Raw genomic sequence first — 57512 nt, 5'->3', positions numbered from 1 at the left:
TTCGATATCGCTGCCATAGCGCGGAAACGACACCGCCACGTAGTCCAGCTCCATCTCGGCGGCGAGCTTGATGTCGACGCGGTCCTTGTCGGTCAGGCTGGGCGCGGACAGGCCGCCGCCGCGCCGGTTGATGCCCTTGTTGTTCGACAGCGGGCCGCCCACGGTCACGGTGGTGTGGACCTCGTCGCCCTCGACCCGGTCGACCACCAGCACCACGCGCCCGTCATCGAGCAGCAGCTCGTCGCCCACCCGGCAGTCCTGCACCAGCTCCGGATAATCGATGCCCACGATGCTGGCGGTGCCGGCCTCCTTGGGATGCGCGCGCGACAGCGTGAAAGGCTGGCCCACCTGCAGCTGCACCTGCTTGTCGATGAAGCGCGCGATGCGGATCTTGGGCCCTTGCAGATCGCCCATGATGGCCACGAAGCGGCCCTGGCTGGCGGCGATCTCGCGCACCAGCCGGGCGCGTGCGCGGTGGTCGTCCGCGCTGCCGTGCGAGAAGTTGAGACGGGCGACGTCCAGCCCGGCGCGGATCATGGCTTCGATGCGTTCCGGCGTCGAAGTCGAGGGTCCCAGGGTGGCGACAATTTTGGTGCGGCGCAGTACGGGCATGACGGTCCACTCTCGCTAAAACGACAAAAGCGTTATGGTACGCCGGCTGCGCGCGCGCAGGTATCATGGTGATCAGACAACCCCAACAGACCCGTCCGAACCCGTGAAAATCGTCATCGCCCCCGACTCTTTCAAAGAAAGCGTTTCCGCGCCCGACGCGGCCGCGGCCATCGCGCGCGGCGTCAAGCTCGCCTTCCCCGGCGCCCATACCGTTTGCATCCCCATGGCCGACGGCGGCGAAGGCACGGTCGAGGCCGTGCTCGCGGCCACCGGCGGCCAGGCCCGCCAGCAGACGGTGAACGATGCGCTGGGCTACAAGGTGGACGCGGACTGGGGCCTGCTGGCGGACGGCACGGCGGTGATCGAAATGGCCGCCGCCGCCGGCCTGGAACTGATTCCGCCCGCGCGGCGCGACCCGATGCGCGCCAGCAGCCACGGCGTGGGCGAGCTGATGCTGGCCGCCATGGACGCCGGCGCCAGCCGCATCATCCTGGGCCTGGGCGGATCGGCCACCAACGACGCCGGCGCCGGCATGCTGACCGCGCTGGGCGTGCGGCTGCTCGACGCCGACGGCCGCACTCTGCCGCCGGGCGGCGGCGCGCTGGGCAGGCTGGCCAGCATCGACGCCCGCGGCCTGGACCCGCGCCTGGCGCAGATCCGGATCGACATCGCTTCGGACGTGGACAACCCGCTATGCGGCCCGCAGGGCGCCTCGCACGTGTTCGGCCCGCAGAAAGGCGCCACGCCGGAACAGGTGGAAATCCTCGACCGGATGCTGGCGAACTTCGCCGACGTGTGCGCGCGCCATCTGGCGGCGGACCACCGCGACGACCCCGGCGCCGGCGCGGCCGGCGGCCTGGGTTTCGCGGCCAAGGCGTTCCTGAACGCCCGCTTCCGTCCGGGCGTGGAGATCGTGGCGGAACTGGGCGGCCTGGCCGCAGCGGTCGAAGGCGCCGCGCTGGTCTTCACCGGAGAAGGCCGCATGGACGCGCAGACCCTGCGCGGCAAGACGCCCGCCGGCGTAGCCCGGATCGCGCAGCGCGCCAGCGTGCCGGTGGTGGCGCTGGCCGGCTCGCTGGGCGCCGGCTACGAAGGCCTGCACGCGGCCGGCATCAGCGCCGCGTTCAGCCTGGCGCCCGGCCCCATCACGCTGCAACAGGCGCTGACAGATGCGGAAAAACTGCTGACCGAGCGCGCGCGCGACGTCATGCAACTGTGGATGGCGGCGCAGAAACGGATGTTGTGAGTGTTGCGGATGTCGTGGATGTCGTGGATGTCGTAGGATGGGTGCAGCGCGAGAGTGCTTAAGCAAGAACTCAAGTCTCCAACGCGCGTAACCCATCAGGCGGCGACAGCCGCCGTTTTTCGATGCGAGCAAACAAATGCCGGCTTTCGCCGGCTGATGGGTTACGCGCGTTGGACGCTTGGTTTCTTGTCCAACATGTCTCGCGCTGCACCCATCCTACGCCCCCCGCGCAATATCCTTCACCATCACGCCGCCTGCAACACCCCCGCCTCGACCAGCGCGTCCGACAGGCGGATGTAGCGGTCCACCGAGATATCCTCGGCGCGGGCGGTGGGCGCGATGTCCAGCGCTTCCCATGGCACTTGCGCGGCCCAGTCGGCCAGCACCCGGCGCAGCATCTTGCGGCGTTGCGAGAACGCGCGCGCGACCACGGTTTCAAAAGCGCGTTCGCTGACCGGGCGCAGGCGCTCGGCCGGCAGCGGCACCATGCGCACGATCGCCGACACCACCTTGGGCGGCGGGTCGAAGGCCTCGGGCGGCACGTCGAACAGCTTGTGCATGCGGTAGCGCGACTGCAGCATCACCGACAGCCGGCTGAAGTCGCCCGAACCCGGCTGCGCCACCATGCGGTCGATCACTTCGCGCTGCAGCATGAAATGCTGGTCGCGCACGTGGTCGGCCCAGGTCATCAGATGGAACAGCAAGGGGCTGGAGATGTTGTAGGGCAAATTGCCCACGACGCGCAGCGCGCCGCCGAACTGGGAAAAATCCACCGTCAGGGCGTCCGCCTCGACCACGGTCAGGCGGCCGGGTTCGAACTGCTTGCGCAGGCGGGCCGCCAGGTCGCGGTCGATCTCGACCGCGGTCAGGTGGTCCAGGCGTTCCAGCAGCGGCCGGGTCAGCGCCGACAGGCCCGGACCGATTTCGACCACGGTATCGCCGCGGGCGGGAGCCACCGCCCGGACGATGGACTCGACCACGCTTTCGTCGGTCAGGAAGTTCTGGCCGAAACGCTTGCGCGCCTGGTGCTGAGACATGTAAGGCCCGTAATGCGTTTAGCGGTTGTTCTGCTGGATCTGCTGCTGCTTTTCCAGGCGGTTGTCGATATACGCCTGCGCGCGCAGCTGCTCCAGCCAGTCTTCGAATGCGGGCTGGGCGCGGCGCTCGAACAGCACCTGGCGCGCCTTCATCCGCGCCACTTCGTCGGACGCGTCATGCTGGCGGCGCTCTTCGACCTGGATCAGGTGCCAGCCGAAAGGCGATTGGATCGGCGGGCTGATCTCGCCCGGCTGCAGCGCGTTCATGGCGGCCTCGAACGGGGGCACGGTTTCGCCCGGGTTCAGCCAGCCCAGCTCGCCGCCCTGCGGAGCGGTCGCGTCCTGCGAGTACTGGCGAGCCATGTCCTCGAACTTGGCGCTGCCGCTCACCAGGCGCTGGCGCACCTGTTCCAGGCGCTGGCGGGCCTGCTCGTCGCTCATGACGGTGGAGGTCTTGATCAGGATGTGGCGGGCGCGGGTCTGCACCACTTCGACCGGCCCCTGCTGCGCCGGCTGCGGGCGCGCGGCGGGCGCCNGCGCGGGCGGTGGGCGCGATGTCCAGCGCTTCCCATGGCACTTGCGCGGCCCAGTCGGCCAGCACCCGGCGCAGCATCTTGCGGCGTTGCGAGAACGCGCGCGCGACCACGGTTTCAAAAGCGCGTTCGCTGACCGGGCGCAGGCGCTCGGCCGGCAGCGGCACCATGCGCACGATCGCCGACACCACCTTGGGCGGCGGGTCGAAGGCCTCGGGCGGCACGTCGAACAGCTTGTGCATGCGGTAGCGCGACTGCAGCATCACCGACAGCCGGCTGAAGTCGCCCGAACCCGGCTGCGCCACCATGCGGTCGATCACTTCGCGCTGCAGCATGAAATGCTGGTCGCGCACGTGGTCGGCCCAGGTCATCAGATGGAACAGCAAGGGGCTGGAGATGTTGTAGGGCAAATTGCCCACGACGCGCAGCGCGCCGCCGAACTGGGAAAAATCCACCGTCAGGGCGTCCGCCTCGACCACGGTCAGGCGGCCGGGTTCGAACTGCTTGCGCAGGCGGGCCGCCAGGTCGCGGTCGATCTCGACCGCGGTCAGGTGGTCCAGGCGTTCCAGCAGCGGCCGGGTCAGCGCCGACAGGCCCGGACCGATTTCGACCACGGTATCGCCGCGGGCGGGAGCCACCGCCCGGACGATGGACTCGACCACGCTTTCGTCGGTCAGGAAGTTCTGGCCGAAACGCTTGCGCGCCTGGTGCTGAGACATGTAAGGCCCGTAATGCGTTTAGCGGTTGTTCTGCTGGATCTGCTGCTGCTTTTCCAGGCGGTTGTCGATATACGCCTGCGCGCGCAGCTGCTCCAGCCAGTCTTCGAATGCGGGCTGGGCGCGGCGCTCGAACAGCACCTGGCGCGCCTTCATCCGCGCCACTTCGTCGGACGCGTCATGCTGGCGGCGCTCTTCGACCTGGATCAGGTGCCAGCCGAAAGGCGATTGGATCGGCGGGCTGATCTCGCCCGGCTGCAGCGCGTTCATGGCGGCCTCGAACGGGGGCACGGTTTCGCCCGGGTTCAGCCAGCCCAGCTCGCCGCCCTGCGGAGCGGTCGCGTCCTGCGAGTACTGGCGAGCCATGTCCTCGAACTTGGCGCTGCCGCTCACCAGGCGCTGGCGCACCTGTTCCAGGCGCTGGCGGGCCTGCTCGTCGCTCATGACGGTGGAGGTCTTGATCAGGATGTGGCGGGCGCGGGTCTGCACCACTTCGACCGGCCCCTGCTGCGCCGGCTGCGGGCGCGCGGCGGGCGCCGGCGCGGGAGCGGGCGCCGGGGCGCGGGCCGTGCGGGCCGGCGCCGGCTGGGCCGAGCCGCGGTCCATCACCTTGATGATGTGGAAACCGTTGCCGCTCTGGATCAGGCCGCTGACCTGGCCTTTCTGCAGATTGCTGATGGCCTGCACGAACAGGTCGGGCCAGCCGTCCAGCGGACGCACGCCCATGACGCCGCCCTGCAGCGCTTCGGGGCCGTCCGAGGACGCCGCGGCCAGGCTGGCGAAGTCGTCGCCGCGCTTGGCCCGCGCCAGCAGGCCTTCGGCCTTCTTGCGCAGCACCGCCAGCTGCTCGGGCGAGGAGCCTTCCGGCACCCGCACCAGGATCTGGGCCAGCGCGTAAAGCATCGGGCCGGCAGGCGCCTGCGCCTGCTCGGGCGCGGGTTGCGGCTGCGCCTGGGGCTGCTGCGCCGCGGGCGCCGCGCCGAAGGCCGGATTGCGCCGCTGGTCCTTCAGGAAGGCGTCGACTTCCGCGTCGGAAATCACGATGGTCGAGTCCACCGCGCGCTGGCGCAGGCGGTCGGAGCGGATCTCTTCGCGCAGCGACTTGCGATAGGCGTCCCAGGTGATGCCGGATTTCTCGATCTCCTGGCGCAGCTGCGCCACGGTGATCTTGTTGCGCGCGGAGATGGCCTCCACGGCCTTGTCGACCTGGGCGTCGTCCACGCGGATGCCCATGCGGTCGGCCTCGTGGCGCTGCACGCGCTCCATGATGAGACGCTGCAGCACCTGATGCTGCAGGGTCTGGTCGTCGGGCACCTGGATGCCGCGCGCCTTCAGCTCGCCGCTGATGCGCAGGGACGCCTCGCGCAGCTCGCGCAGCGTGATCACGTCCTTGTCGACCACCGCGGCGATGCCGTCGACGAACTGCTCGCGCGGCGCCGCGGGAGCGGCGTTCTTCTGCGCGGCCGCTGTCTTCGCGCCGTTCTGTGCGGAGGCGGGCTTGGCGCCGTTGTTCGTGCCCTTGCCGTTCTGCTCGGCCGCATACGCGGCAGGCAAGCCGGCGCAGACGGCCAGCAGCAGTGCATTGCGGGAGAGGCGGCGCAAAGAGTGCAACCTACGCATCATTCATACCTTTCAAATGTGGTCCCGGTGGGTACAGGCGGCGTAATGCGCGAGTAGCCGGGGATGCTTCTGTTCAGCAGGTTCATCGGGTCGGTTCCCAGGGAACCCAGGCCGGTCAGCTCCAATTGCAGGAACACCGCGGAGTTGGCGTCCGTGGCCGACACGGCGTAGCGCTGGTAGACCACGCGGCCCACCCAGCAGCAATCCCCCTTGTACTCCAGGCCGGCGATGGCCTGCGTCACGCGGGGAGACTCGGTGGTGTTGGCGACCGTGCTGGAGGGACCGGAGCGCAAGGAGTAGTCGACCCGGCCCACGCCGTACCAGCGCTTGCTGAACGGCCACTGGAACGCCAGGCTGACCTGGTTCTGGCCCTGCGGCTGGTAGGCGACGCCCTGCTGGGGATCGCGCTGGTAGCGGTAGGACAGCGCCACGGTGGTCAGGCGCTGCGGCGTCCAGCGCGCGCTCACCAGGCCGCGCGACCAGTTGTTGTCGTACGGGTTGTACTGGGCCGCGACCTCGGTCGTCAGCGTATCGGTCAGGGCCGCGCTGGCGCCCACCAGGAAGTCCGAACGCACGTTCTCGCGCGGCGTCTCGCCGGGCAGCGTCACCTTCTGGTCGGCGAAATACAGGCGCTGCGCCACGGCCAGCGACATGCGCTCGAAACCGGTGTTGGCGTCCAGCCAGCGCGTGGTCAGCGCCGCGGTCAGCTGGTTGGCGTTGGAGATGCGGTCCCAGCCGCCGGTATAGATGTTTTCCTCGAAGGCCTGCGAGAAACTGAAGTCGGCCAGCGAAGTGTCGTACACCGGCATCTTGGACTGGTCGCGGTACGGCACGTACAGGTAGTACAGGCGCGGCTCCAGCGTCTGGGTCGAGGCCTTGCCGAACAGCGTGGTGTCGCGCTCGAAGATCAGGCCGGTGTCCAGCGACATGATGGGCACGGTGCGCGACTGCGAGCGCGGATACCCCATCGACGTGGTCGCGTCGGGCGTCCCGGCGTTCAGGCCCAGCCAGTCGCGGCCATACCAGTTGGTCTGGTACTGCGTGTAGTTCACGCCCGCCTTGGGCACGATGAACCAGCCCGGCTTGACGATCGGATAGGACACCGTCGGATAGCTCTGCAGCCGGTCGCCCTGCGGGCCCTGGCGCACGCCGCCGACCTTGGGAATGCTGAAACGCACGGCGGTCGAGGTCCAGTCGACGTCGAAACCGCCCCAGTCGTAGCGCGCGCCGCGCAGGTACAGCTCGGGCACCTTGTCGTACGGCGGCGTCAGCGGCGCTTCGGGGTCCTGCAGCGTCTGGTATTTGTAGACCTGGGCGTACGCGCTCCAGTATGTGGAGGCCCAGCCCACCCGCGCGCGCTGCGGCAGATAGGTGGTGGACGCCTGGTTCAGCCCCAGCTGGGAAATATCGCGGAAGTAATCGTCGTCCGATACCTTGGCGATGTCCCAATCCGTGTAGAAACCGTGGGAGAACTGCTGCTGGTGGCGCCACCAGTACATCCAGCGGTCGTCGCCGGTGACGTTGTCGTTGGGCAGATAGGTGCCGTTCAGGGTGCCCGCGTAGGTGTACCCCATGTAGCGGAACTCGCCGCCCAGCTGCAGCCCGCGCTTGGAGAAATAGCGCGGCTGGATGGTCATGTCATAGTTGGGCGCCAGGTTCAGGTAGTACGGCAGCGAAATGTCGATGCCGCCCTGGCTGGTGGTGCCGTAGGTCGGCACCAGGAAACCCGACTTGCGCTCCTTCTTGACCGGGAAGGTCATGTAGGGCGAGGCCAGAATCGGGAAATCCTTGAAATACAACACGCCGTTGCGCGCCACGCCTTCGTTCTCGTCGAAATCCACGTCGACGGTCTTGGCCTTGATGTACCAGGACGGCGTCTCGCAGGCGCAGCCGCTGTAGGTCACCGTATGCAGCCGCATCTGCGACTTGCTGAAAATGTCCGCGTGCTCGGCGACCGCGAAGCCGCCGGTGGCGCCCATCCAGAAATTCGGCTTTTCGACCTCGCCCGAATACTTGTCCACGTTGAACTTGGCGTTCGGCCCGGTCACCAGGGTGCCGTCGCGCATCATGCGCGCGCTGCCCTGGACGTCGACTTCGCCCGTGTCCTTGCGGTAATTGATGCGGTCGCCCTTGATCACGCCGTCGATGCGGCGCACCTGCGCGTTGCCCGACAGGGTCAGGTCCGACTCGGGATCGCCCTCGATCGTGTCCGCTTCCATGAAGGCCGGGATGTCGTCGTCCGGCAGCCGGTGCATCCGCAGCCCGGGCGATGTACGCAGCACCGGCGCCTGCGTGGCCGACGTGGCGGCGGGAACGGCGCCCTGGCTGCCCTGAGCCTGGACGGCCCCGGCGGCCATGCCGACAGCGGAGAGGATCAACCAGCGAACCTTGCGCACGAGTGTAAACAGCCCTTTTCGACGATGGGGAAACCCGACACCGGCACCCACGAAGGGCCAATGCTAACGGAAACGAGCCGGTATTATAGAGAAGCCGCGCCACAGGCCCAGCCCCGGTTGCTCACGGCATGCCGCCCGCGCGCGCACGAAACACTTCTGCAATATTGCCTTTCTGATACGGATCTTTCTTGAAAAACGATCACGACCCCCGCCTGGAGCTGATCCGCAATTGGCTGGGCAGCCTGCCCGCCGCCCTGAATCTCGCCGTGGACACGCTGCGCCCGGCCTCGGCCGACGCCAGCTTCCGGCGCTACTTCAGGCTGGACGCCGGCGAGCGCACCCTGATAGTAATGGACGCCCCGCCCGAGCACGAAGATTCCCGCCCGTTCCTGCACGTGGGCCAGCTGCTGGCCGACGCCGGCCTGAACGTGCCCGCGGTGCTGGAAAAGAACCTGGACCTCGGCCTGATGCTGCTGACCGACCTGGGCGAGCAGACCTACTACCAGCGCATCCAGGCCGGACTGACCGACGCCCAGCTCCAGACGCTGTACCGCGAGGCCCTGGCCGCGCTGGTCCAGCTGCAGCAGGCCTCCACCGCCGGCCTGGGCGTCTACGACACGGCGCGCCTGGCCGAAGAACTGAAGCTGTTTCCCGAATGGTACGTAGGCCGGCACCACGGCGTCACGCTGGACGCCAAGACCGCCAACGCGCTGGACAAGATCTTCGCGCTGCTCTCGGCCAGCAACGGCGGCCAGGCCCGCGTGCTGGTGCACCGCGATTACCACTCGCCCAACCTGATGGTCTGTGACCAGCCGCAGTACGGCCCCAATCCCGGCATCATCGACTTCCAGGACGCGCTGGCCGGCCCCATCACCTATGACCTGGCCTCGCTGGTCACCGACGCCCGCACCACCTGGGAAGAACCCCAGCAGCTGGACTGGGCCATCCGTTACTGGGAAATGGCGCGCAAGGCCGGCCTGCCGGTGGACGCCGACTTCGCCGAGTTCCACCGCGCCTACGAGTGGATGAGCCTGCAGCGCAACCTGCGCATCCTGGGCGTGTTCGCGCGCCTGAACCATCGCGACGGCAAGGCGCACTACCTGGCCCACATGCCCCGCGTGAACGGCTACGTGCGCCAGGTCGCCCAGCGCTACGGCGTGTTCACGCCGCTGCTGCGCCTGCTGGACCAGCTGGACGACCGCCAGGTCACCGTCGGATACACCTTCTGATGCGGGCCATGATACTTGCGGCCGGCCGCGGCGAGCGCATGCGCCCGCTGACCGACCGCCTGCCCAAGCCGCTGCTGTCCGTGGGCGGCCAGCCGCTGATCGTCTGGCACCTGCGGCGGCTGGCCGCCGCCGGCATCCGCGACGTGGTCATCAACCATGCCTGGCTCGGCCACGAAATCGAACGCGCCCTGGGCGACGGCGGCGCCCAGGGCGTGCGCATCCGCTATTCGGCCGAGGCCAGCGCCCTGGAAACCGCCGGCGGCATCGCCCAGGCGCTGCCGCTGCTGGGCGACGCGCCCTTCCTGGTCATCAACGGCGACGTCTGGTGCGACTGGGACCCGGCCCGGGCGCCCGGCCTGGCCCGCGAGCTGCCGGCGGGCGGCGCCTGGCTGCTGCTGGCGGACAACCCCGTGCAGCACCCGGCCGGCGATTTCCATCTGGCGGCCGACGGCCGCGTCCATGCCCAGGGGGAACCGCGTTTGACCTTCGCCGGCATCGGCGTCTACCATCCTTCGTTATTCGCGGACATCGCCGCGGGCACGGCGGCGCCGCTGGCGCCGCTGCTCAGGCAGGCCATGGCCCGCGGCCTGGTGCGCGGCGCCCGCCACGACGGCCGCTGGACCGACGTCGGCACGCCGCAGCGGCTGGCCGACCTGGACGCCGAACTGGCCGGTACGGTCCGCTGATGTCCACATATTTCACAATATCAACGTGCGCAACCAGGATTGTCCGCGCACCCAACCGCCCGGGCTGACGGGGTATTCTTCTGCGTTTTGCCGCGCGCAAGGCGCGGGCAAAACCTCAGTCGGCACTCGCACAGCGGGCAATCACTACAGGAAGTTTTCTAGGAAATGGGGATGTTCGGAAGATCGCAACGGGCCGTGTTCAAGCCCTCCGTATACCAGCCGGGCCAACGCACGCGCCGCATGCCGCGCTGGCTGGTGCTGCTGCTGGTAGGCATAGCCCTGGGCGCGGGCGGCGTGCTCTTCCTGCAGACCAACTACGGCCCGCAACGGCTGACCGTCGAGCAATCCGAGCAGCTGCACAGCGAACTGAGCGCGGCCAACCTCGAGCGCCAGCGCCTGCAAAGCCAGCTCGAAGAAGCCACGCAGCAGCGCGACGCCAACAAGTCCACCCATGAAAAGCTGACCACCGACCTGGCCGCGGCCCGCAGCAAGATCGAAACCCTGAACAAGGAGCTGGTCCTGTTCCAGGACGCCATGCCCGCCGACCCGCGCGGCGGCAACCTCGGCATCCGCTCGGCCACCTTCAAGCGCGCCCCCGGCCTGCTCGACTTCCAGGTCCTGGTCATGCGCGAAGACCGCCAGGGCGCTCCGTTCCAGGGCACGCTGACCTTCTCCATCCAGGGCACCTACCCCAACGGCCGTTCCGCCACCATCACGCCCGAAGGCGCTCCGGTGAACGTGGACCGCTACGACTACGCGATGGGCCAGCTCAAGCTGCCCGACGGCTTCACCTCCAAGGTCGTGACGCTGCGCGTCGTGGACGCCGCGCAGAAGCAGCACGCGATGCGCATCTACTACGTGCGCAACTGAACCGGCTCCGGCCACCGCAGAAACCCGCTTTGAGCGGGTTTTTTTACGCCATCGAGACCTCAATCGGGAGGGCCGGCCTTCGGCGCGGTCGCGCCCAACTGCGTGGCGGCCTCGTCCATGAACTGCGCCATGCGCACGTCCAGCTCGGTCACCCCGCCGGCATCGTGGGTGGTCAGGATCACGTCCACTCGGTTATAGACGTTGGTCCATTCGGGATGATGGTTCAGCTTCTCCGCGAACATCGCCACGCGCGCCATGAAGCCGAACGCGGCGTTGAAACTGGCAAAGCGAAAGCGCTTCTCGATGGCGTCTCGCTCCGCGATCGCCTGCCAGCCAGACAAGGCGGCAAGCGCGGTATCGGTACCAATGAGGGCTGGAAACATGCTCATGACGGACTCCTGACAAAACAAAGGGCGGCCCCGCGCAACGCGCCGGCCGCCCGGAACACAGGAACAGGGGCCTAGGCCCGCATTACTGCTTCACTGCGTAAAGGTAGATTTCGACACGCCGGTTCAGCGCGCGGCCTTCGGCGGTCGCATTGTCGCCGATCGGATCGTTGGGCCCGCGCCCTTCCACCGACAGCCGGCTGGCGGCCACGCCCTGCTTGCTCAGGTAGTCCGTCACGCTCTTGGCCCGATTGACCGACAGGGTCTGGTTGTGAGCCAGCGAACCGGTGCTGTCGGTATGGCCGACCACCTTCGCCCGCAGTTCGGCATGCTGGTTGAGCGAGCGCGCCACGCTGTCCAGCACGGGCAGCAAGGCGGGCTTGAGCTGCGTCTTGTCGGTATCGAACGACACGCCGCTGGGAATATTGACCTTCAGGCTGCCGTCGGGCATTTCCACCACGTCGATCCCGAGCGAGGACGCGCCCGAATTCTGCACGTCTTCCTTGACGACCTTCCAGTTATAGCCGACCAGCCCGCCCGCCACCGCGCCGATGCCGGCGCCAATGGCCGCACCCTTGCCGTGCCCGATCAGCGCGCCTATGCCCGCGCCGATCGCCGCCCCGGCGCCCGTGCCCACGGCCGTATTGGTCTGCTGTTGCGTGGCGCATCCCGCCAGCAAGGCCCCAGATGCCGCAACAATTGCGATACGGTTGAATATTGTTCTTGAACGCATGGCAACCTCCACTTAGCCCATCGGTATGCCGGATCATTCCGGCCTGCCCATGCTAGCAAGCGCCACTGCGACAACAGGCAACATTTTGTATTGCCCGGCAGGACCGGTCACCCGGCGCTGAAACCGGCCAGCCACGGCAGCGCCGCCTCCAGCCGCGGCGACTCCAGCTCGGGCCGCGCCGCCCCTTCGGGCAAGGCCAGCCCCGCCCGGTTGTGCCAGTACGTGCGCAGCCCCACCTGGCGCGTGCCGAACATGTCGTAGCCCGAACCGGCGATGAAGGCCGCCTGCGCCGGCTCGGCCTGCAGACGCGACAGCGCCAGCGCATAAGGGCGCGGGTCAGGCTTGTAATAGCCGGCCTCCTCCGAGGTCACCACCACGTCCCAGTCCACGCCCAGCAAGGCGGCGGCGCGCCGCCCCAGCCGGTTCGAGCAGTTGGTCACCACGCCCAGCCGGCAATGCGGACGCAACGCCGCCAACAACTCGCGCGCTCCGTCCCAGACCGGCAGGCCGTCCCATTGCGCCTCCAGCGCCGCCGCGGCCGAGGCCGGCAGGCCCACGGCGGCCGCAGCCTCCTCCACCAGCTGCTCATAGGGCCGATAGGCGCCGCAGCCATAAGTGATGCGCAAATATTCCGCGCGCCAGGCCCGGCCGGCGGATTCCGAGCCCGCGGCCCGGTTCCAGACCGTCCACGAATCGAGCAAGGCGGTCAGCAGGTCGAACAGCACCACACGGGGATAGGCGGATGGATGGGACATGCGGCGCGCTCTCCATAAAAGACAGAGGCCCACTATAAATATCGCCGCGCGCTCCATGGTGAACCGCGGGTTTAGCCACGATTAAGCCGCAGCTTAATGCGGCTCAGACGCCCCGCACGATTTCGTAGAACTGCGGGTCGGGCTCGCCGTCGAAAATGCTTCGCCCCAGCATGCGCAGTTCCGCCTGCGTCGGACTGTGATGCATGTCCATGAACGTCTTCTTGCTCGCATGCTCGATCAACCCGACGTACTGCCCCGCGCTGACCGGCTCCAGCAGCGTGCGCCGCACAAACCCCGGAAAGCTCGACAGCCGCCGGTTGGACTCGTCGAACCACGCAAGAAAGGCCTCCTCCTTGCCTTTCTTGATTTCCGGAAAGTAGATCAAATTGACGAACACGATGCCTCCCGATGTGCCGCGCGGACCGTTGCAACCCATGGTATCGACATGGACAGCCCGGAATCCTTGACTCCCATCAAGCGCGCGGAATGCCGGGCCATGGGAAAACCCGGATAGGTTCACGGCGCGTCGCAGCCCGCCTCCAGCCATTGCCGCTCGAAGGCATGGCGGTTGTCCTGCAAGCCCTGCCTGGCCAACTCCCGCTGGGAGCGCGACATGGAACCCGGCGGCACCACCCGGTTGGCTTCATTGCCGGGATTGTTGCGCGCCTGCTCGATCTTGCGCTGCAAGGCCTTGCAATGCTTCTGCGCTCCCTCGTCCTGCGCCTGAAAGATAGAACCCGTGTCCCGCGACGACGGGGCAGGCGTCGGCTGCCCATGCACAAACGGCAAGAACGCCAGCAGCGCCAACGCGCCGGAGAAGTGATGAAGAAAACTCATAAAACCAACCAATGGACCCCGAGGACCGCGAAGCACCATGCACCGCCTGCAGGTGCCGCCGACCAGGCGACGAGGAGAGAATGGGAAGCCGTTACCCTCTTTCAGTATCGATGTTTCGGCATTGATCTCTATCAATTCTGGCGGACCGGGACTTATTGCTTGCTGGCCGGATTCCCCGTACGCCAAAACCCGCTGCGCCCCGCCACCTGTCGGCGACAGGGTCGAATTTGGCACATTTTCGGGATCGGGAGGACGGACGGCGATGGATGCGAGAGAAATAGGACGCAGTCGGTCTCTACTACATGCCAGCCGCTGATCTACGCTTCGCAAGACGCTTGGTATCCGGGTTCATTGGGTGGCTCCAACATGAGGTGGATTCAGTATCTGCAGCAGGGTTTCATAGAAGTAGAGAGCCAACGCTACGATCTCATGCACATGCATGGCCCCGTCTTGGAGCTTGCCATCGCAGCAACGCCGCGCTATCGGGCCTTGCTGTTGCGTATCCAAGTGGAATTCACCTCGCATTGCGTATCGTTCGGACCTAAAGCAGGCCAGGCCCTCGATTTCGACGTCCTCGGCCAGGACCGCCGAATTCTCGACCATCGAAACGTAGCTCGCGCCTTTTGCTTCGATCGCTACCGCTGGTCGCTGTCCCTGCCCGACCTGATCCGCACCATCGAGCGCCACGACTGCAACTTCACCGGCCAGGGAAACTGGCTGGTTATCCGGGCCATCGACGATCAGGGCCGGGAGGTGGACTATGAGATTTACTTCCGCCTGCGCCGCCTGGGCGAGCACACACTGCGCATGGTGGTCGAAAGCGCCTACGTTCGCGCACCCGGTTCACCTGGTCCGGGCATTCCCCATGCACGCAAAGGCCGGATACGGTTTCAGGTGATGGCCGCCAAGATCGCCCGCGGAGAGCCGCTGCGCGACCCGGGCCGCAATCGGCGTTGATTCGCAAGCCAGAAAAGGTGAGGCCCCGTAGAACGGGGCCTCATGTGTCGCGGGCGCTCTTTGAAATACCAGCACGGCTGGATCCTGTTGCCAGGAGGCAGATAGACGCCTTCTCAGGCCCCGGTTCATCTATCTGTGAACAAATTACCCATTTCTGGTTAAGAAATCAACCCTAGCGGTGCCGAAGAACACGCGCCGGAAATGAAATCGGGCACCCCAACTGGGGTGCCCGATCTCGAATCTTGGTGGTGGGCTGTGAGTGGCTCGAACACTCGACCTACGGATTAAGAGTCCGCTGCTCTACCAACTGAGCTAACAGCCCTTGCAATCCACACAACCCCGAAGCTCGTTCAGCGATGCGTGCAGTGCGAAGAAGAAAGATTATATGCAGCTTTTTTGGTTTGTGCAAGTCAGCTGCAAAAAAATCTGGCGAATCGCGCGTCAGGCTGCGTAGCCGCCGTCGACCGCCAGGCTGGCGCCGGTGACGTAGCGGCCGTCGGGGCCGGCCAGGAACGAGACCATGCCGGCGATGTCGCGGGTTTCGCCGTAGTGCGGCAGGGACAGGGTGGCGATCAGGGCGTCGGCGCGTTCGCCGTTGGCGGGATTCATGTCGGTGTCGATCGGGCCGGGGTGCACGACGTTGGCGGTGATGCCGCGCGCGCCCAGGTCGCGGGCCAGGCCCTGGGTCAGGCCGACCAGCGCGGCCTTGCTGGCGGCGTACAGCGCCACGCCGGGGCGGCCGGCGCGCTCCACCAGGCAGCTGCCGATGTTGATGATGCGGCCGTTGTCGGGCATGGACGCCTGGGCCGCCTGGATCGCGACGAACGGCGCGCGGACGTTGATGTCCATGGTGCGCTCGTAGTCGTCCAGGCTGGCTTCGCCGATGACGCCCGCCAGGAAGACGCCGGCGTTGTTGACCAGCACGTCGATCGGGCCGAGTTCGGCGATGGCGCGTTCGACGGCCTGCTTGACGGCGGCGGCGTCGGCGGCATCGGCCTGGATGGCGCGCACGCGGCGGCCGTCGGCGGACAGTTCCTGGGCCAGCGCCTGCGCGGCGGCGGCCGAGGAGGCGCTGACGTAGGTGAAGGCCACGTCGGCGCCGTCGGCGGCGAGGCGGCGCACGATGGCGGCGCCGATTCCGCGGCTGCCGCCGGTGACGAAGGCGATTTTTCCAGTGAGCTTGTGCATGACGGGATCCATATTTGTAGTGATCGGTACAAATATCTTCGCCGAACGGATGACCGGGCGTCAATGATTTTTTTATCGACCGACACAAAATTTACGCCGCGGGTAAAATCCCGGTCATGGCAGAACGTGGGCGTCCTCGTAACTTCGACCGGGCCCAGGCCTTGCGCAAGGCCATGGATGTGTTCTGGTCGAAGGGATATGAAGCGGCATCGCTGACCGATCTGACGGAAGCGATGGGCATCAACTCGCCCAGTCTTTATGGCGCTTTCGGCTCGAAGGAAAGCCTGTTCCGCGAAGCGGTGGAGCTGTACCGCGAGACCGAGGGCGGCGCGGGCCGGCGCGCGCTGCAGGACGCGCCGACGGCGCGCGCGGCCATCGAGGCCATGCTGCTGGCTTCGGCCGAGCGCTTCACCGCGCCGGGCCATCCGCACGGATGCATGATCGTGCTGGGCGCGCCCGCGGGCTGCGTGAACCACGCCAGCGTGGGCGATTTCCTGAGCGACAGCCGCCGCGAGATGCAAGGCCGCATCCTGGCGCGCCTGCAGGCCGGCGCCGCCGCGGGCGAACTGCCGCCCGACGCGGATCTGAAGGCCCTGGCCGCGTTCTACACCACGGTGCTGCACGGCATGTCGATCCAGGCGCGCGACGGCGCGAGCCGCAAGACCTTGCAGGCGGTGGCGCGTCAGGCCATGTGCGCCTGGGACGCGCTGACCGCAACGCCCGCCTGAGTCCCCTTCTCCGTTATTTCTTGCCCGGCGCCGGCGCCTTGGGCGGCTTGCGCATCTGTTCCAGCAGCGGGCCGCAGGCGTTTTCTTCGTTGGCGCTGGGCGCGATCAGGGCCAGCAGGCCGGCCGCCGGCGTCAGCAGCACCCCCAGGGCCACCATGCCGGCGCCGCGCGCGGCCAGCGGCAGCGCGTGCACGCCCACGTCCGGCGAACCGAAGGTGCCCTTGACATACAGCGGCGAACGCAGCGAGAAGATGCGAAACCCCTTGCTGTCTGGCGTGACGTCCATGTTCAGCGTTTCGTTCTTGAAGTCGGCCGTGCCGGTGATGCTGATCAAGGCGTTTTCGGTGTCGAACACGAACACGCGCGGGGTCATGACGCCGTTCTTCATGGCCAGGTCGGCGGCGCCGCAATTGATCTTCACTTCGTCGTCGCCGAACAGCTTGGAGACGACGTAGTTGGCCACGTTCAGCCCGGCGATCTCCATCAGGCTGCGGCTGATGACGCCGTCGTTGACCAGCATCTTGACGTCGCCGGTGGCCGAGCCCAGCAGCGCGGCGACCGAGTTGCCGGTGCCGCTCACCGCCATGTCGCCGTTCAGTTCGCCCAATGTCTTCTGCATGGCGGGCGTGGCGGGAAAGAGCTGCTTGAGCCGCAGGCGGCGCGCATGCAGTTCCACGCGGCCGGTCAGCGGCGCGCCGGCGCCGTCGAGGCGGACCGTGGAATTGATGCTGCCGCCGGCCATGCCGAAGCGCAGCGGGTCCAGCGTGAGCTTGCCGTCCTGCAGGATCACGTGGACGCTGAGGTCGGACAGCGGCAGCTTGCTGTCGTGCACGATGCGGCCGGCCTCCAGCGCCACGTCGGCGTCCATGTCGCGCCAGCGGTCGGTGCGAAAAGCCTGGGTGGGCAGGACCTTGCCGCCCTTGGGCTTGGCCGGCGCGTCCTTGGATTTGTCGGTTTCGGCGCCGGCGACCTTGCCCGAAGGCACGCCGATCAGCGGCCCCAGGTCGGCCATGCGCAATTGCCTGGACGACAGCTTGCCGGTCAGCTTGGGCCGCGGCGCGCCCAGGGCGAAAGCAATGTCGCCGTGCAGGTCGCTGTTGCCGACCTTGCCGTTGAAGCCCTTGTAGTCGAACACCGCGCCGCCCGGGTTGCGCAGCTTGGCGACCAGGTGGCCGTCGGTCGAGTACGGCGGCGTGTCGGGCAGGGTGACGCCGGTAAGCGGGTACAGCTGGGCCATGGAGGCGCCCGACAGCTTGAGCCGCAGGTCCAGCGCGCCCAGGTTGGCGGGGTCGGTCAGGGTGCCGGCCACGGCCGCGCGGGTGCCGCCTATGGTCACGTCGGCCTGCACCGGGAAGGGCTGCTTGTCGTCCTGCAGCGCCAGCATGCCGCCGACCTTGCCTTCGCCCTTGGTGGCCAGGCCCTTGTACTTGCCCGCCACCTTCCAGCCGAAGACGTAGTCGCGCGGCGCGGCCTTGGCGTCCGCTTCCTGCTTGTCCGGCTCGCCGGCGAAAGCCGCGCCGGCCACGTCGGCGAACGGCACGGGCTTGCCCAGGGGGTCCACCTGCACGGTCAGGTCGGCCTTGAGGATTTCGTCGACCAGGCCGACGCGGCCCTTGTCGAAACCGATTTCGTTGATGTCCAGCACCCAGGGCGAGGGTTCGCCGGTCTCGGGCAGGGTGAATTCCCAGTTGGCGCGGCCGTCGGCCAGCCGTTCCAGGTCGGCGGCGGGCTCGGTCAGCTGGATGCGGCGGATGACCACGCGCTGGCGCAGCAGCGGCAGCGGCGCCAGGCTGAATTCGCCGCGCTTGAGGGTGGCGAACTGCGGCGCCTTGGCCCAGGGCGCGTTGCCCACCGAGATGTCGTTGGCGATGATGCGCGGCCACGGCACCCAGGCCCGCCAGCCGCCTTCGTCGGGCTGGCGCTCCCACTTGACGGCGAGATCGCCGTTGATGGCGAAGGGGCGTCCGATCGCGGCGCTGACCCGTTCGTTGATCATGGGCCGGGCGCGGTTCCAGTCGAAAGTGGCGATCCCTACCGCGAGTATCGCCACGAGGAGCCCCGCTGCCCCTACAATCCCGATCGCTATTTTTCTTGAGCGCGTCATGGTCTTGATCCTTGCCGTTGCGGCCGGCCTACCGCTGCCGGCTTACGCTGCCCTTTAAGGGTAGCGCGCCCGGCAGCGCCCTTCGGGCCTACCGGCCCCATAATGTATGCGGATCTTTCCATGGCGAAACGCCCCCGCGGCGACGCAAGTCGCGTCTCGTCCGGCGTTTGCGCAGCAGGAAGCGTGCCCGCGGGCGAAGCGGGCGGTTACAAAATGAAGTCATGCCGCATACCCGCGGCGGGTGAATTTTTGGCGTCGGCATGGTTCAAATGTCCCAACCCTGGCGCCGTCCGGCCCCGCACGCCGTTTGGCTGATTAACCTGGAGGCCCGATGCGGCATTCGACCTTGATTTTCGTGGCGGCGGCGTTCGCGCTGCTGACGCTCAGCCGCCTGGCGCTGGCCGCGTGGCAGTACCGGCGCGTGCGCAACGCCCGGGGCCTGCTGCCGCTGCTGCTGGGCGGGCTGCGCATCGACGCGCACCAGATCGCGGTGCTGGCGGCGCTGCCGGCGGTGCTGTCGCCGCTGCTGGGTCATATACCGCTGGCCGCCACGCTGGCCGGGTACTGGTATCTGGTCGCGTTCGTGCTGCTGGCCTTCCTGGAGGTGGCCACGCCGCCCTTCATCCTGGAATACGATTCGCGCCCCAACCGCCTGTTCGTCGAATACCTGAAGCACCCGCGCGAGGTCTCCGGCATGCTGTGGCGCGGCTACAAGACGGCGCTGCTGGGCGGGCTGGCCGCGCTGGCGCTGATCGGCTGGGCCGCTTACGGATTGTTCGGCCACGCCCGGCCGGACGCGCCGCTGACCTGGTGGCAGATGCCGCTGGCCAGCCTGGCGATCCTGGCGCTGGTGATCCTGGCCATCCGCGGCACCCTGGGCCACCGCCCGATCAACCCGTCCTCGGTGGCCTATTGCTCGGACGGCATGCTCAATACGCTGGCGCTGAATTCGCTCTACAACGTCTTCTATGCGGTCTACAGCATGAAGAACGAGAAGTCGGCCTCGGCCGTCTACGGCAACATGGACGACGACGAGATGCACCGGCTGGTGCTGGCGCAGGCCGGCCTGCCCCATCCTCCGGCCAACACCGACTATCCCAGCCTGCACCGCCAGCCCGCCAGCCGGCAGACCGCGCGCCCGCTCAACCTGGTGATCATCCTGGAGGAAAGCCTGGGCGCGCAGTACAGCGCCGCGCTGGGTGGGGCCAACCTGACGCCGGAGCTGGACGCGCTGGCGCGCGAGGCCTGGGCCTTCACCCGGGCCTACGCCACCGGCACGCGCTCGGTGCGCGGGCTGGAAGCGGTGACGACCGGCTTCCTGCCCACGCCGGCGCAGGCCGTGCTGAAGCTGCCGCGCTCGCAGCGCGGCTTCTTCTCGCTGGCCGACCTGCTGGGACGCCACGGCTACCATTCGCGCTTCATCTATGGCGGCGAATCGCACTTCGACAACATGAAGGGCTTTTTCCTGGGCAACGGCTTCCGGGAGATCGTGGACCGCGCCGACTTCGTCGAACCCGCGTTCGTGGGCACCTGGGGCGCCTCGGACGAGGACATGTTCAACCAGCTGGACCGGCTGCTGCGCGCCGACGCGGACCGGCCCACCTTCACGCTGGCCTTCAGCGTATCCAACCATTCGCCCTGGGAGTACCCGGCCGGACGCATCCAGACCGACGGCAACCCCGCCACGGTGGAAAACACGGTGCGTTATGCGGACTGGGCACTGGGCCGCTTCTTCGAACGCGCCAAGGCCGCGCCCTACTGGGAAAACACCGTGTTCCTGATCGCCGCCGACCACGATTCGCGGGTCTTCGGCGCCAGCCTGGTGCCGGTGCGGCACTTTCACATCCCGGCCGTGATCCTGGGCGCCGGCGTCGAAGCGCGCCGCGACGACCGCCTGATCAGCCAGGTCGACCTGCCGCCGACCCTGCTGTCGCTGATCGGCGTGGACACCGAACATCCGATGATCGGCCACGACCTGACCCGCAGTTCTCCCGGCCGGGCCATCATGCAGTACGACAACACCTATGGCTACCTGAAGGAAGACGAGCTGCTGGTGATGGCGCCCAACAAGACGCCGGTGCAGTACCGCTACACCGCGCCCGAAGACTACGCGCCCGTGGCGCTGGACCCCGCCCTGGCCCGCGAGGCGCTGGCGCATGCGCTGTGGCCGAGCTGGGCTTACCGGGAAGGCCGCTATTGCCTGCCCGGCGCCGTCATACCCGGACCGGCCCCCTGAGCCGCTAGGCCGGCCGCTTGAACGCCTTGCGCGCCCGTTCGCTGGCCGCGTGGCAATGGCAGCCGGGGCTGTGGTCGTTCACCATGCCCACGGACTGCATGAACGCATAGACCGTGGTGGGCCCCACGAACTTCCAGCCCAGCTTCTTCAAGGCCTTGGACAGCGCGTCCGATTGCGCCGAGGTGGATGCGCCATAGGTGGACGGCGCGCCGGGCGGGGCTTCGAAGCGCCACAGGTAGGCGCCCAGCGAGCCTTCGCGCTCGATCATTTCCAGCGCCCGGGCGGCGTTGTTGATGACGGCTTCGATCTTGCCGCGATGGCGCACGATGCCGGGATCGGCCAGCAGCGCCTGCACTTCCTTTTCGCCGAAGCGCGCCACCCTGGCCGGATCGAAACCGGCGAAGCCGCGGCGGAACGCCTCGCGCTTGGCCAGGATGGTGCGCCAGCTCAGCCCGGACTGGAAACCCTCCAGGCAGAGCTGTTCGAACAGCGCGCGGTCGTCGGCTTCGGGGCGGCCCCATTCGGTGTCGTGGTAGGCCATGTATTCGGCCGAGGTGTCGACCCAGCCGCAACGGGCCAGGCCGTCGGGGAATTCGGTTTTGGCGTTCAATTCGGGCTCCTGCGTTCGGCCTCAGATGCTACCGCAGCGGGCGCGAAAAAACCGTGGCGGGCGGGGCGCCTCTCCAGCTAATATTTGCACCCCGCCCGGGTTTTCGCCCCACTCGCGCCATGTCCCTGCTCGACTCCTCCCTCATCACCTTCGTCTCCCCCGCCGTCCTGGCCGGCGACGACCCGGCCGCCAATCCGTGCCTGGACTGCGGCGCATGCTGCGCGCATTTCCGGGTTTCGTTCTATTGCGGCGAACTCGCCGGCGAGAGCGGCGGCCAGGTCCCTGTCGAGCTGGTGACCCAGATGAGCCCGCTACGCGCCTGCATGAAAGGCACCGAAACCGGCGGCGGCCGCTGCATCGCGCTGCGCGGCGAACTGGGCCAGCCCGGCATCCATTGCGCCATCTACGAAAACCGCCCCACGCCGTGCCGGGAATTCGACATCTGGATGCCCGACGGCTCGCCCAATCCGGACTGCCAGCGGCTGCGGCTGGCGATCGGCCTGGCGCCGGTGCCGCCGCGCCCGGACGCCGAGAACGACCCGCAAGGGCCGATGCACCCCAACCAGCCGGCCGCGGCCTGAGCGCCCGTCTTTACCCGCGCCCGGCCAGGTAGCGGGTGGGCGTGGCGCCGAACGCCGCGCGGAAGCTGCCGATGAACGCGCTGGTGCTTTCGTATCCCACCGCCAGTCCGGCCTCGGTGACCGAACCGCCGCGGCACAGCAATTCCAGCGCGCGCAGCAGGCGGGCCCGTTGCCGCCACTGCCCCAGCGTGACGCCGGTTTCATGGCGGAAGCGCCGCATCAGGGTGCGCGAAGACATATTGAGCCGCTGGGCCCATTCGTCGATACCGGCGGTGTCGTCCGGGGTGTCGAGCAGCGTATGGGCCAGTTCCTGCAGGCGCGGATCGGTCGGCATGGGCAGCGGCACGGGTTCGTGCTCGCGCTGCCTCAGTTCTTCCAGCAGCACGTCGAACAGCTGCGCCTGGTAGGCCGGCGGCACCGCTTGCGCGTCGGGCCCGGTGAAGCGGTCGATCAGGGCCTCGACCAGCCTGGACGACGGCCACGACCGGCAGACCGGCGGCAGGCGCCCGCAGGCGTCGCGCCGCACGTACAGGAACGATCCGCGCGCCTCGCCGAACCAGCGCGCGCCATGCTGCACGTCGGGCGGAATCCAGCCCAGGCTGCCCGGCATCACCGTCCAGACCTCGGCGCCGGCCTGCACCACCACCAGGCCGGCGTGCACCAGCACCAGCATGCCCTCTTCATGGACGTGCTCGGGCACGGCGATGCCTTTGGATTCGCGCGGGCCATGGACGTTGAACGGCGTCAGCAATACGTCCGGCAAGGAAGGAACGGTGGCGACGTGGAGCATGGTTGGCAGGTTTGAGCTACAGGTTGACGGTTTCCGGCGAGCGGGAGTTTTTGAAAATGTACATCATTCTCATCAACGACTCCCGACCGAGATATTCCCATGGACCACACACCGTTGCGCCATGCCGGCATCAAAGCCACTTTCCCCCGGATGAAAATCCTGGACATTTTCCACCAGTACGCCGGCCTGCACCTGAGCGCGGCCGACGTCTACCGCTACCTGATTTCCGACCGCAGCAACATCGGCCTGGCCACGGTTTATCGCGTGATTACGCAACTTGAAGCCGTCGGCCTGCTCAAACGGACTCAGCTCGACACGCACACCACCGTGTACGAGCTCAACGACAAGGGGCATCACGACCACCTGGTCTGCACGCATTGCGGCCGCATCCTGGAGTCCAGCGACCCCGCCATGGCGCAGCTGGTCAGAAAGATCGCCAAGCGCAGCGGCTTCCTGCTGGATTCCTACAGCCTGGTGCTGTATGGCGCCTGCGGCTGCCGGCGCGATGCCCCCACCCCACTACATGGAGCCTTCGAATGAATCCAGAACAGTTTCGCTTCCACGACCTATCCCGCTTTCCCATCGTCACCTCGAAGCACGCCGGCGCGCCGGCCGGCTATTCGGCCGACTGGATACGCGAGATGGAATTGCTGGTGGACAATCCCCGCCCCTTCGTCATGGTGGTGCCCGACATGCAGCACGAAGCCGGCCAGGACGACCGCAAGGCCATGATCGAATGGCAGACCGTGAACATGCCGCGCCTGAAGGCCCGCTGCCGGGCGTTCATCGCGGTGGAAAGCAACGCCGAGATGCTGGGCAAGCTGCGCCAGCGCAGCGAGAAAATGACGCGCGCTTTCGGCCTGCCGTTCCTGGCGGTCGCGACCCGGGACCAGGCCACGCAGTGCGCGCGCGAACTGCTCGGCCAGAGCGGGCCGGGCGGCTTCATCGTGGACTGACCGCCCGCCGTCTCAATCGAGCGAGATGTTGTTGGCGCGGATGACCTTGCCCCAGCGCGCCGCTTCGGCGCGGGCCAGCGTCTTGAAGGCCTCGGGAGAGCCCAGCAGGGGTTCGAAGCCGAAGTCCGTGAAACGCTTGACCACCGCCGGAGAAGTCAGCGCCGCGTTCAAGGCCAGATTCAGCCGCGCGACGACGTCCTGCGGCAGGCCCGCCGGGCCGAGCAGTCCCTGGAACGCGAAGACTTCGGCGTCCGGCACGCCCAGTTCCGCCAGCGTGGGCACGTTGGGCAGCAGCGGGGAACGCGCCTTGGAGCCGATGGCCAGCGGCCTGACCTTGCCCGCCTTGATGATCGAGCCGCCCGACGCGAGGTCCAGGAACATCACCGGCACCCGGCCGCCCAGCAGGTCCTGGATGGCCGGGGCGGCGCCCCGGTAGGGCACGTGGGTCATGCGGGTGCCGGTCTGGCGCTGCAGCAGCTCCATGGCCAGGCGGTGCGACGATCCATGTCCGGGCGACGCGTAGTCCAGCTTGCCCGGGGCTTCTTTCGCGATGGCCAGGAAAGCCTTGAAGTCCTTTGCCGGAAACTCCGGGCTGGCCACCAGCACCAGCGGAAACTTGCCGATGGCGCCGATATAGGTGAAGTCGTTTTCCGGACTGAAAGACAGCTTCTTGAACAGGTGCTCGTTGAAGGCCAACACGCCGCTGCCCGTGGACATGATGGTGTAGCCGTCGGGCTTGGCGTGGGACACGTATTCCGCGGCAATATTGGTTGCGCCTCCGGGCCGGTTCTCCACGATGATCTGCTGGCCCAGCATGGGCCGCATGGCCTCGGCCAGCGTGCGCGCCAGGGTGTCTGAGCCGCCGCCGGCGGAGTACGGCACCACCCACTTGATGACCTGGTTGGGATAGGTGCCCTGTGCGCGGGCCAGCGGGGCGGCGGCCATGGCCGTGACCGCGAGCGCTTCAAGAAAGTGGCGTCGGTTCAAGTCTGTCTCCTTGGCTAGTGCGGCCAACATGCGCGGGAGACTCGACCTGGCCGGTCGTCCGTCGGCGCGCCGCGATACTGGCTCGCGCCCATTCTGCAGAAAATCCCATGCCAATAAGTCCTGTTGGCATAGGACAGGATTTCCCGCGATGGCCGACGGCGTTCCGAAGCCTACGAATAGCTCAACCAGTCGCTGCCGTCCGCGAGCACCGACTCGACGGCGCCCATCATCCCCAGGAAAGGATGCGCCTCTCCCTCCCTGGTCTTGCACAGGGACAAATCGGAATGCGCGCAGTTCAGCAGAAACTGCGGGGCGCCTGCCATGGTAGGCACGCGCAGCAGCAAGGGGCCTTGTTCCAGCCACTTGCGGCCGAAGGCGCGGGTGACGCCGAGGTCGTGCGGCCAGAAACGCGGCGGCTCGGGACTGGCGATGCAGCGCGCCGGGACCTGCACTTCGAGCAGGCGATAGCCGCGCGGAAGCTCGTCGGGACGTCGAACCTCGACCAGGGCCAGGCGCGCGAGCAACGCGGCGACGGGAGACGCATCCAGCACGATGACCGGCGCGCCGGCGTGGGTCCAACGGCTCGCCAGGGGCGCCGTGCCGATCAGCGCGTCGCGGTTGCTCAAGCGCCAAAGTGTCGTCATATCAAGCTGCCTTCGTCGATCATGATCAGCCAACGTTCGAGCAAATCCGCTTCTCTCGCGGTGCGCGCCGAGTCCAGCGGCGCGCGGCCTTGCAGGCGGACCTTGGGCTGGTCCAGCCAGGCGCGGGCCGCGTCCCTATCGCCAAAGACCAACTCGGCCAGCCAGACGACGCGCAAGCCCCGGTACAGCGCGACGACATACTCGCGGCTCATCGCGGCGGGCCCGGGTTGGGGCAACAGCCGCGCCAGGCGTTCCGGCGTGAGGCTGTCCTGGAGGGCGTCGAGCAGCGCCGGCCCGATGGCGACGGACCTGGGCGAGCTGACATAGCCCAGCGACGCCCGGATGCGCTGGTTGAGCCGGACGCGCGCGCCCTGCCCGGCATCGTCCTTATTGAACGGCCACCGGGGATGGAGGGGGGCTCGCCGCGCTGACTGCTGGATGAGATGCCGCCTCGAAAGCGGCGTTGACTTCCCCGCCATCGATACTGACTGTTCCGCCATTGATCAGACCCTCCAGGTAGGCGCGCGCGGCTTGCTGCTGGCGCTGGGTGCGCAACGCGGCGCGCAGTTGATCTTCCACTTGCGCCAGAGGTTGCGCCTGCGCTTCGCGGACGTCCACGACTTTGACGATGTGGATGCCGCCGGGCAGCTGGATCGGATCGCTGACCTCGCCCTCGGCCATTTTCTGCACGACTTCGCGCAGGCCCGGGATCAACTGCTGCAGCGCCATTTCGCCGCTGTCTCCGCCTTTTTCCGCGGTGGTCTTGTCTTGCGAGTACTCGCGCGCCAGGGCGGCGAAATCCGCTTTCTCGGCGCGGGCGCGCTTGACCAGATCGGCGGCCTGCTTGCTGGCGCGCGCCACGGCCTGCCCGTCGGTATACGGCGCGGCCAGGTAGATCTGACTGATGCGATAGCGCGCCGGCACGGTCAGACGCGCCTTGTTCTGATCGTAGGCGGCCTGCAGTTCCTGCCTGGAAGGGTAGTCCGCGGGCGGTTCGCTGACAGACTCCAGATAGGTTCGCAGCACGACCTGGTCGCGGGTCAGTTCCAGCGCGCGACGGATCTCCGGGCGGCTGGCCCACCCCTGGTTGCCCGCTTGCGCGATCAGGGCCTTTTCGGCCAGGCGCGCGCGCAGCCACTGGTCCAGCGAGGCCCGGTCCGCCTGCAGCTGCGTCCGTTGCTCGATGGTCAGGCCGCGCAGGACGTCCTCGATGTCGGCCCGCGAGATCGAGACCTCGCCCAGCGTGGCGACAGGCTTGTCTGCAGGCGTCGCGGTCTGCCTGGCCGCCGGCGTCCCGTCGGCGCTGGCCTGCGCGGGTGCGGCGGCTTTTTCCGACGTTTTGGCCTGGGCTTCGCTCTTGTCGCCGCAGGCGCCCAGCAAGACCACGCTCAAACCCGCTGCCGCCACCGCGCGCAAGATATTGCATTCGTTCATAAACGTTCTCGAAAAGGACTGATCACGATCACGCGACGGCTTCCTGCGCCGCGTGGCTGGCCGCTCCCCCCTCTTCCTGCGCCGCGGCCTCGGCCGCCTCCGGCTGCTGCCCGCCCTCCTGCCGAACATACTGGCGCAGGAACATCAAGAACTCCTGCAGCAGGCGGTCCCACAGTTCGATCATGGCGCGCAGGTGGTTCTGGCTGACGCCGCCGGCGACGACCACGTCCATTTCCAGCACCAGGAAGGAGCCGCCCTGCACCGTCAGGCACGCAAAACGCTTGCCCACGTTCCATGAGCCCACCAGGTCATCGGGCAGTTCGCCCTGTACGTGCAGCGCACACCTGAACGTGTAGTCGACGAACTCGCCCTCCTTCGGCCCGGGGTTACCGAAACGCACGGAAAATCCCGCCCCTTGGCTGGCGCTCAGCAACTGCACCGGGCCGTTCTGATCGGAACGGCTCACTCGCAGGCCGGCGTCTTGCAGCAGCTCGGTCAGGCTGTCGGCCGTGACGGTCTGAATGAGAGAAGTGCTGTCAGTCATTGTGTGTTGCTTCCATGTAAGAAAAATGAAAACTCAATCCGCGGGCCTGGATTCCGCGGCGGCCGGCGGCTGGCGCGCGTCTCTAATGAACTGCGCGTCGTACAGCTTGTCGCCATAGGCCTGGGCCTGCTCGTCGAACAGGACTCGCGCCTTGCCGGCAAAGGGCTGCCGGATCTTCAGCATGTCGCCCGTGCCGAACGACTCGTAGGCCGCCAGCAGTTCTTTGCCGGCGGCATACATATCGGCGTTCTTGCTTGCGCACATCGTCAGCAGGCCTTCGCTTGCTTTGAGCGCGGTTTCGAGGCTGTTGCGCCTGGCCTCGCTGGCGCGCGCCATGCCCAGCAATTCGTCGTAGGCGCCGCGCACCTGGGCGGCATGCGCCTGGCTGGCGGCGACCTGTTCCCGGGCAGCTTCGCGCACCTGGTCCAACTTGCCGGCTTCGGTCTGCGCCGCCTCCAGCTTTTGCTGCAGTTGCTTGCCTTGGCCGCGCAGTTGCTCGATCTCTTTTTGCGCGGCGTCGCGTTGCGCTTCGGCCGTGCTTTTGGCGGCGTTGAGCTGGGCGCGTTCGCTTTGCAGCTGTTGCAGTTGTTGCGTGACGCTGCGCAGCTCGGTGCGCAGGCGCTCTTCCATGCTTTGCGCCTGGGCCGTCACGGGCGCGCCCAGGACCGCCGCGAGCGCGAGCCCCAATGCCGCCAGGCGGCCCGGAGCCTGCATGCGAGTACGAACTGAAGTTCTCATGTTTGCCTTTCCCATCAGAAGCGCGCGTTGATTTCCGCTTGCACGATGTCGACCGCGTACGGCGCGCCGTAGACTTCCTTGGAACTGGTCCAGCGCACCAGGCCGTAGACGTTGTCGTCAAAGGCGTAACCGCCGCCCAGGAAGTAGCCGCGCGCATTGGTGCCGCCCAGATGGAACGTAGAATCGTTGTAGCCGTCCGGCATGGCGTCGGGTTGGATGTACTTGTAGCCCGCGAACACCATCCAGTCGCCTTTGTTGCGCAAGTCCAGGCCGCGGCCCAACGCCGCCTGCAGCATCCAGGCATTGGGGCCGCTTTCTATCGACGCGCCGTTCGCGCCCGCGCGATTGTTGACGATGTTTCCGACACCGCCGGCGCGGCTGCGCATCTCGCCTTCGTCGTAGGCCAGGTTGCGCACGTAGTTGCCGTGCAGACGCAGGCCCAGACCGTCGAAAGCCTCGGTGTCCCAGATGAGGTTCATATCGAGCAGGTTGAACTTCGAGGCCAGGCCGACGTATTGGTATTGGTCGTTGGCGGCGTTGGTCGGGTCCCCGGGAATGGCGGGAATCAGGTTGCGCAGCAGGAAGGCGGTGTTGCCTTGCTGCATGAAGGCCGGGCGCGACCAATCGGTATCGCAGACCGCGTAGTCGGTGCGGCAAGGCGACGACCGCTGACCGGAGATATTGTCAAAGCGGTAATACGCCAGGGAGCCGGTCAGCGTGTTGCGTTTGTTGATTTCCCACTTGGCGCCGACCTGCGCGCCAAACAGCCACTTGTTCTCGGTCTCGCCTTCGCTCCAGCTGCTGTCGGACCACTTGCCGAAGGTCTGTTCCAGGGCAAATGCGCCCAGGGTGCCGAACATCGTGACCGGACGGTCGGCCAGGGCTTGCTTGAACACGGCCGAAACGCCGTCGAAGTTCAAGTCGTTCGAATACAGCATGTCGGTCGACAGGAAGGGGTTGGCGGCCCGACCTGCCGTCATGTTGACCCACTCCCTGGGGCGATATGCGATGTACATCTGGTCCAGCCACACGTCTTTTTTGCTCATGCCGCCGCCCAGCGTCTGCGTGGTGGACACGGGGCTGTCATCGCTGCCCGAAGCCAGGCGCACGCCGGCCAGCCATTGATCCGAGATCTGGGCCTTGACGCCGAGGCGCGCGCGGACGCGCAGCATATTGCGACGATCCTGGCGGGTGTTGGTGTACGGGAAATCCAGCGAGTAATCCTGGCCGTTGGCGGTGATGCGGATCGGGCCGTTGTTGTTCCACGCGTTGAAGTTGATGATGTTGTCGGCGTTGTACGAGTCGTACAGGCGCGACTCGTAGCGCGCCCGCACGTCGCCTTCGACCGTGATGCGGGAGACCCAGTCGGGAAAGGTATTGGGCTGGGCCCAGTTCTCGGCCTTGGCCTGGACCATGACCTCTTGCTTGACCTCGTCGCGGATGCTGGCGCGCACGGACTCGGGGATGTAGGGCACGCGCACGTCGCCCGGCTGGGCGATAGCGGCGCCCGCCGCCCCGATCTGGGCCGTCTGCGCCGTCTGGGTCTTTTGGGCCTGGGCGGCTTCGGCCTCGGCCTGCCTGACCAGGGCGTCGGCCTGCTCCTGCTTGAGCACGCCCTGCTCGACCAGCATGCGGATCAGGTTGATCGTGGCGTTGGAGGAGGTCTGCGCCTGCGCGGCGCCAGGGTTCGCGCCCATCACCATAGCGACGGCCAATGCAACGGCCAATCGTGTGGATTCAAATTTCATCTTCAAACTCCGAATCTAGGAATCACGTTCAAGACAATGCGGTCAGGATGGGCGGCGGCCCGACAAGGACGCGCGGATGGGCATGCTGACCGAGGCTGGCGGACGTTCGCCCACGGAGGGCACGGCGCGCAGCGCGGCTATCACTTTTTCGTCGATCTCGGCATCGCCGCTGGAACGGGTCAGCTCGACGCGCAGGATCTGCCCGGCCTGGTTCAGCCAGATGTCGACGTTCATGCGGAAAATCAGATTGCGAGTCCGATCGTCCTCGCGCAGGATCTTCTGCAGGGCGTAGGCCATGTACTGGCTGTAAGTGGCGTTGCCGGCGCGGCCGCCGCCAGAGCCCGACATGCCGCGCCCTTGGCCCGCGCCGATATTGAAGGCGTCGCTGCCCGCCTGCGAATCGGCGTCCATCTGCATGGGGTCGGCCAGATCGTCCGACGGCGAAGGCGGCGCGTTGTCCTCGGGCTTGGGCGCTTCTTCCATCGGCTCGGGCTCGGGCTGCGGTTCCGGCTCGACCACTTCTTCCGGCTTTGTCTCGGGCTCGGGCGGCGGCTGTTCGGGTTCCGGAGGCGGCGGCGGAGGCGGCGGCAGCGGAATGATCGCGGGCACCTGCGGCGCCTGTCGCTTCACGCCCGCCATATCGTTGGCCCATTGCCAGGCGAAATAGCCCAGCGCGGCCAGCACCGCCACGATCCCCACGCCCTTGGCGATGCGGACCGCCCGGCGCTTGCCCTTGCGTTCGGCTGGATCAGGAAAGTTCGACGACATGTTGCGCGCTCTAAGGGGTCGGCTTGCCGGTTACCAGGCCAACCTGGGAGAGTTCGAGACGGCGCAGCAGATCCAGTACCTCGACCACTTTCTGGTACTGCACGACGGCGTCGCCGCGCACGATGATCGGAAAGTCCGGATTCAGCGCCTTCTCGGTGCGCAGACGGTCTTCCAGCTCCTGCAGGGTCACCGGATAGGCGTCCAGGAACACCTGGCCGGCCTCGTTGATGGAAATGGCCTTGGTCTTGGGCTGGGCCAGCGACACCGTGCTGCTGGCCTTGGGCAGCTTGACCTGGATGCCGGAGATCTGGGCGGTAGCGGTCAGGATGAACATGACCAGCACCACCATAAGCACGTCGACCAGCGGCGTGATGTTGATGCCGTCGACGGGCGCGCCGTCATCGTCATCGCTCGTGGACACGGATGCCATGTCGAATCTCCTTAAGCAGCGCGAGCGATTTCGGCGACCTGGCTTTCGCCATGCACCTCGGCCAGGCGGGTCACGAACTCATCGACGAACACGCGCATGTCGGCGCCCACGTCCTTGTTGCGACCCTGCAGCCGGTTGTAGCCAAACAGCGCCGGGATCGCGACGAACAGCCCCATGGCGGTAGCCAGCAGCGCGGCCGCCATGCCCGGCGCGATGGCGTTGATGTTCACGTCGCCCGCCATGGCGGTGCCCAGGAACACCACCATGATCCCCAGCACTGTGCCCAGCAGGCCGATGTACGGGCCGCCGGCGATGGCGTTGGACAGCACTCCCATGCGGCGGCCCAGCGTCTGCGCTTCTCTGGTGCGAACGGCGTCCATGGAAGCGCGGATGGCTTCTATGGTGGCGCCGGAGATCGACGAGGTGTCGGCGCCCTGCGCACGGCGCACCCGCAGTTCGTTGACGGCGACTTCGTACAGACGCCACAGCGGAGCCTCGCCCAAGGCGCCCTTCAGCGCAGCGTCGTCCATCAGCATCTCAAGACGGTTGCCGACCTTGGAGAAAGCCTGGCGAAACCGGGCATTGCCTTCTTCCACGCGCGCAACCTTGCGGTTCTTGGAGATCATGACCACCCACGACTGGATCATCATGAAGACCAGCACGGCGATCACGATCCAGGCGTCCAGCGGGACGGCATTGAGCAGATAGCCCAGGCCGCCAAAGCCGAAGCCCGATTGCTCTTCGTCGGCGCCGTAGGCCACCAGGCGCGACTCGGCGCCCTGGGCCAACGCGTCGGCCCTGATGACCGCCGCCGGACGCGCGATCTTGGAGATGCGGATTTCGTCGATGGCCCCGATGAAAGGCGTGTAAACCGGGGCAGGCGCTACAGGCGCGGCGGCTTGCGCGTCAGCGGCGGGAACAGCCGTCGCCGCATCGCCTTCGGCGGGCGCGGCAGCAGGAACCGCCGCCGCGGCCCCGGGCACGTTGCCGCCGATCGCGGCGACCGTGTTCAGCGCGGGCAGGCTGACGCCCAGGGTGGCGGCGGGCTGCCCGTTGACGTACAGCACGACCTGCCTGCCATCGGCGGTCACGGCCAGGTGTTGCCAGGCGGCCGGCGACAGCGGTTGGCCGGGTTGCGAGCGCTGGCCGCTGACCTCGACAAAGGGCACGCCATTGTCCAAGCCGATCAGCAGCGAATTGCCGCCATCGCGACGGGCATAGACGAGCTGCGTGCCGGCGGGCTGATCGGCGCGCACCCAGGCGCTGAACGTGAAGGCGCCGGCGGAAGGCAGCGCCATCGAGGGACTGGCGGGCAGCATCAGCGGCGCGCCGCCGGAGAACTGCGCGGCCCGACCGATCACGCCGTCCACCAGGCCGTTCGGCGCGGTCTGCGCGTGGTTGCTGTAGGCGGTGGCATCGCGCGGCGGCGCGTCGGGCGCGCCGTTGAAGTGGTACACCAGCGTGTAGTTGGGGTCGAAAGCCAACTGGCCGTTGGAAGTCGCCGGCGCCTGCTGGTTGCCGTAGTACATCCAGATATCCTGGCGCTGCGCGCCCACGACCTCCGGAATGTCGACCCAGACCAGCGCCATGCCCAAGAGCGGATCGAAGCTTTCGATCTGATGGTTCAGCACGGTCTTGTCGTCGCTGGCGACAAAGCGCAGGTCCGAGCCGTTTTCATTGACGCCGTCAAAGGCGAAGTTGCCGGTGTGCAGGCGCACCAGCAGCGGCACGCGGCCCACGTTGTCATTGATGGCGCCGGCCTGCGCCGTCGTATCCACCGAGATCTGCTTGCGAAAGTTCCAATCCGCCTGCCACCAAGCCTTGGCGGTCAGCGGGAACGCGCTGACGACCAGGGTCAGCATCAGAAAGAGTAAGCGTTGCATGGTAGTCGTGCTCCGGAAGGCCTTCATCCGTATGGGTTAATAGGTGGCGCGCAGATTGAAGTTGAGGCGCGAATCGTTTTTCTTGGTGACGTCGCCGTCGCGCAGGGCATAGCCCCAGCTAAGGCCGCCGTACAGCCAGTCGAAAACCTGTATGCGGGTACCCAGGCCGACGCTGGCCAGGCCAAAGGAATGCTGTTGCTCGGGCAGCGGATCGCGCAGGCGCAGGAATGCCCAATCGGCGAAAGCGAAGAAGCGCCATTCATTCACGAGCGGGCCGGTCCAGCGCGACAGCGATGGCGTGCGCAATTCAAGCGACGCCATCAGGCCTTCATCGGCCGCGCGTTCCGCGGCCAGGTAGCCCCGCACGCTGGTCGCGCCGCCAGCCGAGAACTGCTCGTTGGACACCAGCGCGCCCGACGCCAGCTGGAAGCCGCCGCGCGCAAACAGCTGCCAATCGCGGCCAAAGTTCTGGGTGTGGGTCAGATCGCCGCGCAACAGCGCGAAGCTGGGGCTGGCCATGTAGCGCTTGTAGTCGAAGTCTTCTTCGCTGCTGCCCACGCCGAACATGCTGCGCGAGGCCGCGACCAGGCTCATGCTGACCGAGCTCTGCGCAATCTCCGTATAGCGATAGCCGTCGTACGACAGCGTGAACGGCAGATACTTGAGCGGCACGCGATCGCGATCATCGCCGAAACGGATCTGCTCGTCGAAATCCTTGTAGTCCAGGCCGAAGGAGAAACTGTTGTACCAATTGCCCAACGGCTCCATGCTGTAGGTCGCCATCGCGCCAAACGAGTGGCCGCGGCCCAGCACATTGGTGCCTCCGATGGTGGCCACGTCGCTGTCGGACTTGTAGCCCGCGAATTGCAGGCTCCAACGGTCGGACAGGGGCATGGAGTACGAGCCCGACCAAACCCGGGCGTTGGACGGTTCCTGGGGCGCGGTGAAAAAGGTCAGCGAGAATGCATGACCGCGCTGCCACAGGTTGTCATGGCCGAGCGTGAACATGGCGCGCAGCTTCTCGGTGTCGGCGCTGTAATCGTTGTTCAGGCCGGCGCTGGCGCTCCAGGGGCTTTTATCTTCGACCTTGAGGTCGACGTCCATGGTGCCGGGGAACTTGCCCTCCCGCACCAGCGGCATGACCTGGCGGCTGGACGTACGGTTGAGCGCCGTCAGCTCGACCTGCGCCTTGTTGAAGTTGGGCACCTCGCCTTCCTGCAGCGCCGGCACCTCTTCGCGGATCTCCAGCGGCGAATAGTGCTGCGCGCCCACCACGCGCAAACGCCCCACCTTGGTCTCGGTCACCTGCAGAATCACGACCCCGCCCGTCACCTGCTGCTCGGGCAGGTCGACGTACACGGATTGATAACCTTTCTGGTGATAGCTGTCTTGCAAAGCATTACGGGCCGACTCGATGTCGGACATCGTGCGTTCAGGCCCGAGGAATGGGTAGACGGCTTTTTCGATATCGGTCGCGTTGAGCACCGAGTTGCCGCGCACGATGTATTCGCTGATGTTGACGCGGCGCTCGTCCGTTTGCCGGGAAGGCGGCGCGGCAGCCTCGCCTGCGCCATCCTGGGCGTGGGCGCCGGGCTGCATGCCCAGCGCCAGCAATGCCGCGCCCAAGACCTTGAACCACACGCCCTGTCCTGCGTTTTTCAACTGATGCATGGAACCGCACTCAATACCGGTTGGTTTAGGAATGGAGACAGCCGTGGCTCGGGCAGATACGCCAGCAAACCGGCTGTCATGCTCATTTACACATTCCTAGACGAACGGCGATCGTGCGGAGTGCTCGATGTCACAAAAACTTCATGCAGAAATCCGCGGAAGCGGAGCGCGCGCCTTGGCCGCGGCGCGTCCCCTGCCGCCGCGGCCTGACTCGCCACCCCGCATCGGGCTTACAAGCCCAGACTCCGCAACTCGTCCGGCGTCAGGCTCGACACGTCGCCTTGCGGATGGGAGCCGCGGGCCAGCACCTGGACCATGTGGTTGGGCGTATAGCGCTGCGCCTGCTGCCCGGCCGGAGGCACCGCGCTGGTGGGCTCGGTCGCCGGGGCGCCGCCCGAAAGCGGTTCATTGCCAAAGCCCAGGATCTGCACGCTGATGATCGACGGCAGGGCCTTCTGCGCGGCGGCGCGCGCACCCTGGGCCGCATCGGAGGCGGCCGTGGCCGCGTTCGAGGCCGCCGTGCTCGCGCTGGTGAGCGCGCCGACGTTGACCGCGGCGATCACCGGAATGCCGGTGGCCTCGCCCTGCGTCTGGATATTTTCCGCGTTGACCACGCGCAAGGCGGCCACGTTGACATCGCCGGAGACGCGAATACCCGCTTCGCCCGCGTCGACGGTGCCCAGCGGCGCGATCAGATCGATATCGCCCGGCGGAACCTCGGGGATCGGATTCAGCGTCGCGATACCTGCGCCGGTGCTGGGCGCCGTCGGCGACAGCGCGATGTTGCCGATGCTGTCGTACACGCGGCGCTGCGGGGTGTAGACCATGCTGGTCTTGCTGCCGCGACCGGCGTTGATGTCGCCCTGCGCCGACCAGGCCAGGATGCTGCCGCCAAAGGTCGTGAAGACGCGGCTCTGACCCATCAGGATACTGTCCATCGCATAGATGTTGATATTGCCGTCGCCCTGCGTGATCACGCCCGAACCCGGCCCCGGGTTGAAGCCGCCGTCTATGCCGACCAGCGTGCGCCCGCCCGGCGTCATGAGGTTGATGTCGCCGCCGAAGTTGGTGTGGATGCCCGCGTCCAACACGTCATAGAACGACACGTTGTAGCCGGGGCTGCCCATGGCCTCCCACTGCGCCTTGGTGATGTATTTGGCGCCCGCGCGCGGACGTGACTGCCCGATGGGGTTGCTCACGTAGTCAGCGTTGAAGTAGATCGCGCTGCTGAACATGGTGAGGTCGCCTTCATGACTCAACGCCTTGCCCTGCGCGTCCTGCGCGGGGAACAGCGTGGCGATGGCTTCGCGGCCGCGCAGATAGCTGCCGGCGCGCTTGCCCCCGGCCTCGTTGTATTCGCGGCCGGACTCACGCAACTCGGCGTAGTAGACATTGCGCAGATAGGCGCGCTGCTGCTGCGCCGGCAGCGCGTCGAAGAAGGTCCGCGCGTCCATGGTCGCCGCATCGTAATGCAGGGCGAGACCGTTGGCGCCGCCAAAGCGCTCGCTCAACCAGTTCACCAGATGCAGCTGGCTCTCCCGCTGGAACTCGCGCGCCAGCGAACGGCTGCTGGCGGTACGCCCCTCGGCAAGCGCGGCCGCGCGCGCCGCATCCAGCTCGGCCTGCTTTTGCGTCAGGAAAGCCTCGGCGCCCGACGCGTCGCCGGTATAGCCAAACTCGTCTTGCAGCCATTGCTCCAGCTTCAGCGAGCCGCCGTAGACCGTCACGACTTTGCCCGGCTGGTCGGCCAGCGGCAGATCCAGCGCTGCCTGATTGGCCGGATTCAGATAGCGCTCGGCAAAGGCGTTCCAGTACACGCCCTCGCCCATGCCGGCCGACACCGAAATACCGGCGCCGCCGCTGCGATCCCCCGACGCGGCGCCGCCGCCGATCGGCCCCAGGCTCTTGATTTCACCCTTGTTGCCCAGGTAGACGTGACGGCCCGCCGACACTTCGAGCAGGCCGGGCCCCATGATGTAGAAGCTGCTGTCACGGACATCGCGGCCGGCCTCCACCACCGATATCTCGTCGGCATAGGCATGCGCGATCAGGTTGCCGCGCGTCGAAGCGTTACCCGCCTTGGCGGCGCCCACGGTGGCGTCTTTCTCGCCCAGCGTGGTGCCGGACCCGACAATATCCCGGCCGGCGCGGATCGACACCGGGATCGACGCCTCATAACGCCCTTGCTCGAAATCCGCCTGAAAACTGGGCAGCACCGCCTGGCCGACGCGCAAGCCGACGATATCGCCCTGCACCGCGTAATAGCGCGCCGGCGCACGCCCCGCGACCGCATCCGCGATGGTCGCGGGACTGCCAAAGGTGAACAGCGCAGCCGTATTCCGTCGTCCGCCATCGGGGTTCGGCGCGCCGCTGTACCCGATCGTGATCCAGTCGTTGTAGGGCTGCGATTCGGCAGCGGCGTTGGTGACCAACAGGGCGGACCCGCCCCAGGGGCCGCCGCCGGTCTCGGCCAGCTTGCCGACAAACCCGGGGCGGAAGGGGCTGGCCATGGCCAGCGGATCGGCCGTGGAGGCCGAGAGCACATAGCCCGCGCCCAGGATAGAGTCCTGCGCCAGCAATTGCAGTTCGCCCTTGCCGGTGGCGTTGACAAACTGTGCGCCCACCGGCGACGGCGCCAGTACGGTGCCGTGGCCATAGCGCAGGACCGGGCCCTGGATGGCGGCGGTCGCGCCGCTTGCGCTGGCGCCGTAGTACAGGCTGCCGTTGGCCGCAACCGCGCGCAGGATCGACGGATAGAACGAGCCGTCGCCGTTGGCCGACTGATTATGTCCCGCGCTGTCCCAACGCGCGTCTTCACTGCCCGCGATGTCATCCCAGGCCGAGGTCGGCGTAAGATTGCCGCCCGCGCTCAACAGATCGATCGCGGTGGCCGGCGTCCAAAGGGAGAACCAGCTCCAGCCGTCGCCGTCATGCGCCGCGCCCTGGTAGGTGAATGGCGTCGCGCTGAGCTGCATCGTGCGGCCCGGATCGGCCGCGCCGCCCAGCACCAGGTCGCCGCGCGTATCGATACGGACGGCCGAGTCGCCCAGCACCAGGATGGGGCCGCCGGCGGCCACACCGCCCGCGGCCGTATACACGTTGCCCAGGCGCGAGTCCATCTGGTCCCGCCCGCCGCCGTAGTTCACCTTCACGCCGCCGACAGTTCCGGCATGAATCGCCGTGGCGCCGCGCAGGTTGACGAAAGTGCCGTTGAGGTCGTATTCGTTGCGCCGCAATTGCGGGTTGGGGTTGAGCGCCCCGCCCAGGCGCATGGTAAGATCGCCGCCGCCGGTCTGCACCAGCTCGCCGGCCGGCGTGATGCGGCCGGTGCCGGCCACGGCCAGGTGCAGGCCCTGGCTGCGCGGCGTATGCGCCCGCAGGTTCCAGCTCGAAGCGATGCCGCGCGCATCGATGATGCCGGCGTCGCCGCCCGCTTCCACGGTCAGATTGCCGCCGCCCAGCGTGCCGATGCCGGTAAAGCCCACAAGGAACGGATCGTTGTTGAACAAGCGTGAACCGAACGCGTCGTAGGTGCCTCTGGCATCGCCCGCCACATAGGTGCCGAAGTTGATCCACCACGAAGCCGGCGTGGCTTCGGGCCCGGTTCCGATGCTGCCCGTGCCCTGGCGCCATAACCAGCTGCCCACCGTGACCGTGGGAATCTGCTCGCGCGAGTTCCAGAACTTATAACCCGCGGGATCGCCGTAGTTCTCGTTGCCGCCGATCAGGTCGCCCTTGATATCGCCTTGCGCGCGCAGGAGCACGTTGCCGCCGCGCTCCGGATACCAGGCCGCGTACAGGCTTTGGGCGCCGCCATCGACCAGCGACTCGAAGCCCGCCCCTTCGGCGCGCAATATCGTGCCGTCGCTCAAGCGCCCCCGCGCCCGGTGATAGGCGTCGCCCATCGAGGCCGACGGCGTGCCCGCCGTATAGACGCCGTAAAGCGAGGTCATATTGAAATCGCCGCCGGACACCAGGTCCAGGTCGCCCGCGCCGGTGCGCAGCACGCTGAACAGCTGCTGGCGCGCGGGATGATAGGACGTGACCGTCTCCGGCGGACCGCCGGCCGACCCGCTGACCATCTCTCCCATGCCGTAGACATTCAATTCATCGGGACTCGAACCGATCAGCCCGAACGCGATCAGCTCGTCGATCTGCGTCTGCGTGACAGGCTGGCCCGATACCGGCGGCGTGCTGAGCGCGACTCCCATCATGTCCATGAAGGCCTGGAACTGGCTCAGGTCGGCCCACGCAAAACCCGGGGTCTTCACATTGACCATCTCTCCCATGCCGTAGACATTCAGTTCGTCGGGAGTCGAACCGATGAGCCCGAACGCCACCAGCTCGTCGATCTGCGCCTGCGTGACGGGCTCGCCCGATACCGGCGGCGAGCTGAGCGCGACCCCCATCATGTCCATGAAGGCCTGGAACTGGCTCAGGTCGCCCCATACGTAAGAGGGCTTGCCGCCGGTGCCCGGGACCTCGGTGACCATGGCGCCCAGGCCGAAATGCGGATCCGCCAGGCGCAGCTGGGCCGTCGTGTTCGCCAGGGTCAGGCGCGTGTCCGCGGCCTGCAGGTCGGCGCCCGCCACCAGGCGCAGATCCCAGGACTGCGAGCCGGCCGGCAGCATCGGCGCCAGCGCAAGATTGCGGCCCTGCGTGCCATCGGCGCCGGTGGGCCGCAAGTTGACCATCTCGACGCCGCCTGGCAGCACGACATCGGTCTCGGAAGGCACGAGCGCGCCCTTGGCCAGCGCCAGCGGCCGTGACAGCTTCATCGCCACCGGCAGCATGACGCCCTTGGGCCAGATGGTGGCGCCGATCTCCGCCTGCGCGGGCAGGCGGAAGCCCGCGGCCAGCTGCATGCCGGCGTCCAGCGTCAGCGGCGTTTGCACCACCGAGCCGGCGGGGTGAACGACGTTGCCCGAGGCATCCAGCACCGCCGAGGCCAGCACCGTGCCGGCGGGCAGCGTCAAGCGCTGCGCCAGCGGCATGGTGACGGGCAGACGCGTTCCCGCAGGAAGCGTCAGGCCGTCGACCGGCAAGTCATAGTTCAGCGTGCGGCCGCTGGCGAATTGCGTGCCCGCATCCAGCGTCGCCATGCCGCCGTGCGGGATGACGAGATCGCCGCCGAAGGGCATGCGGCCGGCGGGCAGGACCCAGCCGTTGTCGTCGTTCGTCACCCCCAGCCTGGTCGTATCGAAGCCATCGGTAATGCTGCCGAACAGCGTCAGATCGCCCTGGGCGCGCAGCACCAGCGCGCCGGCCTCGCCCGAACCGTAGACGCCGGTGCGCTGCGTACCCGGGTTGACGCTGGCATAGCGATAGCCCGAGAGATCGATATCGCCATCCACATGCAGATCCCCATGGGGATTGACCGCCGCGTTGCTGACGATCTCCACGCCGGGGCGCAGGTGGAACTGCTCGGTATAGCCGCGCAGCCCCGCGAGCTTGCCCTGCATCAGCGTGTCGTTGGCCAGGGCGTTGTTGATGAAGGCAATGCTGTCGGCGTGTTTGGCGTCCAGGTAGGCCTGGTCTATGCGTTGATAGCTGCGGCCGTCGACAGAGGCGTCCGTGCCAACCGGCGCATCGTCATAGGAATGGAAGGCGTTGACGGCGATGGACCTGGCTCCGGTAATGACTACCGCGCCCCGGGCGTCGATGTCGACGTCGTTGCCGCTGGCGCCGCCCAGGCGCGGGGCATTCAAGGTCACCGTGCCGTAGTTCGCGCTTGCGCCATCCACGGCAAGGTCCATGCGCACACCGTCGGCCAATGTCAGACGGCCATAGCCCGAGTCGATCTCCACGATGGCGCGGTTGGGCGCCTCGATGACCTGGCCGTAGCTGTCGCGGCGCAATACGCTGGCGCTGGCGTCGAGCACGGCGCCGCCGGCAAGCGTCACGCCCTGGTTGGCGGCGAGGCGGATGCTGCCGGCGCGTTCTCCGCTGGCGTCGATCGTGCCGTTGACCGTCAGGCTGCCGTTATCGACCGAGATGTTGATCTCCCGGGCCTTGAGTTCGCTGCCGATGACAAGATCGCCTTGCTTGAGCTGGAAGCTGCGGCCGCCGAAGACTTCGCCTTCGGTCAGGCGCAAGTTCAGGCCGGAGAAATCCGCGATCCGCCCGGCTCGTACGTCGATGTAGCCTGCCGCATATGGCACGGGCGTGCCGCCCGCATCGTAATGGCCGGTGCTGCCGCCGCGTATCGTGCCGTTCAGGTCGGCCGTACCCGCCAGGGCGAGCACCGTCAGCCTGCCCGCGCGGTTCTGCTTCGCCGACAGGTCAATGGTCGACGCAGCTTGTTGCACGACACTGCCCTGACGGCTGTCGAGAACGACGTCGCCGCCCCAGCTGTACTTGCTGACGTCAAAGAAATACAGTTCACGCCCGGCCAGGTCCAGCTGCGCGCCGTCTTCCAGCACCACATCCTGCTGCGCCGATGCGGTGAATTTGCCGCTGGGCAGCAGCACGGCGGTATCCAGCGTCAGGCGCGTGCCGGCATCCAGGCCCAGCGTCGCGCCCAGCGCATTCGCCAGGGTCGCGTTGTCGGCCAGGGGCGACGCCGAACCGGCCGGCGCGGCAACCACGATCGCGCCGCCCGCCTTGATATTGTTGACCGATCCCGCCTGACCCGTGAGCAGCGGCGTGTTGAGACGCAGATTGCCGCCGCTGTAGGTCCAGGCCTTGGCCGCCTCGTCCCAGGCCCCCTGCGATTGATAGACCGACAGCGTGCCCTTATGGTTGGCGGTGATACGCTCGCTGGCGTTGAGGTCGACGCCGGCAAAGCCCAATGCCAGACGCTCATGCGTGCCCACGGTGTCGGGCTGGCTCAGCGGGCCGTAGCCGAACTCGATGGTCCGGGCATCGACCACAAAGCGGCCGCTGCCCGTGCCCGCGCCGCCCGCGATGACATTGCCGGCAGGCGTGGTCGCGCCGTTCCAGACCAGCGTGCCGGTCTCGATGCGGGCCACGTCGCCCGCGCCGCCATGCCCGTAGAAGGCCGGCGCGCCCAGCACCAGGCGCTCGAGCGACGATTTTCCCGTCGCCTTGTCGATGGTGCTGAGGTCCACGCTGCCGTAGAAATTGACCGAGTCGCTTGCGGTAAGTATCAGGTTCTCCAGCGCCGGCGCTCCGGTGCTGATGTCGCCGCGCAACAGGCGCGACAGCACGTCCTGGTTCAGCGTGAGGCCGGCAGGCAGGACACCCGCGGCCTTGGCCTGCGCCAGCGTCGCGGTCGTGCCGATGTTGATACCGCCCACGGCCAGCGTCAGGTTGCGCGTTCCGTAGCGTACCGACTCGCCCAGTTCAAGCGATTTATTGGTCGCGGCGGTGATGCTGCCTTCCGAATACAGCATGGTATCGCCCGCGCAGCTTGCGCCCGCGGCGCAAGTGCCGATGTGCAGATAGCCCGCCCCGTTCATGCCGTAATCGTCAGCCGTCGGCGAGGTCAGGTTCAGCCAACCGTTAGTGACGGCCAGCACGCCGGCCTGTCCTGGTCGCAGCACATAACCGTCGTTCGAATCCCAGGCCGCCCTGCCCTGTCCCAGCGTATTGATGCCCGCGCCCTGCTCGATGGTCAGGCCTTGTTCCTTGTTGCTCACCACCAAGAAGACGGAGCCGGCTTCCAGCATGGCGCCCCGGCGCAGGATGAGCTCGCCGGTCGTGCCGCTGCCGAGGCCGACCTGCCAGGAATTTTCAGTGGAGAATCCGCTGGCGGTCTGCGTGACAAAGGTGGAGGTCGGCGCGCCGCCGATGCTGATGGTGGCCGCCTTCAAGTTGTTGAGCGTGCTGGCATGAACCGACGTGCCCGCAAAGCCTTCGGTGGGCGTGGCGCCGTCGGCCAGAATCTCGATGCGGCTGCCGTTCAGAACCGCGGCGCCGCCTCGCCCGTCCTTGGCGGGGGTGAAGTCCACCGTGCCGGCGGCGACATCCAGCCGGCTTCCCGGCGTGAGGTTCAGCTGCCGCGCGTCGCGCTCGAGCTGCGGGCGCGGCGCGCCGTCGCGCAGCGCCCAATTCTGGCCGAACTGCGCGTAACTCGTCTCGTTGAAGTTCGAGTAGGTGCGCAGCGTGTCGGCCGGCGTCAACACCACCGAGGTGGTCTGCACGTCGGCAATGCCGGTATTGGCGAAACCCAGGCGGGCGGCCGTGGTGTAGGACGCATTGCGCATGCGCCCGCCGCTGCCGAACGCGGCGTTGCCGACGGCCCGGCCATTCAACTCGACGCGGAAAGCGCCAGGCAGCAATGCATAGGTGGACGGCAACAAGGTATAGGTTCCGGCGGCCAGGCCCGGCACGCCGTCGCCGACGGTGATCTGCCGGCCGATCATCGGATCGCCCGCGCCCTTCTCCGCCGCGATGGGTGCGGCGGCAGGCTGCGCGCCGGGCACGATGGCGTAGACCGGGTTGCTGGACAGCGACGGCAACGTAAAACCGCTGCCATCCCACTTCACCTGCATCAACGGATTCAGGCGCGCGTCGGTCGACCCGCCGCGCCCCGTCAAGAAGCCCGCGCCGGTCAGCTCGCCGCCGCCGGACAGATCGATCCGCGCGCCGGACTGGACCTCGATACTGTCGGCCGTCAGGCTCACATTGCCCAGCGCGCCGCCCAGGCCGGCATAGAAGGCATCCGCGCCCGCGTAGTTATAGGTCAGGCCGTCGACGGTGCCGCCATAAGGCATGAGCAGGCCCGCCGCGCTCACCGAAGTGATGCTGCCCGGACGTAGGGTGATCGTGCCCGGCGGTTGTCCGCCGCTCGGGGCGATGCCCAGTTCCAGGATACCCAGCGGCGCGCGCAGCACGCCGCTCTGTTCGATATTGGCCGAATACAGGCGCAGGGTGCCGAAGGCCGAGTACGGCGTGGGCGGCGCGGCGCCGTCTCCGCTACGTTCGATACGCAGGCTGCGCGCGGCGTCGTAACGGGTTTCATAGGAGCCCCACTGGTTGAACGCGCCGCGACGCCCGGCGATCACCTCGCCCAGGGCGCCGGTGGCCGGATAGATCTGGCTGGCCGCCAGTAGCAGATCGCCTTCGGTCGTCAGGGACGTACGGTCGCTGACCGTATGCCTCAGGAACCGCAGATCGTTCCTGCTGCGCAGTTCCACCAGTTCGAATCCCTGGCGCGACACCAGTGCCTTGTCGCCCTGCATCGAATAGCCATAGGCGCCGAACGCAACCTTGTTGATGACATCCAGCACGCCGGCTTCCACGCGCAGCTGCGTGGCGTCGCCCAGTTCGACCATGCCGCCTTGGGTCGAGGTGGGTGCGTTCAGGGCCGGCATGATGTGCTGGTCCTTGCCCAGACGCGAGGCGCCCGCCAGGCGCACATAGGGCGCGGCCAGCGCGACGCGGCTGCCGGCGGAAGCGCCGTCGGTCAGCGCGAAGGCCGTGGCGGCCAGGTTCAGCCCCTGGCCGAGCGTCAGATCGACGCCGCCTTCCAGCGACAAGACGCCGTTGACCAACAAGGACAGGTTGTCGAAACCGCCTGCCTCGATGCGGTCGGCGCCTATGCGGCCATGGCCATAGACCAGCCCGGCATCGGCTTGGCCTGGCCGCAGATCGGCCGCCAGGCCTTCCGGCGTCTGTTCCCGCAGCAATTGAAACTCACGCGGCGCCAGCACGCGGTCTGCCGGTCTGCCCCCGATGCGGTAGTTGGGCGACTCCAGCGCCAGCGACAGCGTGCCGCCGGCCGCGCCCGCGCCGCCCGAGGCGGCCGTCATCTCTCCATCCAGATACAGGCCGTTGAAGCTGGCCAGATGGATCACGCCGCCGTCGGAGGCCACCCGCAACGCGCCCATTCCGTTCATATCCAGCGTCGTCGCCGCACCCGAGGCGTCCAGGCGCGCGCCCTCGCGGATGACGATGAAATTGTCGATGGCGTCGGCCTCGGTGGCGTACGCCCGGTACGCGCCGCCGATCTCGATGCGCCCGCCATCGAGCACCGTGCCGTAACGACGGCCCTGGCTATCCAGCGCGCTTTGAGCCAGGCCCGCAACATCCAGCACCGCCTCGCGCCCGATCCACACCGAGCCGTCATGCCCCTTGAGACGCGTGACGTCCTGCGCGCCGGCGCCCAGGCCGTAGACGCCGATGCGTCCGCCCGCCGCGCGCAGCGTACCGTCGATGGTGATCTGGCCGTTGTTCCGCAAGACGATGCTTTTGCCCGGATCGACCTCGATGCGCGCGCCCTCGGCGATGACGAGCGGCGGCGCATCGGCGTTCTCCAACGTGCTGCGCGCGTTGCCGGCGGCCAGGGTCAGGCTTGCGCCGCCTCGCTGCGTCAGCGCGCCCCGCGCCGGGCTTTCGGTGAACAAAGGCGGCAGCCACATCGCCAGCGCCGCGTGCGGATCGGCGCCGGTGGCGACGCCGCGCGCGATGGAGAAGTCGGCCTGCAAGACCGGCATGGTCACGCGCAGATCGGCGCCTTTGGCCACGGCCAGGCCATCGCCGCCCGTCACCGCGTAATGCGAGAACCCCTGCTGGAAAAGGCCGGCGTCCAGCAGCAGCAAGGGCTCGACCGCTACCGCGCGCGGCAGGCTCGCGCCCGCGCGGATCAAGGTCCCGGCCGAGAAGGTGACATCCGTGGGCGCGAGATTACCCGCCGGGATCACAACCGGCGTGGGCGCAAGCGGTATGCCATTGGCATGTATCGCGGCATCCACGACATAGTTGGTCGGAAAGTTCGCCGGGTTGACGATCCCTGTGATGACCGTACCCGCAGGCAACGTCGGCGGCACGTACCAGCTGCCGGTATAGCCCGCGACCCTCAAGGACTGGCCGTTCGACAGGTTGACGCTATAGGAGGCGTTTTCGCTGCTGGCCTTGGGCAGGGTCCAATCGGCTCCCACCGTCAGCCAGGTCGACGAATCGCTCGCGATCACTCTTGGCGCGCCGCCCACCGCCTCGCCGGGATTGGCGTGCGTGCGGATGGAGTGGTAGTCCAGGGGCAACACCGCGCCTTCGGCAATGGTGAAATCTTCGCTCGTGACCAGGTCCACCGGCGCGCTCTGGCCTGCCTGCAAGGCGCCGTCGGCGCCAGCCACCAGTCCGCCGATCACGACGGCGCTGCCATTTTGCAGGGTCAGCGTGCCACCGCCTTCGACGCCGTAACCGCGCAATTCGCCTTGCAGCGTCAGCCCTCCCTTGGCGGCGGTGGCCGCCGCGTAGGCATCGGCGGCCAGCGTGATGTCGCCGCCCTTGCCTCCCTGCAGACTGTCATCGCCCAGCAGCGCCGCGCCCGAGGACACATCCAACAGTGCGCGCTTGCCGACGGTGACGTCGCCGCTGCTGCGCGCGACGATGCGACCGCCGTCGATGTACGGCAGACCGCCGAGGTTGCCGTCGCCTTGCTGCAGATTGCTCCAGACGCCGCGCGCGTCCAGGGTCACGCCTTCGCCGATCGACACACGCGCCGTATAGCCCGCCGGCGCCGTCGTCGCCAACGGCAGGTCCTGCCAACCCGAGCTGACGTTGGGGTATTGCTCGACCATGTCGCCCAAGGTGATGACGCCGCCGCGCGCGGTCAGGTCTGCATTGACGTCGACTTGCGTCGCATGCAGCGCGATCTCGCCTCCCGCCGCCACCTTGACCGCGCCGTCGACCCGCACGGCGCCGTTCGCGTAGGCGCGCAACTCGCCCAGTTCCAGACCATTGAGCCAGTCTGCGTTCAGTGTGATGCGCGCAGGGTCGGTTTGCGTCGATGCCTCCTCGGCGTCCTCCGGATCGCGCGGCATGCCCAGCACGATCTCGTCAGCCACCGCCCCCGGCGTATAACGCAGATTGCCCGAGGCCTCGTCATACACCGGCTGCCAGCTGCCCAGGATCAGGCCCGCGCGACGCGGCGCGGCCGTCTGGCTCTGCTGATAGCCGTCCAGGCGCGACTGCGGCGCGTTGATCTGCCGCACGCCCTGAAAAGCCTTGGCTTCCACATCGCCGTCCAGCGTGGCCTGGCGCGTGCCGATGATCAGGCGGCCCGCGTCGCGGCCCACCGTGTAGCCTTCCTCCCAGCGCTGCGCCTTGGCGATCAAGGGATTGAGGAAGGTGTCCGTGCGCCCCCAGCGCACGCTCTTGCGTTCATAGCCCGTGTACGAGGCGTCCTCGGGAAAGAGCAGATCGCCCGGCGCGCGATCCACGGTATAGAGACGGCCGTCGCCGCCGCGCAGCCAACTCTGGTTGAGATAGCCGCTTTGCACGTCCAGCGAGCCGCCCGAGAGGTTGATGCTCGAGCCCGCTCGCGTCGTCACCCCGCCGCCGGCAAAGTTGACGGTGCCACCCTGCGCCATCCACTCGCCGATGGTATGGCCGGTGGTGCCCAGGTACCCGCCCACTTCCAGCAGGCCGCCTTGGGTATACCATCGGTCGGTTTCATAGCCGCCCGTACCGGCCGGCACCAGCACCAGGTAGCGGCGGTCCACCCACACATTGGTGTTGTTCAGATTGCCGGACTCGCGATTGCCCGAGGCGTCGCGCTGCTCGTTGCCCTGAATGTTGATCTGGACGTTGTTCGAGGCCATCGCCACTTGCACGCCCACGGCGCCCGAGACGTCCACGGCCGCGCCGGCGTGGATCGTGGCGCTGCCTTCGGCGCTCACCGCCACCTGGCCGCCGGTAGCCAGCGTCAGACTGCCGTCGGTGAAATCCACGTTCTGGCCCGAGACGATCTCGATGCGGGACTGGTCCCGGCGGTCGGACTGTTTGGACAGATTATCGAAGGTGCCGCTGATGCCCCGCCGCTGCTGGTCCAGCGTGGCGGACGCTTCGATCAAGGCATTGCGCTGGCCATCGAAGGCGGACTGGCCATCGTCTTCGAGCAGGATGGCGGTAATGGAATCCTTGCCGAGCGTGACCTGGCCTTGCGCGTCGCCCGCGCTATTGAGCAAATGGATGGTGCCGCGCGCGTTGACCGAGGTCGTTGTCAGCGCCACGCCGTTCTGGCGCACGTCGTGGCCGGCAAGGGTGATGTCGCCTTCGCGGGCCTGGATGAGTCCGGTGTTCTGCACCAGGCCGCGCTGAATCGCCGGGTCGATGCGCGCGAGGTCGAGATTGGCGTCGGCCTTGGGCGCGATTTCATTGCCGCGCGTGGTCGAATAGGTCGTGCCGCCATCGGTGCTGTTGGTGACCAGTCCTTTGCGGATCACGAAGCTGTCGCCCGCCGCCAACTGCGTCTGGCCCTTGCGGGTGCGGATGTCGCCGTCATTGCGCACTTCCTGGCCCATCAGCAGCACATAGCCGCCGCCCTGCGTCACGCTGGCGGGCTCATGGGTCTGAATCAATGCGCCCGCCTGCACCGAGACGTTGCCCAGGGCTTCGGTGAACGAGGCCGTGTTGGCGTCGGCGCCGTAGATGCCGCGGCTGAGGAACTGGTCGTTGCTGATCCTGGCCGCCGCCGCCACCAGGTTGCGCGCGTTGACCTGGCTGCTGCCGGTGAAGATCACGCCGTTCTGATTGACCACCATGACCGAGCCATCGGCGCGGATCGAACCCTGGATCTGGCTGGGCTTGGCCGAGGCCCCGACCACGCGGTTGAGCACCGCCCACTCCGACTGCGCGGTTCGCGCGCCGCTGCGGGCGGCCGCGTTGGCGTAAGTCGCCTGATCGAACACCACCTCGGTGTTGCGGCCGATGTTGAAAGTGTCCCAGTCCAGGATCGCCTTGGCCTGGGTCTGCTCGATGGTCACCGTGGTCTTGCCCTGGGCATTGCTGGCCACGGCGCGTTTGTCGGACACCCCGATCCAGGGCAGCGCCTGACCGTTGGCGTCCTTGTCCCACAAGCCGCCCTGCGTCAGGCCGTCGGGGGAGTCGCCGGCCTGCGCCGGGCGATTGCGCTCCTTCTGCCAGGCGGCTGTCTGGCGCGCCTGGGCCTGGGCGATGGCGCCCGCTTCGCCGGCCACGCGATTGAGGTTGTCGACCGAACGGCGCAGTTGCTGCGTCGCCTGGCGGCGCTGTTCGGCCGCCGTCTGCGCGCTCAGGCCCGGCGAGTTCTGGCGCAGGGTGCGCGTCTGCTTGGCGACGTCCGCGCCGACCCACCACGCCCCGGAAGCGTGCGCAACGGATGCGCTGCCCAGCGACAATGCGCTCAGCATGGCCAAGGCCGACAGCGACGCGGCCAGAGGGGTCAAGCGATAGCGAGCGGAAACAGCGGGGTGAGTCATGTGCGACGGTTCCAGGATCTAGCGTGAAAATGGCAGCATCGGGGCGGACGCTTTTCCACTAGACGTTCGACGCGCGAAACGCGGAAATACCAAGCCATGAATCTTTCATGACAGGCTTTTGTGACACTCAGCCGATCAGCACCAGCTCACCCACGCGGCGCAAACGGATGTGATGCGCCGTCCGCAGCAGCTCCAGGGCCTGGTCCAAGTCGCTTACCCGCACGCGCGCCGAGAACCGTCGATCGGCCAAGGCGTCGTCGACCAGCACCACCCTGCCCGGCCGATAGCGGTTGATCTCCTGCACCGCCTGATCCAGCGGCAGGTCATCGAACACCACCACCCCCTCGCGCCAGGCGGACGCCGACGCTGCCTTGGCCAGCGGCGTCGCGGGGCCGACGCGTCTTTCGTCGTAAAAGGCTTCCTGTTGCGCCGCCAACGCCACCCTGCCGGCCGGATGCCGCAACTCGGCCGCGCCGCGCTGGCAGCGCACGCGCACGCGGCCGTCTTCCAGCTGGCGCATTTCGATATCGGCGTGGTCGAGCCTGACGCTGGCCACGCCCGCCACGATTTCACAAGCGGGCGCGGACACGGCGGCCTCGCCGCTGATCAGGTCGATGCGCGGCCTGGCGGCGGCGTCGTTCACGGTGATGCTGGTGCGCGTATTCAAGGTGACGCGCACCTGGCCCGGCAGCTCCAGCGAGCGTTGTTCCCCCGCGCCTGTACGGTAGTCGGCCCTGAACTCCGACCAGGATGGCCACAGCCCCCAGGGCGGGCTCACGGCCAGATACGCCGCGCCAGCGGCCACGGCGCCGCCCAGAAAGGCGCGGCGCCCGGCGCGCGCACCCGCGAAACCGTGGACCTTGCGCGCTGGCCGGGCCTGCGGAACGCGCCGCGCGGCGGTCTCGACGGCCTGCCATTCGTGCGCGGCCTGCGACCAGGCGCGGGCGTGCCCGGCGCTTTGCGCGCACCAGGCCTTCAGGGATTCCAGATCGCGCGTGGTCGGCTGGCCGGTCTTGAGCAATACCGCCCACGCGCGCGCCTGACGTAGGACGTCATCGTCTGGAGCGTTGGGTTCGGTCGCCATGAAGGCCTTGTTCATCGTTCAAAAATAAGTGCTATCAACAGACCAGACGATTGACGGCGCAAAACCGGAACCGGTCATCGGGTTTTCTTCGGAACATCGCGAGCCTCCATGGCGGCCATGCAGGTTTGAGCGGCGGTCTGGATCTCGCGGCGCACCATGCGCGCCGAGATGCCCCAGCGGCGCGCCAGGCTTTCGGTATCTTCGCCGTGGACGCGATGTGCGATCAGCAAGGCGCTCTGGCGCGGCGGCATGTCCTGCAGCGCCCGCATCGCCGTGTCCAGGCGCTGGCGCGAAGCCAGGTCGCTATCCAGCCCCGGCTGCGCGCCGCGCGCCTGCTCGAACACGGCCTCGATCTCATCGTCGCCCAGCAGGCGGGCGTCGCTGCGGATGCGGTCGATCGCCACATTGACGGCGGTATTGACCAGATAGGCGTGCGGGTGGCGCACCTCGTCGAGATTGTCCTGCGACGCCAGGCGCACATAGGCTTCGTGCAACGCGTCCGAAGCCATGTCCGACGAGCCCCCGAGACGGTAGGCCACTTGCCGCCGCAAAGCGTCGTAACCCTGCGTGATCAGCTGCTGCAGGCGCTCCACCCCCTTCCTGCTCATCGCTGGCAGCCTCCCCACCGGGCGGCGGCCTGCGGCGACACCAGCAGGATCATGGGTTGCGCCAGGCCGGCCGGCGGCGGGCGCAGGCGCGCCTGCGACAGGGCCTGGCGCACGACGGGCTCCAGCTCGGGCCGCGCCTGGACCCGCACGCGCAAGTCTTCGACGCGGCGATCCTTATTGATGGAGAAGCGCAATGCGATGCGTAGACGGTCGGCCTGCAAGCCAGGCTGCGCGCACAACACATGCAAGATGCTTTGCTGCAGGTATCCGTCGTAGGACAGCGCCAGCACATTGCCTCGATCCGGCGCGGGCGCCTCGGCCTCCAACGGCACGACCGTGACCACGCCCGAAGACACCGACTGCGCGCGCATCTGCGTGCCCTTCAACAAACGGCTCAAACCCTCGGCCCGGGCATAACGGCCGCGAACGGACGGGCTGCGTTTGCCGCGCACCTGCTCGGTGTCAAAGAAAATCGACAGCCCCGTGATTTCGCCATAGCGCCGCAAGGCTTGCTCCAACGGCAGGGCCGGCAGATCGAACACGTGCGTCTCGGCCGACGCTTGCGCCCATGCCGACGCCCCGGCCGCCCACAGCATGACCGTCATCGTCAACAACCAGACCACGCGCATGGATGGCGGGAGCAGAGGAAAAAGGGGGATTGCCCAAGTGCTGGCATCGACAAAACAGGGGCGCGGAAAAAGGATGCAACATCTTGCAGCCGGCGCATGACATGAATCTTTCACGGCACGCCGCAGCAGGTAACACTACACTGTGTCCGCGCTCGGTAGCACTGAAGGAGCCGTTTCATGTCCGTTGCCCTTACGCCCAAATGGTTACTGCTGCTTGGCCTGGCCCTGCCCGTCGCGGCCGCCGCCCAGCAGGCCGCCTCTGCCCGAAAGCCCACCGATTCCGCCTGTGTCGATGTCGAGGTCAATGGCTATCGCGCCCTCTCGTACGAGTGCCTCAACGCCCAGATCGCGCCTGCGCCGAACGCGCCGCGCGACAACCCCGCCTTGGCGTCCCAAGACATCGTCTCGCGCCCCGGCAACCAGATCGGCCAGTTCAATCGCGCGGCGACGTCCAATCGCATGGGCAACACCTTCGGCGCATCGGCCCGGCCGCAGCGTCCGCCCCGCCCCTGACGTTCGAAGAGCGCAGGATTTCAGGTCGGAAATTCCAGGTTCAGACGCAGCGCCATCGGCTGGCGCATATCGCGCGGCGGCGGCGCTGACAACGGCTGTGCCGTCAATATCCGGTGCAGGTCCGCATCGGCCTGCGCATCGCCCAGGCTCGCGAACTCCACGCGATACACCTTGCCGTCCGCCGCCACCCATACCCGCACCACCAGCGGCCCCGGTGGCGTCGACGAGCGACTGTTCAACAGGCGGTCCTGCATTTTTTCGTGCAGGCGCACCACGGCTTCGTTGTCGGGGTCGCTCAGCCAGGCCTGGAATTGGTTGCTGGCCAACTGTGCATAGCCGATCCAATGTTGCGGCACGGCCTGGGCTTGAACCGACGGCGCCTGCGCCGCGATCAGCCCCAGCCCCAACAGCCCCTGCAACATCGCACGCAGGCGGCGCCACCGGGCAATCACGCCCGGTCGGCGGGTCACGTCATGGGAAGTGGCACGGGTGCTGCGCATCTCGCTGAAGGCGACTGAAAAGAATGCGCGATTGTGACCGGCTGTTCTGACCGCGTGATGACGGCTCGAAGGGTCTAAGTGTTGCAACGAATCCAGCCTAGACGCCCGAATACATGACGCGGCCGGGAACCGGCATGGGCGCGGTCAGGATGGAACCCGATTCGGATTCGGTGATGTAGAGGGTCTTGCGGTCCGCGCCGCCGAAGGCGATGTTGGTCGTGAGCGCGCCGAGCGGGGAATTGATGCGCAGCATGGGTTCGCCGCGATGGCTGAAGAGCCATACTGCGCCCATGCCCACGTGCGCCACGGCCAGATTGCCTTCCTCGTCGATGGCCAGTCCATCGGGACCGCCACCGCCCGACATCTGAATGAAGGTGCCGACCTTGGTCACGCCGCCATCGCTAGCCAGCGGCACCCGCCAGATCGCATTGGCCCGCGTCACCGCCACATACAGGACGGATTCGCTAGGATCCAGCACCAGACCGTTGGGGCTGGGAATGTTGTCCAGCAGGCATTCGACACGGCCGTCGGCACGGCGCCTGAATACCCGGCCGGTCTGGTCCTGCCAGCCAGTCAGGCCCTGGTCGGTGAAATACAGGTCGCCATTCGAAGCGAACACCAGGTCGTTGACCGCCTTGAGCCGTTCCAGGTGTACGCGTTCGATGACGGGTTTGATTTCACCCGTCTCGGGATCGAGCAGGACGATGCCGCGCGCGTAATCCGCAATGAATATCCGCCCATCGCGATGGATTTTCAGGCCGTTGGGCTCGCCATCATAGTCGGCGATCAGTTTGAAGCCGCCTTCCCGGTCGATCCGGAACACGCGCCCCCAAGGCACATCCACACAATACAGCCTGCCCTGCGTGTCGAAGGACGGCCCTTCCAGCAGCGAATGCGGCGGCTGGTTTCCCGGCTGGTAGCGATGCCACTCGGAAGTGCCTTCCGGCTTTCTGAACTCGTCGGGCAGGCGGGTGAATACCTGCGCCCGAATTGCGGGTGGTGCGGCGTACATCACGAGATCCTTTCGGTCGTACCGACGAATTCCAGCGGGCAATAGAAACCGCCGTGGAACTGGGCGGCGATGGGATCCTCCGGAATGTTCCTGGCCAGTATCTCGGCGGCGAACACTTCGGAGTCGTCCTGCGGCTGGTAGCCCAGGAATTTCACGTTGGAATTGTCCCAACGGTTGCGCAGATTGTTCGACACGCCATAGACCACCACGAAGTGGTAGGACTCGTGCTCGATGCAGCAGCGCGCCAGCTCGGCCATGTCCCGGTGGCTGATCCAGGTCAGCAACTGGCGGGACTCGCTCGGATGGTCGGGCGTGCGGAAGGTGCCGATCCGCAGGCACGCGACCGACATGCCGAATTTGTCCGCGTACATGCGGCCCAGCGCCTCGCCGAATACCTTGGACACGCCGTAGAGCGAGTCAGGCCTGGGCTGCACGGTGTTGTCGAGGAATTTCTCGCGCCTGTGATAGCCCACCGCGTGATTCGAACTGGCGAATATGACGCGCGGCACGCCCTGGCGGCGGGCCGCCTCGAATACTTTGTAGCAGCCGTCGATATTCAGCGGAAGAATATTTTCCCAGGTGTCCACGCCGGGTATGCCGGCCAGGTGGATGACGCAGTCGATGCCCTGCATACAGCGCTCGACCGAATCGATGTCGCGCACGTCGATGGCGCAGATCTCCTCGCCTTCCCGGGCGGGCTCCTGTTGGGCGATGTCGGCCAGGCGCAGCAAGGCATACCGGCCGCGCAATTGCTCTCGCAGACATTTTCCTATGTTGCCGGCGGCCCCGGTAATCAGCACGCGCAGGCCTTCGGGTTTGGTGAAACACGTCATCGGACTGTCCATTTCCGTTTAAGGGTTGAACCGCGGCTTACTTTCCGGCCTTTTGCTTGGCTGCCATCAGCGCATCATAAAGCTGCTGGCCGTCGGGCGCCTCGCCGATCAGCTTTTTCGCGACCGGCTCCGTCGCCTTCGCCAGCGAAGGCAGGTCGGAGGGATACACCACCGTCACCCCGCGTTCGGCCATGGTTTTCATACCGTCGTCATAAACCTTCTTGTAATAGTCCCGCGCATAGGCCATGGCTTCGTCGGCGGCTTCCCTGATCATCTTCTGTTCATCCGGCGAAAAAGAATCCCAGCGGGTCTTGGACATGATGAGCAGCGCGGGATGGATATTCACGTGCGTCATGTTGAAGTACTTCGACACCTCGATGAACTTGTCGGACACGAATTGGTCTGGCGTGGTCTCGCCGCCATCGATGACCTTCTGCTGCAAGGCCAGGTACAGCTCCGAATAAGCCATGGGCGTAGGCTGCGCGCCCAGCGCCTTGTAGCTTTCCACGTAGCCCGGAGACTGGATAACGCGGATCTTCATGCCTTTCAGGTCGGCCGCGGAATTGACCGCCCGATTGCCGAAAACATTGCGCTCGATCGCCGAGAACCAGCCCAGGCCGACCAGGCCGTACTTGGGCAGGATGTCGAGAAACTTGTCGCCCACCGGTCCGCTCAGGATTTCGTTGGCCTGTTGCACGTTGTCGAACAGGAACGGCACGTCGAAAACCAGGTATTCCTTGACCACGTTGTTCAGCGCCGGCTGGCCAGTGACGAACAGGTCGGTGGCGCCGGCCACCGCCCCCTGGATCATGGTGAGTTCGCCTCCGAGCTGCGAATGCGGAAACACCGTGATGTTGATCTTGCCCTTGGACTTCTCTTTCAGGATGTCGGCGAACTTCTGCGTGCCGACGTGGAACGGACTGTCCGTGGTCAGCGTATGGCCCACGTCCATGTTCAGCGCATAGGAAGGCGAGGCCAGCATCAGCGCGCCCAGTATGCCCGCGCCGATCATTTTCTTGAATGCTTGCATTTTTTTCCTCCGGATTTTCTAGTTCTGATTGCCTACAAGAACGCCGTACTGAGAGCGGGCACGTAAGAGATGATCAGGATGTCCACCGCCAGCACCGCAAGAAAGATGACCAGGTAGCGCGCCAGCTGGTGCATCCGCAATTGCGCGACCTCGCACACCACGAACAGGTTGACGCCCACCGGCGGCGTGACCATGCCGACCGCCAGGTTGGTGATCACGATCATGCCGAAATGGACCGGATCGATGCCGAAGCTCGCGCTGATGGGCGCCAGGATGGGCACGATGATCAGGATGGCGGCCAGCGCCTCGATAAACATGCCGACCACGAACAGCATGGCGTTGACCAGCAGCAGGAACACGACGGGACTGGAGGTGACCGAACCCAGCATGGCGGCCACGCGCTGCGGCACCTGGTTGATCGTCAACAGGTAGGCGAACACCGCCGCGAAAGCCACGATCAGCAGGATGATCGCGGACATCACCGCCGCACGCCCGAATATGCCCAGCAGATCCCTGGGCGCGATCTCCTTGTAGACGAACATCCCCAGCGCCAGGCCGTAGAGCACGGCGATACAGGAGGCTTCGGTGGGCGTGAACAGGCCGCCGTAGATGCCGCCCAGGATGATGACGGGCATCATCAGCGCCAGCGTGGCGTCGCGCAGGGCGACCAGCACGCCCTTGATCCATTGCGACAGGCTGACCGGACGCACCTCGTCGCAGCCCTTGACGCTGGCGACCACGCAGACCGTAAGAATCAGCGACACGGCGATCAGCAGGCCGGGCAGAATGCCGGCGATGAACAGCGCGCCAACCGAGACGTTGGCGGTCAGTGCGTAGACGATCATCGGGATCGAGGGCGGAATGATGGCCCCCAGCTCGCCGGACGAGGCCGCGATCGAGGCGGCGAATGCCCGCGGATAACCCTTCTTCTCCATTTCGGGAATCAGAACCGACCCGATCGCGGCGGTCGTGGCCGACGACGAGCCCGACACCGTGGCGAACAGCAACGACGTCAATACCGCCACCGCGCCCAGCCCTCCCCTGATCCAGCCCACCACGGCGTTGGCCAGCTGGACCAGGCGGCGCGCGACGCCTCCCGACTGCATCAGATGCCCCGCCAGGATGAAGAACGGCACGGCCATCAGGCTGAACGAATCCAGCGACTGGAACGCCATCTGCACCACGATCAGCAACGAACGGTCGCCCGACTGCAGGGCCATCGCGGCCGACAGACCCAGCGCCGTCATGATGGGCGCGCCGATCAGCATGATCGCGAAAAACGACAAGCCAAGGACGGCGATCATAGTGCCCCCTCGATACTGTTCTTGATTTCCATGGCCTCCGCCATTTCCGCCGACTCCGAGGACTGCGCCTGCACGTTCAGCAGTTCCCTGACGGCGTTGGTGAGGGTGTTGGCGCACATGAGCACGCAGCCGACGGCCATCAGCGCATAGACGTAGGTCATGGGCAGTTCCATCGCCGGCGACCACTGCTTCAGACCGAGTTCGATCAGCCTGGCGGACTTCCACACCAGCAGCAACGCCAGCACCAGGGTCAGCAGATGCGACAGCAGCCGCAGCCAGCGGGCGACGGATTCCGGCACCATGCTGACGAACACGTCCACGCCGATCAGGCGCAGATGATAGGCCGCCACCGCGCCGCCGATGAAAACGCTGCCCACCATCAAGTAGCGAGCAAGCTCCTCGGCCCAGGGCGCGGACAGCGGAATGCCCGTGTAGGTGTAAAGCAGCCGGGCGAACACCGAAACCGAAATGGCCACGATCATGCCTAGCAAAAAAAGCCCGGCGCATTTTTCGGCAACATTGTTCACGGATGTCATGAAGCGCTGCAGCGCCAGAAACCTCTGGTGCGAGGGGGAGCGGCCAGTCATGATGTGCCCCCTGCTTTTCTGTCTCGTTTCATTACCCCTCCTCCTCGCTTTGAAGCGAAATCTGCATTGCAGATCGTGTTATCGGCGCTATTTTTTTATTTACCGCGAGCGTTCGGACTGAACAATTTACTGGCCGGCCTCTTCCTCCTGGAGAATGCGCGCGGCCTTGATCAGGGCGGCTTCGTAGCGTTTCTGCTCCACGGCCACCTGCTCGGGCGTCCATTGATAGAAACCGCGCAGCGACGCCGACTTCACCCCCACGTTGCCGTCGGCCACCAGCTTGCGCATATGGGCGCTCGGTTCCTGGTCGGTGCGCAGGTAGGGATACATGGTGGTCGCCGCAGCGCAATGGATATCGATTCCGGCCAGGTCTTTCTGCAGCAGCGGACCGGCCGCGATATAGCGGAAACCGAAGCCGTAACGCACCGCGGCGTCGACGTCCTCGGCCGAGGCGAAATCCTCTTCGACCAGCGCAATCGCTTCGCGCATCAAGGCATGCTGGATACGGTTTGCCAGGAATCCCGGAATATCGCGCTTGACCCGGATCGGCTTCTTGCCGACGGCGCGCATGATCTCGCTGACGCGCGCGGCCGTCGCCTCGTCGGAAACCTC

Annotated in this window: 46 protein-coding genes, 1 tRNA gene and 2 pseudogenes (2 of these 49 running past the window's edge); 11 read left to right on the top strand and 38 right to left on the bottom strand. The window is 67.0% G+C overall.

What is annotated here, in order from left to right; all coding sequences use genetic code 11:
* Positions 1 to 612: the 5' portion of a pyruvate kinase gene (pyk, locus tag C1I89_RS27050; protein WP_102775472.1), read on the bottom strand. 831 nt of this gene lie to the left of the window's left edge; only the first 612 of its 1443 coding nucleotides appear in the window; it begins with the start codon at positions 610 to 612; the stop codon falls past the left edge of the window.
* Positions 613 to 715: 103 nt separating this feature from the next.
* Here pyk and C1I89_RS27045 point away from each other — a divergent pair, with 103 nt between their 5' ends.
* The gene (locus tag C1I89_RS27045) at positions 716 to 1858 is read left to right on the top strand and encodes a glycerate kinase (RefSeq protein ID WP_102775471.1); all 1143 of its coding nucleotides are present in this window, start codon (positions 716 to 718) and stop codon (positions 1856 to 1858) included.
* A gap of 245 nt (positions 1859 to 2103) precedes the next feature.
* Here the strand turns inward: C1I89_RS27045 and rsmA (C1I89_RS27040) are convergent, their stop codons facing one another.
* The 5 genes and pseudogenes from rsmA (C1I89_RS27040) to C1I89_RS27020 all read right to left on the bottom strand — a co-directional run bounded on the left by rsmA (C1I89_RS27040) (position 2104) and on the right by C1I89_RS27020 (position 8160).
* A complete protein-coding gene (rsmA, locus tag C1I89_RS27040; protein ID WP_102775470.1) occupies positions 2104 to 2895 on the bottom strand; it encodes a 16S rRNA (adenine(1518)-N(6)/adenine(1519)-N(6))-dimethyltransferase RsmA in 792 nt (263 codons plus the stop codon).
* Between the two features lie 18 nt (positions 2896 to 2913).
* A pseudogene (locus C1I89_RS27035) lies at positions 2914 to 3429 on the bottom strand (peptidylprolyl isomerase); the annotation flags it as partial.
* Positions 3386 to 4147: pseudogene (gene rsmA / locus C1I89_RS27030) on the bottom strand (16S rRNA (adenine(1518)-N(6)/adenine(1519)-N(6))-dimethyltransferase RsmA); the annotation flags it as partial. The pseudogenes C1I89_RS27035 and rsmA (C1I89_RS27030), both read right to left, overlap by 44 nt.
* A gap of 18 nt (positions 4148 to 4165) precedes the next feature.
* The gene (locus C1I89_RS27025; protein WP_102775469.1) at positions 4166 to 5767 is read right to left on the bottom strand and encodes a peptidylprolyl isomerase; all 1602 of its coding nucleotides are present in this window, start codon (positions 5765 to 5767) and stop codon (positions 4166 to 4168) included.
* Entirely contained in the window at positions 5764 to 8160 is a 2397-nt protein-coding gene (locus C1I89_RS27020; protein ID WP_102775468.1) for an LPS-assembly protein LptD, read from the bottom strand. The genes C1I89_RS27025 and C1I89_RS27020 overlap by 4 nt, the downstream gene beginning before the upstream one ends.
* Positions 8161 to 8348: 188 nt before the next feature.
* On the opposite strand from C1I89_RS27020, the gene C1I89_RS27015 reads away from it, so the two are divergent.
* From C1I89_RS27015 to C1I89_RS27005, 3 genes are all read left to right on the top strand, one after another.
* Positions 8349 to 9389, top strand: coding sequence for an aminoglycoside phosphotransferase family protein (locus C1I89_RS27015; protein WP_102775467.1), 1041 nt, complete (start codon positions 8349 to 8351; stop codon positions 9387 to 9389).
* Positions 9389 to 10075: an N-acetylmuramate alpha-1-phosphate uridylyltransferase MurU gene (murU, locus tag C1I89_RS27010; RefSeq protein WP_102775466.1), complete on the top strand. Its 687-nt coding sequence runs from the start codon at positions 9389 to 9391 to the stop codon at positions 10073 to 10075. The genes C1I89_RS27015 and murU overlap by 1 nt, the downstream gene beginning before the upstream one ends.
* A gap of 171 nt (positions 10076 to 10246) precedes the next feature.
* The gene (locus C1I89_RS27005; protein ID WP_102775465.1) at positions 10247 to 10945 is read left to right on the top strand and encodes a DUF6776 family protein; all 699 of its coding nucleotides are present in this window, start codon (positions 10247 to 10249) and stop codon (positions 10943 to 10945) included.
* A 59-nt stretch (positions 10946 to 11004) separates the two neighbouring features.
* On the opposite strand, the gene C1I89_RS27000 is transcribed toward C1I89_RS27005, so the two are convergent.
* From C1I89_RS27000 to C1I89_RS26980, 5 genes are all read right to left on the bottom strand, one after another.
* Positions 11005 to 11334 carry a 4a-hydroxytetrahydrobiopterin dehydratase gene (locus C1I89_RS27000; protein ID WP_102775464.1) on the bottom strand — a complete coding sequence of 110 codons (330 nt, stop codon included), beginning with the start codon at positions 11332 to 11334 and terminating at the stop codon, positions 11005 to 11007.
* An 82-nt stretch (positions 11335 to 11416) separates the two neighbouring features.
* Positions 11417 to 12064, bottom strand: coding sequence for an OmpA family protein (locus C1I89_RS26995; RefSeq protein ID WP_102775463.1), 648 nt, complete (start codon positions 12062 to 12064; stop codon positions 11417 to 11419).
* Positions 12065 to 12171: 107 nt separating this feature from the next.
* Entirely contained in the window at positions 12172 to 12819 is a 648-nt protein-coding gene (locus C1I89_RS26990; RefSeq protein WP_102775462.1) for an HAD family hydrolase, read from the bottom strand.
* Between the two features lie 103 nt (positions 12820 to 12922).
* Positions 12923 to 13339, bottom strand: coding sequence for an antibiotic biosynthesis monooxygenase family protein (locus C1I89_RS26985; RefSeq protein ID WP_219929613.1), 417 nt, complete (start codon positions 13337 to 13339; stop codon positions 12923 to 12925).
* Entirely contained in the window at positions 13336 to 13656 is a 321-nt protein-coding gene (locus tag C1I89_RS26980; RefSeq protein ID WP_146196948.1) for a hypothetical protein, read from the bottom strand. The genes C1I89_RS26985 and C1I89_RS26980 overlap by 4 nt, the downstream gene beginning before the upstream one ends.
* Before the next feature lie 366 nt (positions 13657 to 14022).
* On the opposite strand from C1I89_RS26980, the gene C1I89_RS26975 reads away from it, so the two are divergent.
* On the top strand, positions 14023 to 14613 hold the full coding sequence (locus C1I89_RS26975; RefSeq protein WP_102775460.1) for a hypothetical protein: 591 nt from the start codon (positions 14023 to 14025) through the stop codon (positions 14611 to 14613).
* A 246-nt stretch (positions 14614 to 14859) separates the two neighbouring features.
* On the opposite strand, the gene C1I89_RS26970 is transcribed toward C1I89_RS26975, so the two are convergent.
* Positions 14860 to 14935: transfer RNA gene (locus C1I89_RS26970), tRNA-Lys, on the bottom strand.
* A 119-nt stretch (positions 14936 to 15054) separates the two neighbouring features.
* Positions 15055 to 15801 carry an SDR family oxidoreductase gene (locus tag C1I89_RS26965; protein WP_102775644.1) on the bottom strand — a complete coding sequence of 249 codons (747 nt, stop codon included), beginning with the start codon at positions 15799 to 15801 and terminating at the stop codon, positions 15055 to 15057.
* A 116-nt stretch (positions 15802 to 15917) separates the two neighbouring features.
* Here C1I89_RS26965 and C1I89_RS26960 point away from each other — a divergent pair, with 116 nt between their 5' ends.
* Positions 15918 to 16529: a TetR/AcrR family transcriptional regulator gene (locus tag C1I89_RS26960; RefSeq protein WP_102775459.1), complete on the top strand. Its 612-nt coding sequence runs from the start codon at positions 15918 to 15920 to the stop codon at positions 16527 to 16529.
* 13 nt (positions 16530 to 16542) lie between these two features.
* On the opposite strand, the gene C1I89_RS26955 is transcribed toward C1I89_RS26960, so the two are convergent.
* Positions 16543 to 18633, bottom strand: coding sequence for an AsmA family protein (locus C1I89_RS26955; RefSeq protein ID WP_102775458.1), 2091 nt, complete (start codon positions 18631 to 18633; stop codon positions 16543 to 16545).
* Between the two features lie 331 nt (positions 18634 to 18964).
* Between C1I89_RS26955 and C1I89_RS26950 the strand changes: the two genes are divergently transcribed.
* A complete protein-coding gene (locus C1I89_RS26950; RefSeq protein ID WP_102775457.1) occupies positions 18965 to 20869 on the top strand; it encodes an LTA synthase family protein in 1905 nt (634 codons plus the stop codon).
* Positions 20870 to 20873: 4 nt separating this feature from the next.
* Here the strand turns inward: C1I89_RS26950 and C1I89_RS26945 are convergent, their stop codons facing one another.
* Complete coding sequence (locus tag C1I89_RS26945) at positions 20874 to 21479, bottom strand: DNA-3-methyladenine glycosylase I (RefSeq protein WP_102775456.1); 606 nt, start codon at positions 21477 to 21479, stop codon at positions 20874 to 20876.
* A gap of 119 nt (positions 21480 to 21598) precedes the next feature.
* On the opposite strand from C1I89_RS26945, the gene C1I89_RS26940 reads away from it, so the two are divergent.
* Positions 21599 to 22060 (top strand): YkgJ family cysteine cluster protein, encoded by a 462-nt coding sequence (locus C1I89_RS26940; protein ID WP_102775455.1) that lies wholly within the window; start codon positions 21599 to 21601, stop codon positions 22058 to 22060.
* A gap of 10 nt (positions 22061 to 22070) precedes the next feature.
* On the opposite strand, the gene C1I89_RS26935 is transcribed toward C1I89_RS26940, so the two are convergent.
* On the bottom strand, positions 22071 to 22850 hold the full coding sequence (locus C1I89_RS26935) for a helix-turn-helix domain-containing protein (protein WP_102775454.1): 780 nt from the start codon (positions 22848 to 22850) through the stop codon (positions 22071 to 22073).
* Positions 22851 to 22949: 99 nt separating this feature from the next.
* On the opposite strand from C1I89_RS26935, the gene C1I89_RS26930 reads away from it, so the two are divergent.
* Positions 22950 to 23390, top strand: a complete 441-nt coding sequence (locus C1I89_RS26930) for a Fur family transcriptional regulator (RefSeq protein ID WP_102775453.1) — start codon at positions 22950 to 22952, stop codon at positions 23388 to 23390.
* Positions 23387 to 23806, top strand: a complete 420-nt coding sequence (locus tag C1I89_RS26925) for a hypothetical protein (RefSeq protein ID WP_102775452.1) — start codon at positions 23387 to 23389, stop codon at positions 23804 to 23806. The genes C1I89_RS26930 and C1I89_RS26925 overlap by 4 nt, the downstream gene beginning before the upstream one ends.
* A gap of 12 nt (positions 23807 to 23818) precedes the next feature.
* On the opposite strand, the gene C1I89_RS26920 is transcribed toward C1I89_RS26925, so the two are convergent.
* The 15 genes from C1I89_RS26920 to C1I89_RS26850 form a co-directional block, all read right to left on the bottom strand.
* On the bottom strand, positions 23819 to 24793 hold the full coding sequence (locus C1I89_RS26920; RefSeq protein ID WP_102775451.1) for a Bug family tripartite tricarboxylate transporter substrate binding protein: 975 nt from the start codon (positions 24791 to 24793) through the stop codon (positions 23819 to 23821).
* A 170-nt stretch (positions 24794 to 24963) separates the two neighbouring features.
* Positions 24964 to 25437, bottom strand: a complete 474-nt coding sequence (locus tag C1I89_RS26915) for an RES domain-containing protein (protein WP_146196947.1) — start codon at positions 25435 to 25437, stop codon at positions 24964 to 24966.
* Entirely contained in the window at positions 25434 to 25673 is a 240-nt protein-coding gene (locus C1I89_RS34670) for an MbcA/ParS/Xre antitoxin family protein (protein ID WP_181391065.1), read from the bottom strand. The genes C1I89_RS26915 and C1I89_RS34670 overlap by 4 nt, the downstream gene beginning before the upstream one ends.
* Positions 25674 to 25824: 151 nt before the next feature.
* Entirely contained in the window at positions 25825 to 26871 is a 1047-nt protein-coding gene (locus C1I89_RS26905) for a peptidylprolyl isomerase (RefSeq protein ID WP_181391064.1), read from the bottom strand.
* Between the two features lie 28 nt (positions 26872 to 26899).
* Complete coding sequence (locus C1I89_RS26900; protein ID WP_102775447.1) at positions 26900 to 27415, bottom strand: YbjN domain-containing protein; 516 nt, start codon at positions 27413 to 27415, stop codon at positions 26900 to 26902.
* Between the two features lie 33 nt (positions 27416 to 27448).
* On the bottom strand, positions 27449 to 28153 hold the full coding sequence (locus C1I89_RS26895; RefSeq protein ID WP_181391063.1) for a DNA repair protein: 705 nt from the start codon (positions 28151 to 28153) through the stop codon (positions 27449 to 27451).
* A 14-nt stretch (positions 28154 to 28167) separates the two neighbouring features.
* Complete coding sequence (locus C1I89_RS26890) at positions 28168 to 29901, bottom strand: putative porin (protein ID WP_102775446.1); 1734 nt, start codon at positions 29899 to 29901, stop codon at positions 28168 to 28170.
* A gap of 42 nt (positions 29902 to 29943) precedes the next feature.
* Positions 29944 to 30669, bottom strand: a complete 726-nt coding sequence (locus C1I89_RS26885; RefSeq protein ID WP_102775445.1) for an energy transducer TonB family protein — start codon at positions 30667 to 30669, stop codon at positions 29944 to 29946.
* Positions 30670 to 30679: 10 nt separating this feature from the next.
* Complete coding sequence (locus C1I89_RS26880) at positions 30680 to 31099, bottom strand: ExbD/TolR family protein (protein ID WP_102775444.1); 420 nt, start codon at positions 31097 to 31099, stop codon at positions 30680 to 30682.
* 11 nt (positions 31100 to 31110) lie between these two features.
* Positions 31111 to 32982, bottom strand: coding sequence for a DUF2341 domain-containing protein (locus tag C1I89_RS26875; RefSeq protein ID WP_102775443.1), 1872 nt, complete (start codon positions 32980 to 32982; stop codon positions 31111 to 31113).
* 36 nt (positions 32983 to 33018) lie between these two features.
* Positions 33019 to 34653, bottom strand: coding sequence for a ShlB/FhaC/HecB family hemolysin secretion/activation protein (locus tag C1I89_RS26870; protein ID WP_102775442.1), 1635 nt, complete (start codon positions 34651 to 34653; stop codon positions 33019 to 33021).
* Between the two features lie 230 nt (positions 34654 to 34883).
* Positions 34884 to 48800 carry a filamentous haemagglutinin family protein gene (locus C1I89_RS26865; protein WP_102775441.1) on the bottom strand — a complete coding sequence of 4639 codons (13917 nt, stop codon included), beginning with the start codon at positions 48798 to 48800 and terminating at the stop codon, positions 34884 to 34886.
* A 127-nt stretch (positions 48801 to 48927) separates the two neighbouring features.
* A complete protein-coding gene (locus tag C1I89_RS26860) occupies positions 48928 to 49884 on the bottom strand; it encodes a FecR family protein (RefSeq protein WP_258231540.1) in 957 nt (318 codons plus the stop codon).
* A gap of 74 nt (positions 49885 to 49958) precedes the next feature.
* Positions 49959 to 50492, bottom strand: coding sequence for an RNA polymerase sigma factor (locus C1I89_RS26855; RefSeq protein ID WP_102775439.1), 534 nt, complete (start codon positions 50490 to 50492; stop codon positions 49959 to 49961).
* Complete coding sequence (locus C1I89_RS26850; protein WP_181391062.1) at positions 50489 to 51097, bottom strand: STN domain-containing protein; 609 nt, start codon at positions 51095 to 51097, stop codon at positions 50489 to 50491. Before C1I89_RS26850 ends, C1I89_RS26855 begins: the two co-directional genes overlap by 4 nt.
* 201 nt (positions 51098 to 51298) lie before the next feature.
* Between C1I89_RS26850 and C1I89_RS26845 the strand changes: the two genes are divergently transcribed.
* The gene (locus C1I89_RS26845; RefSeq protein WP_102775437.1) at positions 51299 to 51634 is read left to right on the top strand and encodes a hypothetical protein; all 336 of its coding nucleotides are present in this window, start codon (positions 51299 to 51301) and stop codon (positions 51632 to 51634) included.
* A gap of 20 nt (positions 51635 to 51654) precedes the next feature.
* Here C1I89_RS26845 and C1I89_RS26840 read toward each other — a convergent pair whose 3' ends face one another.
* The 7 genes from C1I89_RS26840 to C1I89_RS26810 all read right to left on the bottom strand — a co-directional run.
* The gene (locus C1I89_RS26840; protein ID WP_102775436.1) at positions 51655 to 52134 is read right to left on the bottom strand and encodes a hypothetical protein; all 480 of its coding nucleotides are present in this window, start codon (positions 52132 to 52134) and stop codon (positions 51655 to 51657) included.
* 97 nt (positions 52135 to 52231) lie between these two features.
* The gene (locus tag C1I89_RS26835) at positions 52232 to 53146 is read right to left on the bottom strand and encodes an SMP-30/gluconolactonase/LRE family protein (protein WP_102775435.1); all 915 of its coding nucleotides are present in this window, start codon (positions 53144 to 53146) and stop codon (positions 52232 to 52234) included.
* Positions 53146 to 53979 carry an NAD-dependent epimerase/dehydratase family protein gene (locus C1I89_RS26830; protein WP_102775434.1) on the bottom strand — a complete coding sequence of 278 codons (834 nt, stop codon included), beginning with the start codon at positions 53977 to 53979 and terminating at the stop codon, positions 53146 to 53148. The genes C1I89_RS26835 and C1I89_RS26830 overlap by 1 nt, the downstream gene beginning before the upstream one ends.
* 37 nt (positions 53980 to 54016) lie before the next feature.
* Positions 54017 to 55009, bottom strand: a complete 993-nt coding sequence (locus C1I89_RS26825) for a TRAP transporter substrate-binding protein (protein ID WP_102775433.1) — start codon at positions 55007 to 55009, stop codon at positions 54017 to 54019.
* Positions 55010 to 55041: 32 nt separating this feature from the next.
* Positions 55042 to 56313, bottom strand: a complete 1272-nt coding sequence (locus C1I89_RS26820; RefSeq protein ID WP_102775432.1) for a TRAP transporter large permease — start codon at positions 56311 to 56313, stop codon at positions 55042 to 55044.
* Positions 56310 to 56795, bottom strand: a complete 486-nt coding sequence (locus C1I89_RS26815) for a TRAP transporter small permease (protein ID WP_258231547.1) — start codon at positions 56793 to 56795, stop codon at positions 56310 to 56312. Before C1I89_RS26815 ends, C1I89_RS26820 begins: the two co-directional genes overlap by 4 nt.
* Positions 56796 to 57026: 231 nt before the next feature.
* Positions 57027 to 57512: the 3' portion of a 3-hydroxyacyl-CoA dehydrogenase family protein gene (locus C1I89_RS26810; RefSeq protein ID WP_102775430.1), read on the bottom strand. 450 nt of this gene lie beyond the right edge of the window; 486 of the gene's 936 nt are visible here — the last part of the coding sequence; its start codon lies off the right edge, out of view — the gene reads right to left on this strand; its stop codon occupies positions 57027 to 57029.

Source organism: Achromobacter pulmonis, from assembly GCF_002885955.2.
GTDB lineage: Bacteria > Pseudomonadota > Gammaproteobacteria > Burkholderiales > Burkholderiaceae_B > Achromobacter > Achromobacter pulmonis_A.
This window is presented reverse-complemented; position numbering and strand designations above follow the sequence as displayed.

What these genes read in the sequence shown, in the direction of transcription:
- rsmA (WP_102775470.1), bottom strand. Translation starts at nt 2,895, where the DNA reads ATGTCTCAGCACCAGGCGCGCAAGCGTTTCGGCCAGAACTTCCTGACC.
- C1I89_RS27025 (WP_102775469.1), bottom strand. Translation starts at nt 5,767, where the DNA reads ATGATGCGTAGGTTGCACTCTTTGCGCCGCCTCTCCCGCAATGCACTG.
- murU (WP_102775466.1), top strand. Translation starts at nt 9,389, where the DNA reads ATGCGGGCCATGATACTTGCGGCCGGCCGCGGCGAGCGCATGCGCCCG.
- C1I89_RS27005 (WP_102775465.1), top strand. Translation starts at nt 10,247, where the DNA reads ATGTTCGGAAGATCGCAACGGGCCGTGTTCAAGCCCTCCGTATACCAG.
- C1I89_RS27000 (WP_102775464.1), bottom strand. Translation starts at nt 11,334, where the DNA reads ATGAGCATGTTTCCAGCCCTCATTGGTACCGATACCGCGCTTGCCGCC.
- C1I89_RS26995 (WP_102775463.1), bottom strand. Translation starts at nt 12,064, where the DNA reads ATGCGTTCAAGAACAATATTCAACCGTATCGCAATTGTTGCGGCATCT.
- C1I89_RS26990 (WP_102775462.1), bottom strand. Translation starts at nt 12,819, where the DNA reads ATGTCCCATCCATCCGCCTATCCCCGTGTGGTGCTGTTCGACCTGCTG.
- C1I89_RS26980 (WP_146196948.1), bottom strand. Translation starts at nt 13,656, where the DNA reads ATGAGTTTTCTTCATCACTTCTCCGGCGCGTTGGCGCTGCTGGCGTTC.
- C1I89_RS26975 (WP_102775460.1), top strand. Translation starts at nt 14,023, where the DNA reads ATGAGGTGGATTCAGTATCTGCAGCAGGGTTTCATAGAAGTAGAGAGC.
- C1I89_RS26965 (WP_102775644.1), bottom strand. Translation starts at nt 15,801, where the DNA reads ATGCACAAGCTCACTGGAAAAATCGCCTTCGTCACCGGCGGCAGCCGC.
- C1I89_RS26960 (WP_102775459.1), top strand. Translation starts at nt 15,918, where the DNA reads ATGGCAGAACGTGGGCGTCCTCGTAACTTCGACCGGGCCCAGGCCTTG.
- C1I89_RS26955 (WP_102775458.1), bottom strand. Translation starts at nt 18,633, where the DNA reads ATGACGCGCTCAAGAAAAATAGCGATCGGGATTGTAGGGGCAGCGGGG.
- C1I89_RS26950 (WP_102775457.1), top strand. Translation starts at nt 18,965, where the DNA reads ATGCGGCATTCGACCTTGATTTTCGTGGCGGCGGCGTTCGCGCTGCTG.
- C1I89_RS26940 (WP_102775455.1), top strand. Translation starts at nt 21,599, where the DNA reads ATGTCCCTGCTCGACTCCTCCCTCATCACCTTCGTCTCCCCCGCCGTC.
- C1I89_RS26935 (WP_102775454.1), bottom strand. Translation starts at nt 22,850, where the DNA reads ATGCTCCACGTCGCCACCGTTCCTTCCTTGCCGGACGTATTGCTGACG.
- C1I89_RS26930 (WP_102775453.1), top strand. Translation starts at nt 22,950, where the DNA reads ATGGACCACACACCGTTGCGCCATGCCGGCATCAAAGCCACTTTCCCC.
- C1I89_RS26925 (WP_102775452.1), top strand. Translation starts at nt 23,387, where the DNA reads ATGAATCCAGAACAGTTTCGCTTCCACGACCTATCCCGCTTTCCCATC.
- C1I89_RS26915 (WP_146196947.1), bottom strand. Translation starts at nt 25,437, where the DNA reads ATGACGACACTTTGGCGCTTGAGCAACCGCGACGCGCTGATCGGCACG.
- C1I89_RS26905 (WP_181391064.1), bottom strand. Translation starts at nt 26,871, where the DNA reads ATGAACGAATGCAATATCTTGCGCGCGGTGGCGGCAGCGGGTTTGAGC.
- C1I89_RS26900 (WP_102775447.1), bottom strand. Translation starts at nt 27,415, where the DNA reads ATGACTGACAGCACTTCTCTCATTCAGACCGTCACGGCCGACAGCCTG.
- C1I89_RS26895 (WP_181391063.1), bottom strand. Translation starts at nt 28,153, where the DNA reads ATGAGAACTTCAGTTCGTACTCGCATGCAGGCTCCGGGCCGCCTGGCG.
- C1I89_RS26890 (WP_102775446.1), bottom strand. Translation starts at nt 29,901, where the DNA reads ATGAAATTTGAATCCACACGATTGGCCGTTGCATTGGCCGTCGCTATG.
- C1I89_RS26885 (WP_102775445.1), bottom strand. Translation starts at nt 30,669, where the DNA reads ATGTCGTCGAACTTTCCTGATCCAGCCGAACGCAAGGGCAAGCGCCGG.
- C1I89_RS26880 (WP_102775444.1), bottom strand. Translation starts at nt 31,099, where the DNA reads ATGGCATCCGTGTCCACGAGCGATGACGATGACGGCGCGCCCGTCGAC.
- C1I89_RS26875 (WP_102775443.1), bottom strand. Translation starts at nt 32,982, where the DNA reads ATGCAACGCTTACTCTTTCTGATGCTGACCCTGGTCGTCAGCGCGTTC.
- C1I89_RS26870 (WP_102775442.1), bottom strand. Translation starts at nt 34,653, where the DNA reads ATGCATCAGTTGAAAAACGCAGGACAGGGCGTGTGGTTCAAGGTCTTG.
- C1I89_RS26865 (WP_102775441.1), bottom strand. Translation starts at nt 48,800, where the DNA reads ATGACTCACCCCGCTGTTTCCGCTCGCTATCGCTTGACCCCTCTGGCC.
- C1I89_RS26860 (WP_258231540.1), bottom strand. Translation starts at nt 49,884, where the DNA reads ATGGCGACCGAACCCAACGCTCCAGACGATGACGTCCTACGTCAGGCG.
- C1I89_RS26855 (WP_102775439.1), bottom strand. Translation starts at nt 50,492, where the DNA reads ATGAGCAGGAAGGGGGTGGAGCGCCTGCAGCAGCTGATCACGCAGGGT.
- C1I89_RS26850 (WP_181391062.1), bottom strand. Translation starts at nt 51,097, where the DNA reads ATGACGGTCATGCTGTGGGCGGCCGGGGCGTCGGCATGGGCGCAAGCG.
- C1I89_RS26845 (WP_102775437.1), top strand. Translation starts at nt 51,299, where the DNA reads ATGTCCGTTGCCCTTACGCCCAAATGGTTACTGCTGCTTGGCCTGGCC.
- C1I89_RS26840 (WP_102775436.1), bottom strand. Translation starts at nt 52,134, where the DNA reads ATGCGCAGCACCCGTGCCACTTCCCATGACGTGACCCGCCGACCGGGC.
- C1I89_RS26835 (WP_102775435.1), bottom strand. Translation starts at nt 53,146, where the DNA reads ATGTACGCCGCACCACCCGCAATTCGGGCGCAGGTATTCACCCGCCTG.
- C1I89_RS26830 (WP_102775434.1), bottom strand. Translation starts at nt 53,979, where the DNA reads ATGACGTGTTTCACCAAACCCGAAGGCCTGCGCGTGCTGATTACCGGG.
- C1I89_RS26825 (WP_102775433.1), bottom strand. Translation starts at nt 55,009, where the DNA reads ATGCAAGCATTCAAGAAAATGATCGGCGCGGGCATACTGGGCGCGCTG.
- C1I89_RS26820 (WP_102775432.1), bottom strand. Translation starts at nt 56,313, where the DNA reads ATGATCGCCGTCCTTGGCTTGTCGTTTTTCGCGATCATGCTGATCGGC.
- C1I89_RS26815 (WP_258231547.1), bottom strand. Translation starts at nt 56,795, where the DNA reads ATGATCGTGGCCATTTCGGTTTCGGTGTTCGCCCGGCTGCTTTACACC.